Here is a 42,018-nt window from a genome sequence, read left to right on the forward strand (position 1 = left end):
TCGTCTTCCCCGGCGGGCACGGCGGCTTCGCCGAGGCTCCCGAGGACTTCGCCGCCGTGCTGCGCGAGGTCCTGGAGCCCCGGCCCGGGTTCCTCAGGCCAGCAGCTGCTCCCGCAGGTCGTCGGGCGAGGTGACCGGGAGTTTGCAGACGAAGCCCTCGCACACGTAGGCGGTCGGCTGCCCGCTGATCGGCGCGCGGTCGCGCAGCAGCGGTACCCCGCCGTCGTCGCGTCCGTCGCCCCGGGACAGCACGGTGCCCAGCGGCGCCCAGGTCAGCGCGGTGCGCACCAGCTCGACGGTCCGGGGGTCGTCCGGGTCCCCCACCACCGCGACCGCGCGCGGGCCGGTCAGGACCGCCTCACCGGCGGCCAGGCCCCATCCGGCGAACCGGGCGGCCTTCTCCGCCAGCAGCGCCACCGGTGACAGCGCGCTCTCGGCGGCGGCGCGGTGGCTCTCGGAACCGGTCAGCGCGGCGTGGGCGAGCAGTGCGGAGGCCGCCGCCGACCGCCCGGAGGGCGTGACGTTGTCGGTGGGGTCCTGCGGGCGGTTGAACAGCTTCTCGGCGTCGTCTGCGGTGTCGTAGAAGCCGCCGGAGCCGTCGCCGAAGTGCTCCAGCACGGTGTCCAGCAGGCGCCCGGCCACGTGGGCGTACCGCGGCTCCCCGGTCACCCCGTGCAGGACGAGCAGCCCTTCGGCGACGTCGGCGTAGTCCTCCAGGACCCCGGCGCTGGTGCCCGGCCGGCCGTTTCGCGAGGTGCGGACCAGGCGCCCGTCCCGCAGGTGCACGCGCAGCAGCAGCTCCGCGGCGTCGCGTGCGGCCCCGACCAGGTCGGGGCGCTCCAGCAGGACCCCGGCCTCGGCCAGGGCCGCGATCGCCAGGCCGTTCCAGGCTGCCACCACCTTGTCGTCGCGGTCGGGCGCCACCCGCTCCTGGCGGGCGTTGAACAACGCCTCCCGTACCCGCTCGTAACGCCAGGGGTCGGCGGGCGGTTCGGGCAGCTGGAGTACCGAGGAGCCGTGCTCGAAGGTGCCTTCCTCGGTGACGCGGAACACCTCGGCCGCGAAGGCCGCGTCCTCCCTGTCGAGGACCTCACGCAGCTGTGCGGGGGTCCACACGTAGTAGGTGCCCTCCGCGCCCTCACTGTCGGCGTCCAGCGCCGAGGCGAACCCGCCCTCGGGTGTGCGCAGGTCGCGCAGCATCCAGTCCGCGGTCTCCTCGGCCACCCGGCGCAGCAGGGCGTGCGTGTCGCCCTCGGCGACGCCCGGGCCCGGGGGGCGGCGGGCCATGCGCGTGTAGGCGCGCAACAGCTGGGCGTTGTCGTAGAGCATCTTCTCGAAGTGCGGAACGACCCACTCCTGGTCCACCGAGTAGCGCGAGAAGCCGCCGCCGAGCTGGTCGTAGACGCCGCCCCGGGCCATCCCCAGGGCGGTACCGGTGGCCATGAGCCAGGCGGGCGCGGGCTCGTCGGCGCTCTGGAGGGGCCGGGTGCGCTCGCCCTGCGCGGTGAGGAAGGACAGCAGCATCGACGGCGGGAACTTGGGCGCGGTGCCGAAGCCGCCGTGGTCACGGTCGTAGTCGCGCACCAGTGCCTGGACGGCCAGGTCGAGCTGGGCGGCGGAGGGCGGCGGCGCGGCGGCCAGGGTGCGGGGGCCGCTGAGCGCGTCCACCACCCGCTTGCCCTGGTCGAGCAGATCGGAGCGCTGGTCCCGCCAGGCGTTGGCCACGCCCTCCAGCAGTCGCTGGAAGTGATCGCGCGGGAAGTAGGTGCCGCAGTAGAACGGGGCGCCGTCGGGCGTGGTGAACACGGTCATGGGCCACCCGCCCTGGCCGGTCATGGCCTGGGTGGCCTCCATGTAGACGGCGTCGACGTCGGGGCGCTCCTCGCGGTCCACCTTGACGTTGACGTACAGAGCGTTCATTCGGGCCGCGGTCGCCTCGTCCTCGAAGGACTCGTGGGCCATCACGTGGCACCAGTGGCAGGCCGAGTAGCCGATGGAGACGAGCACGGGCACGTCGCGCCGACGCGCCTCGGCGAAGGCCTCCTCACCCCAGGGCCACCACTCCACGGGGTTCTCGGCGTGCTGCAACAGGTACGGGCTGGTCGCGTCGCTCAGGCGGTTGGACATGCTCCAACTCTGCCACCCGAAGCCGGGAACCGTCCCGTTCCCGCTGGGTCAGGGCGGGAAAACGGTCCTCAGGTCCGCGGAGCGGTGTCCTCGGCGGTGACGTCCTTGGAGGTGTCCCCGGCGGAGGCCCCTTCGTCGGGGGTCTCGCTCCCCGCCGCGAAGCCGCCGTCCTTGGGCAGGGCGCGGAGCTTGCCCATGAGGCTGCGCATGAGCAGGAACAGTCCGACGCCGATCGCGAAGACGACGAGGAAGCCCAGGACACCGGGTGTCACGGTGTCGCTGTCGAGCTCGAAATCGCTGGCCAGCATCGTCGCGGACGTGAGAAGGGTGTGCATACCGCTCATACTCTCATTGCTTCTCGGACACCCTCGAAGAGGTCCTTCTCAGGGACCTCGGTGTCCACCAGCGAGCGCACCAGGTGGTAGTCCTCGGTCGGCCATGCCTCCGACACGACGTCGTTGGGCACGGCGAACCAGAACCCGTTGGGGTCCACCTGGGTGGCGTGCGCCTTGAGCGCCTCGTGGGCGATGTCGAAGTACTCGCTGCAGTGCACGCGGGTGGTGATCTCCCATCGGGGGGTGTCGCGGTCGTTGATCCGCTTCATCCACTTCTCGAAGGGGTTCTCCAGGCCGCGCGCCGCCAGCACGTCGGCCAGGGCCTCGAACCGCGCGGGCGGGAAGGACACGAAGTAGTACAGCTTGAGCGGCTGCCAGGGCTCGCCCGCCTCCGGGTAGGCGTCGGGGTCGCCCGCGGCGTCGAAGGCGTGCATCGACACCTTGTGGGTCATGATGTGGTCGGGGTGCGGGTAACCGCCGTTCTCGTCGTAGGTGAGGACGACGTGGGGTCGGAACTCACGGATGGACGCCACCAGGGGTGCGGCGCCCTCCTCGACCGGGAGGGTGGCGAAGCTGCCCTCAGGCAGGGGCGGCAGCGGGTCGCCCTCGGGCAGGCCGGAGTCGACGAAGCCGGCGAACTCCTGCCGGACACCGAGGATCTCCCTTGCCCGGTTCATCTCCTCACGACGGACCTGGGTCATGTTCTCGCGAATATCGGGGCGCTCCATGGCGGGGTTGAGGATGTCACCGCGTTCGCCACCGGTCATGGTGACGACCAGCACGTCGACGCCCTCCTCCACGTAGCGCGCCATCGTGGCCGCGCCCTTGCTGGACTCATCATCGGGGTGGGCATGAACGGCCATAAGCCGCAGGCGCTCGGACACCGCAGGGTTCTCCTTGGTTAGGTGACGGACGCGGGGGGCGCGGCCGTCCGGCTCCCCGCTGCCCGGCTCGGACGACTCACGCGCGGGCCGCGTGGGGAGGCTGTCAGGTCGGGGATATCTTAGACAACACCGTCCCCTTGTTCGGAGATTCCCGATGCAGCCGACCCCGGAAGAAGACGCCGTGAACAGTGCCGACACCCCGGCCGAGCCAGCGGCCGATTCCCCGGACCGTACCGCGCCCGCGCTGCGCAAGCGCCATGGCAACGGCCCGGTCTTCTTCGTCATCGCCACCGTGTTCGCGGTGCTGTGCGCGGTCGGCTGGGGCTACTCCGTGATGAGCTACAGCGGCCTGGGCGGCGGCGTGTACCACCAGGTGGTGTCGTATTCCGCACCCACACCCGACGAGGCGACCATCGTCTACGAGGTGAACAGCAAGAACGGCGCCGAGTGCCTGATCGTGGCGCTGGACGACAAGCTCGTCGAGGTGGGCCAGAACGACACCGATGTCGAAGCCGGGAACCGCACGGTCACCACGACCGTTAAGACGCTTCGTCAGGCTGCCACGGTAGAAGTGGCCTCGTGCAGGGAACAAGGTTCGCAAGACTGATCAACGAGCCCCCTTCAGTCCGGACCGGCAGCACCGCCGAACCGCGAGAACACGTGTGTAACGACGCACGGTGATATTCTCGTAAGTTCAGCTCTGGCCGCTTGATGGCCTTTGCTACGAGTACACAAGGAGTTCCCGTGACCCAGACCCGCGATGACAACGTCACCTGGCTCACCCAGGAGGCGTACGACCGGCTCAAGTCCGAGCTGGACCACCTGTCGGAGAGTGGGCGCATCGAGATCGCGGAGAAGATCGAGGCGGCCCGGGAAGAGGGTGACCTCAAGGAGAACGGCGGCTACCACGCCGCCAAGGAGGAACAGGGCAAGATGGAGGCCCGCATCCTCCAGCTCACCGAGATCCTGCGCACCGCGCGAGTCGGCGAGGCGCCCCGCACAGAGGGCGTGGTCGGCCCCGGCATGACCGTCACCGTCAAGTTCGACGGGGACGATGACGAAGTCACCTTCCTACTCGCCTCCCGCGAGGAGAGCGGGGCCCCGATCGACGTGTACTCTCCGAAGTCGCCTCTGGGGGCCGCTATCAACGGCAAGCGTGTGGGGGAGAAGGTGAGCTACGAGCTCCCGAACAAGAAGAGCCTGGGGGTCGAGATCATCGACGCCGTCCCCTACACCGGCATGTAGCACAGCGCTCAACGGACGAGGTAGGGGCGGCGTTTGGCCGCCCCCGCTGCTTTCGGTGGTGTCCGCTGTCCGGGGCGCGCCCGCGGGTGCGCCCCGCGAGTGCGTCCGGTTCCAGCTCGAAGGCCCCCGGAGGGATCCCTCCGGGGGCCTTCCGCGTCGTAGTCTCAAAGAGCGCTCGTGCCTGCTCCCACAGGCCGCCTCACCGACGAACCGAAGGACCTCCCTCGCCATGCCCTCGCCCTACTGGAACCCCCAGGAACCCCACCCCGGCGCGTATCCGCACCCGAGCGGAGGCTGGGGTCACGGTGGCCCCGCGCCCGGCCAGGACACTCCCCCGCCGGCACCCGGTTGGGGCTGGCCCGCGCAGGGAGCACCGGTGGGCGGCGTCCCGGGACCGGTCATGGCGCCGGGGCAGGCCACGGCCCCGGCCGCCGGGCCGGAGACGGCCGCTTTCGGCCGCCGCCTGGCCGCCCGCGCCATCGACTACGTCCTCGTGGTCGTCGCCGCCGTGGCGTTCTTCCTCGTCATGGCCCTGCTGACGGTGCTCCTCACCGGCAACAGCGACACCACCGACGCCGAGGGCGGCCTGTGGGCCCTGCTGTTCGTGTTCGGCTGGGGTCTGCTGCTGTTCTTCTACGACTGGCTGTACCTGGTCACCTGGGGCCGCACGCTCGGCAAGATGATCGTCGGGGTCAAGGTGGTCAGCGCCGCCGACGGCGGCAGGCTCAGCCAGGGCCAGGCGATGGTCCGGTCCGCGTTCTTCGGTCTCCCCCAGTCGCTGCCGTTCGTGGGTCACGTCTTCACCCTGGCCGAGTCCATGGCCCTCCTCAGCGACCGGCGGAACCGTGCCCTGCACGACCGGGCCGCCGGGACCGTGGTCATCCGCGCCTGAGGGACGGACGGCGCCACGTCTAGGCGAAGGCCAACAGGCAGGCGGTGAAGCCGTGCACCTGGTTGACTCCGCCGACCGGGCCGATCTCCCCCGCGGCGAAGAACCCGGCGACGGCGTTGACGCCGAGTACACGGTGGACGGCGAGGACGTCGTGGTCGGAGTGCGAGAAGAGGGAGGAGCCGCGGCCGTTGCAGGAGAAGAGCAGACCGGCTCCGACCTGGTGCTCAGCGCCGAAGTCGGCCAGGCGCCGGGCGAGGTCCTCGTCGGCGGTACCGGCGTCGTGGACCTGGAAGCGGACGGTCTGGCCGATCTCGACCATGTCTCCGATGGTGAGAGAGCCGAGCTCGGGGTCGGCTCCGGCGAGGGTGCGGATGAGGAAGTCGCCCTGCTCGTGGTGTTCGGCGTACTCGTCCATGGCGATGCCGACGTGCATGCCCTGTTCGGCGAGTGCACGGTCCTCCTCGGAGAGGTCCTCGACAAGCTCCTCCAGCTTCTCGTAGGCGTTGGAGCCCGCGAGTTCGAGGAGAAGGTTGCCCTCGGCCTTGGTGACGGTCATGGGCGGCCCGATGGGGCGGCAGCCCTGGCTGACGACCGCGCCGAGGACGTTATCGCCGCCGACGAGGACACCGACGGCGCCGTTCTCGGCCACCTCGCCCTCGCAGAAGAGCCGCACTGACTCCTCGCCGCGCATGCCGTCGGCCATTCCGCCGACGAGGGGCAGGCCGTTGAGGGCCTCGGTGGACTCCCGGACGAAGGCCTGGGTGGGGAACTCGTAGGGGTTGGTGAGCAGGATGGCCGCGCGGTCGCGCGGTCCCGGCTCGCGCATACCGACGACGGCCAGGTGGTCGTCCTCGATGATGGTGTCCAGGCGGAACGGGGTGATCTCGACGCCGGGCAGGCTGGCGCACCACACGCTGACCGAGCCCTGGCCCTCGACGCCCCGGCCGCCGCCGATGACCCCCGTGGAACTGCACCCGAGGGTGGCGGCGTCCCCGGCCAACTCCATGACGCGTCTACCCGCGAGGGTGACCTCATCGGGGTCGGCGCCGCAGACGAAGAAGCACACCAGGTCAGTGGGACCGTCCACCTGTTCCAGCGCGTTCAGTGCGGCGCGCTCAGCCGCGTTCACGAGGTCGGCCCCCGTCGTCAGTGCATCGCCGAATCGTGCCACCAGCTGCCACCCCCGGTTTCACCGGCCATCGCGGCCGGACGCAGAACTCCACCGTCACGTCCCATTCTTCCACCACAGTGCCAATCAGGGTTTTTCCGGTGGGCAGGCGTGGGCGCCGGCCCCGGCACCGGCACCGATACGCGTGCGGAACGGCTGGTGGCCATGGATAGGTTCGAGGGGTGAGTGCCCAGCTTCCACCCCCGTCCCCGCCCCCGGCCTCCCTCCCGCGCACGCTCGCGGCGCTGCGCGGGTCCGGGCACGTCCACCGGCCGGTCGCCGCCGAGGTGCGGGAGAACCTGCTCCGTCGGATGGGCGCCGGGGAGCCCCGCTTCCCCGGAGTGCACGGATTCGGCGCCACCGTGCTGCCGCAGGTGGAACGGGCCCTGCTGGCCGGGCACGACATCGTTCTGCTGGGCGAGCGCGGCCAGGGCAAGACCCGGCTGATCCGGACCCTGGCGGCCCTGCTGGACGAGTGGTCTCCGGCAGTGGCCGGGTGCCCGGTCAACGACCACCCCTACGCACCGGCCTGTCCGGGATGCGTGCGCCGTTCGGCACGGGAGGGCGACGACCTGCCTGTGGTGTGGCGGCACCGCGGGGAGCGCTACGGCGAGAAGCTGGCCACGCCCGACACCGGGGTGGGCGAGCTGGTCGGCGACGTGGACCCGGCACGCCTGGCGGAGGGGCTCTCGCTGAGCGATCCGGAGACCATCCACTACGGCCTGGTACCGCGTGCGAACCGGGGTGTGTTCTGCGTCAACGAGCTCCCCGACCTGCCCGCGCGGGCCCAGGTGGCGCTGTTCAACGTGCTGGAGGAGCGCGACCTCCAGGTGCGCGGCCACAACCTGCGGCTCCCGCTGGACCTACTGCTGGTGGCGAGCGCGAACCCGGAGGACTACACCAGCAGGGGCCGGATCGTCACCCCTCTCAAGGACCGCTTCGGCGCGCAGGTGCGCACCCACTACCCGCGTGCTCTGACCGACGAGTTGGCGCTCGTCCGGCAGGAGGCGGCACTGCCCGAGGGCACGACGGTACCCGCGCACCTGTTGGAGGCCGTGGCGCGTTTCACCCGGCTGGTGCGCGCCTCCAAGAAGGTGGACGCCCGGTCGGGGGTGTCGGTGCGCTTCTCGGTCGCGGCGGCCGAGACGGTGGCGGCCTCGGCGCTGCGCCGGGCGGCCCTGTCGGGCGAGGAGCTCCCGGTGGCGCGGGTGTGCGACCTGCCCGCGGCGGTGGAGCCGTTGCTGGGCAAGGTCGAGTTCGAGGTGGGCGCTGAGGGCCGTGAGGCCGAGATCCTGCACGCGCTGCTGCGCCGGGCCGTGGCGGAGACGTTCCGCGAACGTCTGGGTGAGGCGGACCTGTCACCGCTCAGCGATCGCTTCTCGGGTGGCGGCACGGTGGAGACCGGCGATCTGGTGGGCGCCGCGGAGCTGCTACGACGGGTGGGCGCGGTGCCGGGGCTCGCGATGATGATCGAACGCGCGGCCCCGGAGGCCGAGGACGGGCCGCCCGCGCCGGGACTGGCCGCCGCGGTGGTGGAGTTCGCCTTGGAGGGCCTGTACCTGGAGCGCCGCCTGTCCAAGGACACGCTTCCCGACGGGGAGGTCTACCGCTTCTGACGGGCCTACCGGTTCCGGAACCCGGGAAGGTAGTCGGTGCGGATGTACACGGAAGGCGGAGGCGTGTGAGGTTTCGGTACCGGGCGTACATGAGCGGACCCGATCCCCTGGCCGAACCCGACCCGCCCTCCGGTGAGGCCGTGGCCGTGGCGCGTGACCTGCTGGTGCTGGTGTCCTCCTCCGCCCTCGGGCCCGCCTCCGAGGAGGACCGGCTGAAGCTGGAGGCCCTGGAAAGGGCCCTGTCCCGGTACGCCGACGGCGACCGCGGCGCCCTCGGCGAGGTGGACGCCGACGCGCTGGGACGCCTGTTGGACCGGCTGCTGGGCAGGGAGGCCGGACAGGCCCTGTCGCGCCTGGACGAGACCGACCACGGCCTGAGCCCACGTGAGCTGCGCCGTCTGGGCGAGGTGGCGCTGCGCGACGTCGAGACCCTCCGGCGCGGGCGCGGCGGCCGAGGCGGCGCCCACCCGGGCGGTACCGTGCCCGGCGGCGAGCCCACGGGTTCCTCCCTGCCCCTTGGCGAGGACGGTGACCGGCCGCTGGACGCGGTCGCGACCGCGCGCGAGGCCGTGTTGCGCCGGTCACGTCCCGGCGAACGGGACGTGGCGTTGCGCGGCGAGGACGTGCGGGTGGTGGAGACCGAGCCGTCGGAGGCCGCCGCCGTGTCGCTGCTGGTGGACCTGTCCCACTCGATGGTGACCCGGTCGCTGCACGAGGCCGCCACCCGGACCGCGCTGGCCCTGCACACCCTGGTGGCCACGCGCCGCCCCGAGGACCGGCTGCGCCTGGTCGGTTTCGGGGAGCGGGCCCGGGAACTGTCCCCCGGGGAGCTGGTCGCCCACGACTGGCGCAGGGTCCCGGGCACGAACCTGCACCACGCGCTGCGGCTGGCCCGCGCCCACCTGCGGCGCCACGGCGGCCTGCGTCCGCAGGTGCTCGTGGTCACCGACGGCGAGCCCACCGCCCACCTGGGCGAGGACGGCGACGCCCGGTTCTCCTGGCCCCCGGCCCCGCGCACGGTGGAGCTGACCGTCGCCGAACTGGACGCGGTACTGCGCGAGGGCGCGGAGGTGGCCTTCTTCCTGCTGGCGGACGATCCCCGGCTGCGCGCCTTCCAGGCCCTGGTGGAGCGGCGACGCGGAGTACGGGTGGTACACGCCGACGCCGAGGGACTGGGGCCGCTGGTGGTGGACCGCTACCTGCACCGTCCCGGCTGAGCCGTGCACGGTCAGGGGCGCCGGCCCGGGATCAGCGTTCGAAGATGTTGACGTCGGAGGCCAGGACCAGCAGTTCCTCGGGGGCCTCGCCGCCGGAGTAGAGCAGCTGGTGCCGGTTGGCGGGCATGATCGTCTCGGTGAACCGCAGCGGGCGCTCGCCCTCGTAGACCACCCGCTCCTGGACCAGCAGCGGGATGCCCGGTCCCAGGCCGAAGGAGTCGGCCTCCTCCCGGGAGGGCATCCGGGCGCCGACGATGTCCCAGTTCCACTCCTCCCGGTGGCCCAGCGACCGCAGGACCGCGGTCACCCCCTCCTCCAGGCGTTCGGGGGACATGAGCGGGGTGTTGCTGGCGATGCCGTACGGGAAGTAGGTGATCTGGGCCTGCCACAGGCCGCCCTCGACGAACCGGTCGGAGGCGCGGACGACGACCAGGTCCCCGCGCGGGCCGCCGCCCTCCACGTCGTGGCGCAGCCGCTTGGCCACCTTGGGCCGCATGGTGTCCAGGCTGACCTTGATCCGTTCCTGGACCTGGTCGTATCCGGCCTCGCGCAGGTGGGGCTGGTAGCCCGCCTCGAAGCGCTCGGAGTCGCCGCCGCCCGTGACGGGGGTGGCCAGGTGGACGATGGGCCGGTGGTCGGCGACGAAGGCCCCCCGCCCGGCGCGGATGGCGATGCGCCCCTCGTCCTGGAGTATGCGCATTCCCATGCGCGCGGTGGCGCGGGAGACGTCGAGCTGCTCGGCGAGGTCCTCCTCCCCCGGCAGCCGCTCACCCGGCTTGTACTCGCCCCTGGTCAGTGCCTCGCGCAGGTGGTCGGCGACGACCGTCTTCCTTGACGTGCTCATGCTTGTGCTCAGTCCCGGTGATAGGCGCTCGTGTTGCCGTGTTCGTACTGATAGCGAATGCTGTGGCCCGCGTAGACGGTGTGCACCAGTCGGATCGGGCGCTCCTCGGACAGGTCGGTCCGATGGACGGTCAGCACCGGGACCCCGGGCGGGAGTTCCAGCTGGCCGGCCTCCTGCGGAGTGGGCATGCGCGATTCCAGTTCGTCGACGAACCCGGACTGGCGCTGTCCGTGCTCGGACAGCACCGCCAGGGCGCTCTCGACGTCCTCGGGCAGCATGAGCGGGGTGCCCTCGACGAGGTCCATGGGGTAGTAGGCGGAGCTGATGGACGCCGAGATCTCGCCGGAGAACCGGTACATACGGCGGACGACCGTCATGTCGCCCTCGGGGACTCGCAGACGGCTGGCGATGTCGGGGGTGGCGCTGAGGAGTTGGAGCTCCTCCAGGACCTGGCCCGTCATGCCGGATTCGTTGAGGCCCCCGGAACCGCCTCTGCTGTGGCTGGCGTGGAAGGTCTCGGGGACGACGTCCTGGACGAAGTGCCCGCGTCCGGGGCGACTGATGATCAGCCCCTGGTTGCGCAGCATGCCCAGGGCCAGCCTGATCGTGTTGCGGGACGCGTCGAAGCGCTCCTCCAGCTGTTTCTCCGAGGGCAGCTGCCCGCCCCGGGGCAGTGCTCCCTCCTGGATCTCACGCCTCAGGGTCCGAGCAATCTGTCGGTATCTGCTTTCCGCCCGCATACATCAGTCCTCGCTGGGGTACTAGACCAACAACCTAGCTTGTACCAACAAGATGATCGGTACACCAGACGAACAAGTCCATCCAGTTAGCATGATCCCATCTTAGAGGAAGGCAACCCTCAGTACACGACACCGCCGCCGGAAGGACGTTCCGGAGGATGAGCGTCGAAGCCCCCGCCCCCGCGACCCAGGTGCCCAAGCCCCCGCGCACCACATCGATTGGAAACAGCACCAGGTGAGACCCCATCCAACGTCCCCTCGCTCAGCTGGAGGGCACGCGGAACGCAGATAGGAACTTCCCCCAAGGAGAACAGAATGATCCCCATCCTCATCGCGCTCGTCGGAGTCGTACTGCTGGGTCTGGCCGCGGGGTTCTTCCTCGCCGTCTCCATCGGCATCCGCCGCCAGGACAGCCGAGGCTCCTACCGCTCGCTGCGCGACGACGAGGAGAGCACCGTCCTCTCCCGCACCGGAAGCCTCGTGGTGGGACTGCGCTTCCCCAGCGAAGAGCGCCCCACCACCCCTCCCCAGGACCGCGCGCCCACCGCGGTCTGAACCGGGAAACGGCGCCGCGGAGCACGGCGCCGTACAGGATGAGTGGTATCGAGGACAGGCCGCGGCGGGCCCGGCGACGAAGCCGGGGAACCCGTGCGGCACGGGGCTGGGCGCATCGCCGACAACCCGGAGCTTCCCCGTGGACGGGCTCTAGTCCTCCAGGGCCTGCAACAGGTCGGCCACCAGGTCGTCAGCGGACTCGATACCCACGGAGATCCGCACCAGGTCGGCCGGGACCTCCAGCGCGGAACCCGCGGTGGACGCGTGCGTCATCCGCCCGGGGTGCTCGATCAGGGACTCCACCCCTCCCAGGGACTCGCCGAGGGTGAAGATCCTGGTCCGCTCGCACAGGGCCAGCGCCGCCTTCTCCCCGTCGCGCAGCGCGAAGGAGACCATCCCGCCGAAGGTCTTCATCTGCCGTTCGGCGGTCTTGTGCCCCGGGTGGCTCTCCAGACCGGGGTAGAACACCCGCCGCACCGCCGGGTGGTCCTCCAGCTCGGCCACGATCCGCTCCGCGTTGGCGCTGTGGCGGTCCATGCGCACACCCAGGGTCTTCACGCCACGCAGGGTCAGCCAGGAGTCGAACGGGCCCGGGACGGCGCCCATGGTGTTCTGGTGGAAGGCCAGCCGCTCGCCCAGTTCGGCGTCGGAGACCACCAGCGCGCCCCCGACCACGTCGGAGTGCCCGCCCAGGTACTTGGTGGTGGAGTGCACGATCACGTCCGCGCCCAGGGTCAGCGGCTGCTGCAAGTAGGGCGAGACGAACGTGTTGTCGACCACGTGCAGGGCACCGGCGTCGTGCGCGATCTGCGCGACGGCCTCGATGTCGATGATGTTGAGCAGGGGGTTGGTGGGGGTCTCGGTCCACACCACCTTGGTGTTGGAGCGGACGGCCGCGCGCACCGCCTCGGGATCGGTCTGGTCGACGGCGTCCCACCGCACGCCCCAGCGCTCGAGCACCTTGGAGATCAGGCGGAAGGTACCGCCGTAGGCGTCGCCGGGGATGATGATGTGGTCGCCGGGCGACAGGACCGTGCGCAGCAGGGTGTCCTCGGCGGCCATCCCGGAGGCGAACGCCAGGCCGCGCACCCCGGACTCCAGGGCGGCCAGGCACTCCTCCAGGGCCGCGCGCGTGGGATTGCCGGTGCGCGAGTACTCATACCCCTGGCGCAGACCGCCCACGCCGTCCTGGGCGTAGGTGCTGGTCTGGTAGATCGGCACCACCACGGAGCCGGTACCGGCGTCCGGCTCCTGCCCCGCGTGGATGGCCAGCGTTTCAAACCCGTCGAACTTCATGGGCCCACAATAGTGCCCGCTGCCCTCGGAGACCCCGCTTTCCGCAAGCAGGCACACCGTGGGGACGAGCACTCCCGGAGGCCGTCCACGAGCCGGGGACCGGAGCCGGCCGCCGGCAGCCGGGCGGGTGTTCGCCACACGGGCCCTAGGCGGGCGGGAAGTGGGTGGCCGAACCGGGCCGGGGCGGCTCGGCGGGCGCATCCGGGGGCGGGCCGGTGACCGGTGTGGGCACCCGCGTGGGGGTCCCGGTCTCACGCAGCGGCGGCTCCCACCCCAGTTCGGGGTCGTATGTGCGCACGACCTTGCCGGGCACGCCCGCGATGACCGCGTGGTCGGAGTAGGTCCCGGGCCTCACCACGGTGCCCGCCGCCACGACCGAGTTGCGGCCCAGGTGCACTCCGGGCAGGATCACCGCGTTCGCGCCGATCCAGCTGCCGCCGCCGATGCTGACCGGGTCGTCCACCGGCCACTGGAATCCGACGGGGACCTCGGTGTTGGCGTAGGCGTGGTTCTGGTCGGTGATGTAGACGTAGGGGCCGGTGTACACGTGGTCGCCGATGTCGACGGACCTGTGGGCGACGATGTGCGAACCGCGCCCGATCGCGCAGCCGGAGCCGATCCGCACGACCGTGTCCGGGCCGAGGTCGTAGCCGGGCCCCATCCCTGCGGCGAGGGTCATGTCCCCGCCCAGGACGGTGTGCACGCCGATCTCGATCCAGGGTTCGCCGTAGAGGGTGGCCGTGGGGAAGGCGATCGCGGAACCCGTACCGAAGCGCGCGAACCTGCGGGCCGCCTTGGAGCCGGCACGGATTTCGGCCTTGGTTCGGGCGTACGACCAGACGGAGCGGATGATCCAGGACAACAGCCGCGACACGCGTGCTCCCATTTATTACCTACCAGTAACTGTCGCGAACATTAGCAGTGTCCGAGTATGCGATGACATGTCTGGGCAGCACGCAGCGGGGCCCGAACCACGCTCGGTTTGAGCGCGATCCGGGCCCCGTCGCAGGGTTCCGAGCGGGCCCGGCCTCAGCCGGACAGGTGGGCCAGCAGGTCCTGGCGGGTGAGAATCCCCACCGGCTTGCCGTCGCGCAGCACCACCAGCGCGCCGGAGCCGCGCAGCAGGCGCACGCAGTCGCCCACCGGTGTCCCGGTGCCCACGGTGGCCAGCGGCTCGCCCATGTGGGTCTCCACCAGGTCGTCCAGCTCGGCGCGGCCGTCGAAGAGGGCGTCGAGCAGGTTGCGCTCGGCGATGGAGCCGACCACCTCGGCCGCCATGACCGGGGGCTCCTCCTTCATCACCGGCACCTGGGAGACGCCGTACTCGCGCATGATGGCCACCGCGGTGCCGACGGTCTCATGCGGATGGGTGTGCACGAAGTCGGGCATCTCCCCGCCCTTGGCGGCCAGCACCATACCCGCGGTGGCCTCCTCGGTCTGCGCGGACAGGAAACCGTAGTCGGACATCCACTCGTCGTTGAAGATCTTGCCGAGGTAGCCGCGGCCGCCGTCGGGCAGCAGGACGACGATGACGTCGTCGGGCCCGGCGTCCTTGGCCACCCGCAGGGCGGCCTCGACGGCCAGGCCGCAGGAGCCGCCGACCAGCAGGGCCTCCTCCCGGGCCAGGCGGCGGGTCATGAGGAAGGAGTCCTTGTCGCTGACGGCCACGATGTCGTCGCACACGGAGGTGTCGTAGGTACCGGGCCAGATGTCCTCGCCCACGCCCTCGACCAGGTAGGGGCGGCCCGAGCCGCCGGAGTAGACCGAACCCTCGGGGTCGGCGCCGATGACCCGCACGGCCCCGTCGGAGGCCTCCTTGAGGTAGCGGCCGGTGCCGCTGATGGTGCCGCCCGTGCCGATGCCCGTCACGAAGTGGGTGATGCGGCCCTCGGTCTGGTCCCAGATCTCGGGGCCGGTGGCGTGGTAGTGCGACTCCGGGTTGTTCATGTTCTCGTACTGGTTGGGCTTCCAGGCGCCGGGGAGCTCCTCGGCCAACCGGTCGGAGACGGAGTAGTAGGACTCGGGGTGGTCGGGGGCGACGGTGGTCGGGCAGACGACGACCTCGGCACCGTAGGCGCGCAGGACCGAGAGCTTGTCCGGGCCCACCTTGTCCGGGCAGACGAAGACGCAGCGGTAGCCCTTCTCCTGGGCGACGATGGCCAGACCGATGCCGGTGTTTCCGGAGGTGGGCTCGACGATGGTGCCGCCCGGCTTGAGCTCACCGCTCTTCTCCGCGGCCTCGACCATGCGCAGCGCGATGCGGTCCTTGACCGAGCCGCCCGGGTTGAAGTACTCGACCTTGGCGAGAACGGTGGGAGCGTTCGGGCCGAGAACCTGGGTGACCTTGTTCAAGCGGACGAGCGGAGTGTCCCCGACCAGGTCGATCAGTGAGTCGTATACCCGCACTTGTGCTCCCTCAGCATCGTGGCGACCGGGTTTCGGCCCGCCGTTTCCTCGCCCCGGCGGAAAGTCCGGGGCACTGGGCCGGTCTGGCCCCTCTCAACCCGACTCTAATGCTCTCCACCAGCAGGTTCTGCGAACGTCGGGACGCGGTGGCGTTCGCCCCGGCGCCGCCCCGGAGAGGGCACGAGCCGCCTGGTGAGGGGCGCCCCGCCTCTACCCGAAAGGCACGGAGTTCCTCACCCGGGGGCGCGGATTGTGTGCCGCGCAGGTACGTGATTCCGGGATTGCCCACCGGTAACCTCGCTCTTATCCGACCCGTCCCAGGGCAGTCGGGTCCAAGGCCTCGGGAGTATCCGATGCTGCGAGCCGCACGCGCACGGCGGATCGCCGCCGCCACCGCGTTCGGCGGGGGCGGACTCACGCTCGTGGGCGGCGGCACCATCGCGCTGCTCTACCTCCAGGCGAGGCTGGCCCGGCGCGCGGTCGGCTCCATCCGGTGGGACCGGCCCGTGGTGAACGGCGTCTACGGCATCGCCGAGGGCCCGCCGATCCGCATGCTGATGATGGGCGACTCCACCGCCGCCGGCTTCGCGGTCGAGCGGGCCACCGAGACCCCGAGCGTCCTCCTGGCGGAGGGCCTCGCGGCCGCCGCGGAGAGACCGGTCCGCCTGCGCTGCACCGCCTCTCCCGGAGCGACCTCCGCCAACCTGGCCGCCCAGGTCGAGCGCTCCCGTGCGCTGGAGGAGGGCACACGCTACGACCTGGCGGTGATCTTCATCGGCGCCAACGACGTCATCCGCCGCGTACGCCCCAACGAGGCCGTCGCCCAGCTGCGCGACACCGTGCGCCAGCTGGTCGACCACGGCACGGCCGTGGTCGTGGCCACCTGCCCCGACCTGGGCACCGTCCGCCCCATCGGCTGGCCGCTGCGATCAATGGCCCGCCGCGCCTCCCGCCAGCTCGCCGCCGCCCAGACCATCGCGGTCACCGAGGTCGGCGGACGCACGATCTCGATGAGCGACCTACTGTCCGACGATTTTCAGTCAGACCCAGTATCTATGTTTGGGCCTGACCGATTTCATCCGTCAGCTCTCGGGTACTCGCAGGCCGCCTTCGCCGTGCTGCCCTCGGCCTGTGCCTCGCTGGGCCTGCTCCCGGAGCTGGAAGGGACCGGTCGTACCAGCGGCATCCTGCCGGTGGACCGCGCGGCCGTGGTCGCCGCCGAGACCCCCGGCACGGAGGTCTCCCGTGCGGGAACGCACGTCAGCGGGCACACTCAGGGCAGGCGTGGACGTTGGGCCGCGCTCGTGCGGAGCCCGTTCCGACTCGGAGGAGGCCACGGCCGCCCGGAGGAGACGGCCGAGGCAGGCGCGGCCGAGGCCACCGACCGCTCCGGACGGGACGGATGAACGGCGACCCCGGGTGGCGCGCGAGGACACCGGACGGGTTTACTGGTCGGTAACAAGCGATGCTGGAGGCCAGCGGCGCGCCGACCACCGCACGGCTCCCAGCTCCACACGCAGTACCTCAACCATTAGGGACGCAGTCATGCCCGAAGCAGTCATCGTCGCAACCGCCCGCTCCCCGATCGGCCGCGCCTTCAAGGGCTCGCTCAAGGACATCCGGCCGGACGACCTAACCACCCAGATCGTCCGATCCGCCCTGTCCAAGGTCCCCGAACTGGACCCCAGGAACATCGACGACCTGATGCTCGGCTGCGGTCTTCCCGGTGGTGAGCAGGGCTTCAACATGGCCCGCATCGTGGCCGTGCAGATGGGCCTGGACACCGTTCCCGGTACCACGGTCACCCGCTACTGCTCCTCCTCCCTCCAGACCACCCGGATGGCCTACCACGCCATCAAGGCGGGCGAGGGCGACGTGTTCGTCTCCGCCGGGGTGGAAACCGTCAGCCGGTTCGTCAACGGCAGCAGCGACGACGGCAAGAACGAGAACCCGCTCTTCGACGAGGCCAAGGACCGCACCGCCAAGCGCGCCGAGGGCGGCGCCGAGGCCTGGACCGACCCGCGCGAGAGCGGCAGCCTTCCCGACCCCTACATCGCGATGGGCCAGACCGCCGAGAACGTCGTCCAAACCACCGGCCTCTCCCGCCAGCGCCAGGACGAGTTCGCGGTGCGCTCGCAGAACCTGGCCGAGAAGTCCCTGGACAACGGTTTCTGGGAGCGCGAGATCACCCCGGTGACCCTGCCCGACGGCACCGTGGTCAGCACCGACGACGGTATCCGCCGCGGCACCACCTACGAGAAGGTCTCCGGGCTCAAGCCGGTGTTCCGTCCCGACGGCACCATCACGGCGGGGAACGCCTGCCCGCTCAACGACGGCGCCTCGGCCCTGGTCATCATGAGCGACACCAAGGCCGCCCAGTTGGGCATCACCCCGCTGGCCCGCATCGTGTCCACCGGCGTGACCGGCCTGAGCCCGGAGATCATGGGTCTGGGCCCGGTGGGGGCGTCCAAGCAGGCGCTGGCCCGCGCCAACATGGCGATCGGCGACATCGACCTGGTCGAGATCAACGAGGCCTTCGCCGCGCAGGTGCTGCCCTCCGCCGACCAGCTCGGCATCGACATCGACAGCCAGCTCAACGTCAACGGCGGCGCCATCGCGCTCGGCCACCCCTTCGGCAGTACCGGTGCCCGCATCACCGGCACTCTGCTCAACGGCCTGCGCACCCACGACAAGACGTTCGGCCTGGAGACCATGTGCGTCGGCGGCGGCCAGGGCATGGCGGCCGTCTTCGAGCGCCTGAACTAGGAGGAGCGCCCGTCAGGAGCGCCTCCTCCGACGGGAACATCCTCGCGTCAGGGCCTTGAGCGGTGAAGGACCCGGAGCACCTCCGGGTCCTTCACCGTGTTCGGGCCCTCTTCGGCGCGGTCGGCTCCTCCGGCCCTGACGTGCACGTTTCGAGCACTTTTGCCTCCTGGCTAGCAGGTGCACCAGGCGCTGCCGGAACGTGTGCGGCCTTCCCGGACGCGCACCCGTGTTCGGCTACGGAACATCCCCAGGCAAACGTTCCCGCACCACCAAGGTAAAAGCTGGTGACCAGGGCTTGTCCAAAACGTGATCCTGATGCAGTGTCGCAGGTAAGCGCCACACGCCAATGCACTGCCGGAGGTGCCTATGTCGGTAACCCGCTCGCCGGAGGTCCACGCCAAGCTCATCGAACGCATCCCGGTCGTCACCGGCCGAGGACTCCACGAGTGGTTCGACGCCCTCGACAATGGACCGGGCCTGATCCGCTGCCAGGACCGGTCGAACTGGCTCGCCGACGAGTACGAGTTGCCCCAGTGGTACGCGCAGGCCCTCGTGACGGAGTACGACCGCCGCCGCAGGGACCGCTCCCTTCCCGCTCCGCGTCACGGAGGGGCCTGACTCCGTCAACGGCGCGGCCGCACACGGCATGACGAAGGGGGCCGCCTCCCGGCAGGATCCGGGCGGTGGCCCCCTTCGTACGGGGCGGCGCGGCTCTCGGCCGCGGCCGTCCCCCGCGGCCGGAGCTACTCGGCGAACATCGTCTTGATGATCCAGAGCAGGCGCAGGATCTCGATGTAGAGCCAGACCAGCGAGACGGTCAGACCGAAGGCGAACTGCCAGGCGAACCTGTTCGGGATCCCGGCGTTGAGGCCCTCCTCGATACCGCGGAACTCCACGGCCAGGGTCAGGGCGGCCAGGACGACGAACACGATGCCCACGAGCAGGCCCAGCGGGCTGGGCTCACGGATGCCGAGGCCGCCCGACATGAAGAAGCTCAGGACGAAGTTGACCAGCATCAGGGCGGCGGCGCCCATCACCGCGTACGTGACGGCCTTGACGAAGCCGTCGGTCACCTTGATGATGCGGAACTTGTACAGGGCGAGCATCACGCCGAACACCGCGACGGTACCGATCACCGCCTGGGTGACCAGCGTGCCGCCAGCACCGGCCTCACCGGTGCTGCTCTCCAGCGTGAAGGCGAGGAGGGCGGACAGGCCGCCTACGAGCAGGCCCTCCAGGGCCCCGTAGGTCAGGATGGCCGCGGGGTTGGTGATCGACTTGAAGGCGATCACCAGGCCCAGGATCAGGCCGCCGATCGCGCCCACGAAGGTGAGTGCCAGCGCGAGGCCCGGGGCCGCGCCGAACAGGAAGTAGTTGATGACGCCGAAAACCGCGACGACACCGATCGTCATACCGGTGCGCACGACCACGTCGTCGATGGTCATCGGCTGGTCGCCGGCGCTCTGCACCGGGCCGCCGGGGTAACCCTGCTGGGGGTGGGGCTGGCCGTAACCCTGCTGCGGGTACGGCTGTCCGTAACCCTGCTGGCCGTAGCCCTGCTGACCGTAGCCCGGCTGGCCGTAACCCTGCTGGGGGTACCCAGTCGGTCCGGCCTGCTGGAGCGCCCGCTTGAGAACGGGGTTGGAACTCCGCATCCGCATGTCTCGTCAAGGCCCTTTCAAAGCGTGGTTCACTGCCCACAAAGTAACGCACGGGCCCCGTCGCGGGTTCCGCGGACATGGTCACTGTTGGGAAACGGCTTCCCCGCAACGGCGGGTGGCGGGTCCAGCGAAAACGCGACCGGGCGGGCACAGCGGAACGGAGCCCCAAAAAGGTACTGCCCCGAAGGGGCGCCACCTAGTTGCGCGTGATCAGCGAGCGGGCGAAGAACAGCATGTTCGCCGGACGCTCGGCCAGGCGACGCATGTAGTACCCGTACCACTCGGTGCCGTAGGGGACGTAGACGCGCATGCGCTTGCCCTCGGCCGCGAGGCGGACCTGCTCGGCGTCGCGGATGCCGTAGAGCATCTGGTACTCGTAGTCGTCCGCGCCGCGGCCGTTGGCCGCGGCCAGCTCGCCGGCGATGGCGACCATACGCGGGTCGTGCGAGGCCACCATCGGGTAGCCCTCGCCCTCCATGAGCACCCGCAGCGCGCGCACGTACGCCTTGTCCACCTCGGCCTTGTCGCGGAAGGCCACCGACTCGGGCTCGTCGTAGGCGCCCTTGCACAGACGCACGCGCGAACCGGCACCGCTCAGGTCGCGGCAGTCGGCCTCGGTGCGGTGCAGGTAGGCCTGGAGCACCGCTCCCACGAACGGGAAGTCCTGGCGCAGCTCGCGCAGGATGCCCAGCGTGGAGTCGATGGTGGTGTGGTCCTCCATGTCCAGGGTCACCGTGGTGCCGACCGCCTTGGCGGCTTCGGCGATCTGGCGGGCGTTCTCCAGGGCGATCTTCTCGCCGTCCCTGTCCAGGAACTGCCCCACGGCCGAGAGCTTGACCGACACCTCGGCGCGATCGCCCAGGCCGGCTTCGCCCAGAGCGGCCAGCAGGTCCTGGTAGGCGGTCACCGTGGCCGTGGCCTGGGCCGCGTCGGTGGTGTCCTCACCCAGGAAGTCCAGGGTGGCGTAGCGGTCCCGGGTCAGGTTCCCGACCGCGGGAAGCGCTTCCTCCAGGGAGGAGCCCGCGACGAACCGTTTGACCATGGCCCGGGTGACGGGAGTGCGCTCGACGATCTTGCGGCAGGTCGCGGACCTGGCGGCGAGCAACAGGGGCTTACGAAGCATGGTGACCTCGAAGAAGACGTGCGCGAGCCGATCGGCTGGCGCGGGCGGGGAGCGGACGGGGATGTCTCGACCGCACCGGTGGATTCCTGAGGGGGCGCGGTCCGCGCCCCCTCAGGACGGGAGGGGACGCGGAACCGCTGTCAGGACGCGTTCGGCGGGCGGTGCCCACGGAACACGCCTTACCCCTGGTGGGGGTAGGAGGAGACCGTCGGCGCGACGAACGTCTCCTTGATGGCGCGCGGGCTGGCCCAGCGGGACAGGTTCTGGGCCGAACCCGCCTTGTCGTTGGTGCCGGAGGCGCGCGCGCCACCGAAGGGCTGCTGGCCCACGATCGAGCCGGTCGGCCGGTCGTTGATGTAGAAGTTGCCCGCGGTGAAGCGCAGCGCCTCGGTGGCCTTGGCGACCGCGGCGCGGTCGTTGGCCAGGATGGCACCGGTCAGGGCGTAGGCGGAGCCCTCGTCGACGACCTTGAGGATCTCGTCGAACTTCTCGTCCTCGTAGACGTGGACGGCGACGACCGGACCGAAGTACTCGGTGCTGAACACCTCGTGGGAGGGGTCCGAGCCCTCGATGACGGTCGGGCGCACGAAGTAGCCGACGGAGTCGTCGGCGGTGCCGCCCGCCAGGACGGTCAGGGTCGGGTCGGTCTTGGCGTCCTTCAGGACCTTGTCCAGCTTGTCGAAGGCGCGGCGGTCGATGACGGCGCCGATGAAGTTGGACAGGTCGGTGACGTCGCCCATGGGCAGGGCCTCGGTCTCGGCGACGAGGCCGTCGCGGACCTGCTCCCACACCGAGCGGGCGACGAAGGCGCGCGAGACGGCCGAGCACTTCTGGCCCTGGTACTCGAAGGCGCCACGCACGATCGCGGTGCGCAGGACCTCGGGGTCGGCCGAGGAGTGGGCGACGATGAAGTCCTTGCCACCGGTCTCGCCAACGATGCGCGGGTAGGCGCGGTAGTTGGAGATGTTCTCCCCGACGCTCTTCCACAGGTGCTGGAAGGTCCCGGTGGAACCGGTGAAGTGCACGCCGGCCAGGTCGGGGTCGTTGAGCGCGACGTCGGAGACGGCCAGGCCGTCACCGGTCACCATGTTGATGACGCCGGGGGGCATGCCCGCCTCCTCCAGCAGGCGCATGGTCAGTTCGGCGGCGAACTGCTGCGTCGGAGAGGGTTTCCACACGACCACGTTGCCCATCAGGGCCGGGGCGGTGGGCAGGTTGCCCGCGATGGCGGTGAAGTTGAAGGGAGTGATCGCGTAGACGAACCCCTCCAACGGGCGCTGCTCCATGCGGTTCCACACGCCCTTGACGCTCAGCGGCTGCTGGGCGATGAGCCCGCGGGCGTAGGAGACGTTGAAGCGCCAGAAGTCGATCAGCTCACAGGCCGAGTCGATCTCCGCCTGCTGAATGGTCTTGGACTGACCGAGCATGGTGGCGGCGTTGATGGTGGAACGCCAGGGGCCGGAGAGCAGCTCGGCGGCGCGCAGGATGATGGCGGCGCGGTCGTCGAAGGACATCGCGCGCCAAGCGGGAGCGGCGGCCTTGGCCGCGGCGACGGCGTCGCGGGCGTCGTCGTGGGTGGCGTTGCGCATAGTGCCCAAGACGGCGGAGTGGCGGTGCGGCTGCACGGCGTCGATGGGATCGCCGCCGCCCATGCGGCTCTCGCCGTTGATACGCATCGGCAGGTCGATGCTCCGGCTGCCGAGCTCCTCCAGCTTGGCCACGAGCTCCTCGCGCTCGGCGCTGCCGGGCGCGTAGGACAGAACGGGCTCGTTCTGCGGCAGAGGGACGTTGGTCACGGCGTCCATGGGCACCTCCCCGGTGAAGAATGTCCCTGAAACAAGCAGGGTTTGGCTGATTCAACGCTCTCAGAACAGGGGCGTGCGAACCTTGTGGGTCAGACCACTCTTTGCCCGCCTTATTTGTTCACTAGGACAAAATGGGACACATATGAGTAATGACGCCCCATCACCCGGTCCGTTTCCCACCGCTGACGACGACTCACACGAGTCCGAACCGGAAACCGGCGTCCCTCCTGGTCAGAGCGGCCCACCCGCCGAGGAACCGACGGGCATCCCCCTGCGCAGACTGCTCCTGGCGCTCGGCGATCCCGTCGTGGACGTGGCCGCCGCACCGGGCGGGCTCGATGTTCAGGTGGACAACGTCGTCATCCTCGATCCGGAGGACCGCACGGAGGTGCGCGAGGGCGACCTGGTGCTGCTGATCGGGGCGCGGGGCGCCTCGGCACGGCGACTGCTCCGGGCGCTGGCCGGGCAGGGCGCCACGGCGGTCGCGGTCAAGGCCAGCGGGCACGCCTCCCAGGAGGAGGTGCTTCCGCCACCCGCCGGGACGAGGGCGAACCGGCCCCGGCCCGGCGCCGCCGACGAGTCGCGGGCACTGCGCACCGAGGCCCAGGAGGTGGGGATCGCGCTGTTGTCGGTCCGCCCCGAGGTGCGCTGGGACCAGTTGCAGTCGGTGTGCCAGTCCATCGTGGACAACGCCCGGCTGACGGCCTCCGAGGACCTGAGCGAGGCCAGCGGCGACCTGTTCTCCATGGCGCAGACGATCTCCCAGCTCACCGGGGGCCTGGTGAGCATCGAGGATGCCGCGAGCCGGGTGCTGGCCTACTCCAGCGGCGCGGAGGTGGACGAACTGCGGCGGCTGTCGGTACTGGGGCGGCGTGGCCCGGAGTCGTACCTGGCGCTGCTGCGCGAATGGGGGGTGTTCGCCAAGCTGCGCGCCGGCGAGGAGGTGGTGCGCGTGGACGAGCACCCCGAGCTGGGCATCCGGCGCCGGTTGGCCGTGGGCATCCACGCCGGACGCCAGCCGCTGGGCGCGATCTGGGTACAGGAGGGCTCGCGTCCACTGGCCGAGCACGCCGAGGAGGCACTGCTGGGCGCGGCGCGCACCACCGCGCTACAGATGATCCGGCAGCGCACGCAGGCCAACGCGGGACTGCGGTTGCGCGAGGACCTGCTGTCGAGCCTGTTGGAGGGGCGCATCGACGCCAGCGCCCTGGCCGACACGGTGGAGGTGCACGCCGACCGGGGCGCCCTGGTGGTGGCGTTCGCGATGGCCGAGGGCGCGGAGGGGGCTGGCGAGGAGCGGAGCGGACGCCCCGACCGACCCGAACGCGAGCTGCGACGCCGCCAGATAGTCGACCTGGTATCGGTGCACACCGCGGCCTACCGGCGCAGCGCCCTGGTGACCGAGCTGGGCGGCCGGGTGTACGTACTGCTGCCGGACCTGGCCCGCGGCCGGGAGGGGTGGCGCGGAGTGGAGCAGTCGGTGCTGGCGCTGACCCGTAAGACGGTGGCGGCCGCACGCGCGGCGCTGGGCCTGGAGGTGCAGGCGGCGGTGGGATCGCTGGTGGAGCGGCTGGGCGACGTGCCGGACTCGCGGGCGGAAGCGGACCGGGTGCTGGACGCGATGAGCCGCGACCTGCACCGGGGCGTGGACTGGGAGGTGGCGACCATCTCCGACGTGCGCTCACGGGTGTTGATCAGCGAGACCCTGGCGCGGCTGCGGGAGGACCCCTCGCTGCGCGATCCGAGGGTGAGCCGGCTGATCGAGTACGACCGTGCCGGTGGCGCCGACCTGGTCCATTCACTGCTGGCCTACCTGGAGGCGTTCGGGGACGCGCGGTCGGCGGCCGAGCGGCTGCACATCCACCCGAACACACTGCGGTACCGGGTACGCAGGGCGGCGACCGTGAGCGGGATCGACCTGGGCGACCCGGGCGAGCGCCTGTTCACCCAGCTGCAACTGCTGATGGAGCAGCAGGGCCACGAGCGCTGAACCCGGGGCCGTGTCCTCCGGGGCCTCCGCTCCGCTTCGGTCCGTGTTCGGGCGCCCGCGGCACGGGAGCCCCGTGGGCGCCCGCCCCCGTTCAACCGTTCCCACCGCCCGTCGGGACGGCGGAGGACGACGCGATACGGGGACGAGGCCGCGAAACAGGTACTGGTACCCCCGGTCGGACTCGAACCGACACTTGTGACCCTTTTAGGGGGCCTGCCTCTTCCATTGGGCTACGAGGGCGTGCCCATCATACCGGGCGGGTTGATTGCCCACTTTGATTCAAGTTGGCCGGATTGGGACACGAAAAGACCGGCTTCGCGGAGGAAGCCGGTCTTCTCGTGCTCATGTCCGGGCAGCCGCACCGGTGGGCGTGGCGCGGGGCCGGGCCTGATCAGCTGACCCGTCGCAGGCGGCCGTCCTCGACCTGCGGATGGCTGGCCTCCTCGAAGGCCTGGCGGGGCTCGGCCATCTCCGGGAGCGCGGCGAAGTCGCGGCGCAGGACGAAGGCGAGCGTCCAGTCCGAGAGCACGCGCATCTTGCGGTTGAAGGTCGGGACCGCGAACAGGTGGTAGGACCGGTGCGCGTACCAGGCCAGGCGGCCGTTCAGCTTGATCTTGCCGAACAGCTGGGCGGCGCCCTTGTGCAGGCCGAGCCCGGCGACCGCGCCCAGGTTCTTGTGACGGTAGGCCGTGAGCTTGGCGCCGCGCAGGGTGGCGATCACGTTGTCGGCGAGCACCGGGGCCTGGCGGACCGCGTTCTGGGCGTTGGGCGGGTAGAAGCCGCCGTTGCCGTCGGGCACCTGGGCGTTGTCGCCACCCGCGAAGACGTTCTCGGCACCGTTGACGGTGAGGTACTCGCTGGTGTCCAGGTGGCCCTTGGGACCAAGCGGCAGGTCGCTGGCGGCCACCACCGGGCTGGGCTTGACGCCAGCGGTCCACACCAGCGTTCCCGCGTCGAACTCGGCGCCGTCACTGAGCTTGACGCGCTGGTCGACCGCCGACTCCAGGAAGGTCTTGAGCCGGACGTCGATGCCGCGGCGGCGCAGCTGGTTGAGGGCCTTCGTCCCGACATCGGGGCCGACCTCGGGCAGGATCTTATCAGCCGCCTCGATGAGGTAGAACTGCACGTCCTCCAGGCTGATGGAGTGGTGGTGGCGCACCGCGTCGCGGACCATGTCCTCCAGCTCGGCGATGGCCTCGGCACCGGCGAAGCCGCCGCCGACGAAGACGAAGTTCAGCGCCTTCCTGCGGGTGGCCTCGTCGTCGGTGGAGTCGGCGATGGCGAGCTGGTTGAGAACGTGGTTGCGCAGGTAGGCGGCCTCCTCCACGGTCTTGATACCGATGCCGCACTCGGCCAGGCCGGGAATGGGCAGGGTGCGCGAGACGGCGCCGGCGGACATGACCAGGTAGTCGTAGGCGATGGTCTCGGGCTCGCCCGCGTTGGGCTCGTAGCGGACCGTGTGGTCGGCGTGGTCGATACGCACGACTCGGCCGCCCAGGACCCGAGCCCTCTTGAAGACCTTGCGCAGCGGGACGACGACGTGGCGGGGCGAGATGTTGCCGGCCGCGGTCTCGGGCAGGAAGGGCTGGTAGGTCATGTAGGAATTCGGGTCGATGACGGTGATCCGCGCCTCACCGGCCCCAAGCTTCTTCTCCAGCCGCCTCGCGGTGTACATCCCGAGGTAACCGCCGCCGACGATGAGGATGTGCGGGATCTCCGCCTCGTCCCCTCCGCCGTGTACCAGCCGGTAGTTCCTGCTCTCGGTCATCGCATATCCGCCCTAACGGTTCCTTGAGTGTGGCGCCCCTTTTCCCAGGGGCCGCGAGGTTGTCACGGTCTTCGGTCGCCCGCGCCGCGGTCGCGGTGGGGTGCCGCCCGGGCCGGAGCGGGTACTTCGACCCTTTTCGGTGGGTGCTTGTGCATTCTTTCACAAGCATCTCCCGACAGAGAAGGTTCACACCAGCTCACCTTCCCACCACTTCTTGACCCACTTGACTTGCGTTTCCGCAGGTCACAGGGGTTGTGAAAGCATTCACAAGGCCCTGGCGAGGTGATGCGTCTCACCTGGCAAACCCCTGGCGCGGCCCTCGGAGGGCCCCGCTCAGTGGCTCCTCCTGCTCATCCGCCGGTGCCCGGGCAAGGAGGGGCTCCGTGCAGCAGGCGTCCGGCGAGGGTGCCGCTCAGCCCCGAAAAGGCACTGCCTCCTAGACAAGACTCCAGGCCACGCCGTCGAGGATGTCGTGCTCGCTCGCCGTGAAGGAGCCCGCCCCCGTGCGGGCGAGCATCCGGGACAGCACCAGCGCGCCGGCGCCGATGACGTCCACCCGGCCGGGGTGCATGACACCGATCCGCGACCGCTCAGCCGAGGTCGACTTGAGCAGGTCCCCGGTGATGCGGTCCAGGTCGGCGGCCCCCACACGGGTGTGGTGGATGCGCTCGGAGTCGTACTCGGGCAGGTCCAGGGCGATCCCGGCGACGGTGGTCGCGGTGCCCGCGACACACACGACCGAACCGGCCTCGCGCAGCGGGACCGCGCGCTCGACCTCGTCCAGCGCGGCCTCGATGTCCGCGGTCGCCGCCTCGACCTCCTCCGCCGTGGGAGGGTCGCTGCGCAGGTGGCGCTCGGCCATGCGCACACAGCCGATGTCCACCGACAAGGACGCACGGACCAGTTCGCCGCCCTCTCCCCCGTCCGGGTCGCCGCCCAGGACGAACTCGGTGGAGCCGCCGCCGACGTCCACCACCAGGAACGGCGGGGACAGCTGGTCCTCCCCGTCCTCGTCCGCGCCGGCCTCGAACTCGGCCGTGGCGCCCACGAAGGACAGCTCCGCCTCGTCCAGGCCGGTGACCACCTCGGGCTCCACGCCCAGGATCTCGCGGACGCCGTCGATGAACACCTGGCGGTTGTCGGCGTCGCGGGTGGCGCTGGTGGCGACCATGCGCACCGCCTCCGGCCCCAGGGGGATGCCGTGTGACTCGATGGTCTCGGCGTAGCCGCGCAGCGCGTTGAAGGTGCGTTCCAGGGCCTGGGGCGCGAACGCCCCGGTCTCGTCCACGCCCTCGCCCAGGCGCACGATCTCCATGCGCCGGTCGGCGTCGACCACCTGTACCTCCTCATCGCCGACGTGGACCACGTCGGCGATCAGCAGACGGATGGAGTTCGTTCCGCAGTCGATGGCCGCGACACCGCTCATGACCTGTTCCCTTCGACGCCCTCGGAGGCGTCCTCGTCGACACACACGCACGGGCCCTTGTCCCACCAGTGCGGCAGTTCCTCCAGCGCCTCGGCGCCGAAGGGGTTGGTTCCCGGCTCGGCGAGCTCGTGGGCGACCAGCGCGTGCAGGCACTTGACCCGGGTGGGCATGCCGCCGGTGCTCTGCATGCCCTCGGGCAGCGGCTCGACACCGTCCAGGCGCGCCTGCTCGGAGCGTTCGGCGAGGTAGGACTCGTGCGCCTTGGTGTAGGCGGCCCGGAGTTCGGGATCGTCTCCCAGCCGCTCCTGCATCTGGCGCATGCGGCCCTCGTTCTCCATCCGGCCGATGGCCGAGGCCGCGCGCGGGCACGTCAGGTAGTACAACGTCGGAAAGGGCTCGCCGCTTTCCAGCCGGGGTGCGGTGCGCACCACGTCGGGCAGGCCGCACGGGCAGCGGTGCGCGACCCCGCGCACTCCGCGCGGCGCGCGGCCCAACTGAAGTTCGACGGCGGTGATGTCGCGCTCGGCGACCGGACTGGTGCGACCGGCGGCGCCGGTGCGCCCGCCTGCGTCAACGGGCCCCTGAGCGGGCTGATCTGGGGAAGTCATGGCGCACCCCAGCATAGGGCCGGAACGGAGTAGGCTGGGCTGGCGCGGGCGCGCACCGGCACCCGCGGCACCGCCCCGAGGGGTGGGGCGCGGCAGTGGGGCCTGCCGTCACCAACCGCATACGCCAACGGTCCCCACACAGCAGCGGCCCCGGATCCACGGGGCCACGACGTGTGGGAGGGCTATGTCCGCGATCGAGCACCGGGCCCGGAGCACCGCGGCGATGACCGGCCTCGCCGCCTGCGGCGGGGCCGCGGGCGCGATGGTCCGCCACCTGGTGTCGGTGGCCTGGCCCGCCCCGGACGGGGGCCTGCCGCTGGCCACCGTGACCGTCAACCTCACCGGTTCCGCGCTCATCGGTGTCCTGATCGCCGTCGTCACCGGCTGGCCCGGACCCGGACCCGCTCCGCCGTGGGTCAGGCAGTTGCTCGGTACCGGCTTCCTCGGCGGTTTCACCACCTACTCGGCGCACACTCTGGACATCGGCCTGCTGCTGGCATCCGGCCAGGTCCTCCTCGCCGCGGCCTACATGGGGCTCACCCTGGCCGGAGCCGTGGCCGGCGCCGCCCTGGGCGCGTGGGCCGGGGGAGGCCTGATCCGCCTCCTGGACGGCGCGGGGCACCCGTGAGCTGGGAACCGCTGATCGTGGGCCTGGGCGGCGGCGCCGGCGCGGCCCTGCGCTACCTGGCGGACAGGGCCGTCCACCGGAAGGTCTCCGACCGGCTCCCCCTGGGCACGCTCGCCGTCAACACCGCGGGCACACTGCTCCTGGGCCTGGTGTTCGGCGCCGCGTCCGCGGTGGCCCTACCGCCGCAAGTGTGGTCCTTCGCGGCCGTCGGGCTGTGCGGTGCCCTGACCACGTACTCGACGTTCTCCCACGAGGTCCTCGCGCTGGCCCGGAACGGACGCCCCCTCACCGCCGCGGCCTACGCGACCGTGACGGAGTGCTGTGCGCTGGCCGCCCTGGCCGCTGGGGTGTTCCCGGCCCGCGCCCTCCTCCTCTGAGGACGGCGGCGGGCGGTGTTCAGAACCCGTCGTCGGTCGGCGGGTCGTCGACCTCCACCACCGAGCGCCACAGGGTGGCGAACCAGGGCTCGCCGGGGCCGGTGTCGGCCTCGGCGTCGTCCTCGCCGTCGGGTCTGATGACGATGTAGGCGGTCTCGCCGGGATACTGGTAGTGCAACCGGACCCGGGCCTCGCGCTCGACGTAGGTGTCCTGTGAGAGTTCCTCCTCGCGCTGGCGCAGCTCGTGCATGCTCTCCTCCATGCGCGCCTGCTCCTCCTGGAGCTGGGCGATCTGGGCGCGCTGGGCGACGTACTCGCGCAGCGGGTAGGCCAGGCTGAGAGCGATCATGCACACCACGAGGGCGAGGATGGCCGCGCGGCTGGTGAGCATGGGCCGCACTCGCCGGGTGCGGCCCATGTCCGTGCCAGCGGTCCCCCTCCTCCGGGCAGGGCCGCGCCCGGGCCTGTCGGCTTTGGTCACCTTCTTGGCCTTTGGGCGCTGCTGCTCGGATTCGTGGGGCACTGGGGCAGACTAGCCGCGCTTGGCGAAGCGCGGGAAGGCCGACACGCCCGCGTACACGGCGGCGTCGTCGAGCTCCTCCTCGATGCGCAGCAGCTGGTTGTACTTGGCGACCCGCTCACTGCGCGCCGGGGCACCGGTCTTGAGCTGCCCGGCGTTGGTGGCCACCGCGATGTCGGCGATGGTGGTGTCCTCGGTCTCCCCGGAGCGGTGGCTGATCATGACCGTGTACCCGCTGCGCTGGGCGAGGGAGACCGCGTCCAGGGTCTCGGTGAGAGTACCGATCTGGTTGACCTTCACCAGCAGCGAGTTGGCGGTGTCCGCCAGGATGCCGCGCTGGAGCCGCTCGGGGTTGGTGACGAACAGGTCGTCGCCCACGAGCTGGACCCGGTCACCGATCTCGCCGGTGAGCTTCTGCCAGCCCTCCCAGTCCTCCTCGTCGAGGGGGTCCTCGATCGAGACGAGCGGGTAGGCGTCCACCAGCTCGGCGTAGTAGGCGGCCATCTCCTCCGCCGAGCGCGACTTGCCCTCGAAGGTGTACACGCCCTCGCTGAACAGCTCGGTGGCGGCCACGTCCAGGGCGAGCGCGATGTCGGTGCCCGGGGTGTAGCCCGCCTTCTCTATGGCCTCCACGATCAGGTCGAGTGCGGCGCGGTTGCTGTCCAGGTTGGGGGCGAAGCCGCCCTCGTCGCCCACTCCGGTACCCAGATCGTAGGCCTTGAGAACCGACTTCAGGGACTGGTACACCTCCGCGCCCCAGCGCACGGCCTCCGCGAAGGTCGGCGCGCCGATCGGCGCGATCATGAACTCCTGGATGTCCACGTTGCTGTCGGCGTGCGCCCCGCCGTTGAGGATGTTCATCATCGGCACGGGAAGGACGTGCGCGTTGGGACCGCCGACGTAGCGGAACAGGGGCAGCCCGGCCTCGGTGGCGGCGGCCTTGGCCACGGCCAGGGAGGCGCCCAGGATGGCGTTGGCGCCGATCCGGGACTTGTCCGGGGTGCCGTCCAGGTCGATGAGCGCGCGGTCGATGAGCCGCTGCTCGTCCGGGGCGTGGCCGAGCAGCTCGTCAGAGATCTCGTCGTTGACGGCCGTAACGGCCTTGGTCACGCCCTTGCCGCCGTAGCGGTCGCCGCCGTCACGCAGCTCGACGGCCTCGAACCGGCCGGTGGAGGCGCCGCTGGGGACACCCGCGCGCGCGATGGTGCCGTCGTCAAGCAGGACCTCGACCTCGACTGTCGGGTTTCCCCGCGAGTCAAGGATCTCCCGCGCCTGTACTGCCTCGATGGACGCCACAGTCTCTCTCCATCTCTTGGGGTTTGTCGGACCACTGATTCAGGACCCGACACGAGACTAGCGACACCGGTTCGGGGAAGGTGCGCGCACCCGGCGGAATTGGTCTAGTCCATATCGGACATGCCGGTTTTCGAGGCGGCCGGGGCCTGCGGCGACACACCACGGGACAGGCTCCGCGCCGCCGCCTATAGTGCAGGGGCGGACTTGTACCCCGGGCCGAGGTGCCCGCCCCGGGCGCTCCGGGCCCCGAAACGGACGGCGGGACGACATGGGCAGCCCCGAGACCGAGCCCGGCTCCGCCGACGGGGCCCTGCCCTCCGAGCCCAAGCGCGGCACCGAGCTCGTCCTCCTGGTGGCCGCCCTCCTGACCGTCGCCGCGACGCTGCTGTCGGCTTCACTGTCCGTCACCCGGGGCCTGGACCCCGTCCTGCTGGCCTATCTGGGCGTGCTCTGCGCCGGAGCGGTCGGCCTGCACGCCGTGCTGCGTTTCGCCGCCCCCTACGCCGACCCGGTCGTCATGCCGGTGGCCACCGTCCTGAACGGGCTGGGAGTCACCATGATCTGGGTGCTCCAGATGACCGGGCCCGGCGCGGAGCACGGCGACGCCGACCGGCAGCTGATGTGGACCGCGGCGGGCATGGCGCTGTGCGCGGCCACGGTGGTGCTCGTTCGCCGACCGCGGCGGCTGAGCATGTACACGTACCTGATCGCGGCGACCGCCCTGCTGCTGCTCCTGCTGCCGCTGTCCCCCCTGGGACACGAGGTGCTGGGCGCCCGGCGGTGGATCCGCGCCGGCCCGTTCACCGTGCAGCCCTCGGAGTTCGCCAAGGTGCTGCTGGTGATCTTCCTCGCCGCCTACCTGGGTCGGCGGCGCGAGGTGATGGCACTGGTCACCCGCACCGTCAGGATCGGGCACCTCAAGGTGTTCAGCGTGCCCCGCGCCCGCGACCTGGCGCCGATGGCGGTGGGCTGGGGCATGGCCATCCTGCTGCTGGTGGGCACCCGGGACCTGGGGACCTCGCTGCTGCTGTTCGGCACGTTCCTGGCGGTGCTCTACGCCGCCACCGCGCGCAAGTCGTGGGTGCTCATCGGCTTGGCGGCGTTCGCGGGCGGGGCGTACGCGGCGTACCTGTTGTTCGGCCACGTGCGCAGCCGGGTGGAGATCTGGCTCAACGCCTTCGACCGCGACGTGTACGAGCAGCCGGGCGGCAGCTTCCAGATCGTGGAGGGCATGTTCGCACTGGCCGAGGGCGGCCTGACGGGTACCGGCTTCGGCGACGGGTTCGTTCAGGAGGTGTTCGCCGCCGACAGCGACCTGATCCTGGTGTCGGTGGGCGAGAAGCTCGGACTGACCGGGTTGGTCGCGGCGCTGCTCCTGTTGTTCCTGCTGGCCGAGCGGGGTTTCCGGATCGCCCTGGCGACCCGGGACTGGTTCCTCAAGCTGACCGCGCTGGGGTACGCGTTCCTCATCGCGTTCGACGTGTTCATCGTGCTGGGCGGGGCGACGCTCATCATCCCGATGACCGGTATGACCACGCCGTTCCTGTCAGCGGGCGGATCGGCGCTGATAGCCAACTGGGGGATCGTGGGGATGTGGCTGGTCATCAGCGAGGCCGCGCGGCGGCCCCGGGACACGTTCAGCGCCGGGCTCGCGCCAGGCGACCCCTCCACCGAGGTGATCCGCGTACGCGACCTGCCCGGATCGCTGCGACGGCGGCGCGGGGCCTGAGCGGGGCCGCGGCGGAGAACCGCGCGGCGGCGCCCGGGACGGGCACCGCACGGACCTCCCGTCAGGCCCTCCCGGACTTGACCCAGTAGACCCGCCACTCCTCCTCGGACAGCTCGCGGGGCTCCCGGCCGTCAGCGTGGGCCGCGTCCTCGGCCGCGCGCACGCGGGCGTCGAACCGGCGGGCCGCAGCCCGCAGGTCGATCTCGGCGTCGCGTTCCCGTTCGCGCTCGGCCGACACCGCCGCGAACAGCTCGCCGCCCTCGGCGCCGTCGTCGTCCACCAGGTCGGCGGGGAACCCGTTGCGCACCGCCCTCTTCTGTAGCTCGTGGGCGAGCATCACGGCGGGCTGGGCGAACGGCACCCCGTCCAACACGGAGGTTCGCCCGTCGCCGCCCCCGGCCCTGGCCTTCTCCGCGCGCTCGGCGGCCTTGATGGCCTCCCAGTTGGACCGCACCTCGTCGGCGCCCGACACCTCCGCCCCGCCGAACACGTGCGGGTGGCGACGGGTCATCTTGTCGATGATGGCGTCGGCGACATCGTCCACCGTGAACCGCGCCGGGTCGCCCTCGGGGCGTTCGGCGGCGATCGCCGAGTGGAAGACCACCTGCAACAGCACATCGCCCAGTTCCTCGCGCAACAGCGCGAAGTCGCCGTCCTCGACGGTCTCCAGAGCCTCGTATGCCTCTTGGATCAGGTACTTGACCAGCGACTCGTGGGTCTGGCTCCTGTCCCACGGGCACTCCCTGCGCAGGGTGTCCATCACCTCGACCAGTCGCAGCATCCGGTACCCGACCGGACGGGCGCCGTCACTGGGCTCGTTCATCACTCGTCCTCCACTGCTCGCACCGACCGGCCGTCGTGCTCGGGCAGCCAGCCGCCCTCACGCAAGGCGGTCATCACCCGGGCCACGGAATCCTCCGGGGCCATTCCCTCGGTATCCACCACCAGGTCGGCGTCGTCCGGCTCCTCGTAGGGATCGGAGATCCCGGTGAACTCGGGTATCAGCCCCGCGCGCGCCTTGGCGTACAGGCCCTTGCGGTCGCGGTCCTCGCACACCTGCAACGGCGTGGCCACGTGGACCAGGAAGAAGTCGCCGAACTCCTCCACCATCGCCCGCACCTCGGCCCTGCCCCCGGCGTAGGGTGCGATCGGCGCGCACACCGTGACCCCGCCGTGCCGGGTGACCTCCGAGGCCACGTATCCGATCCGGCGGATGTTCAACTCCCGGTGCTCCCGGGAGAAGGTCAGCTCACTGGAGAGCATCCGCCGCACCACGTCGCCGTCCAGCAGGGTCACCGACCTCCCCGCCCTGCGGACGCCGTCGCACACTCCCCGGGCGATCGTGGACTTGCCCGACCCCGACAGGCCGGTGAACAGCACGGCCAGGCCCCTCCTGGTGCGGGCCGGACGCAACCGCGCCAGCTCCGCGCCGACGCGTGCCGGGGTGAACCAGGCGGGCAGCTCGCGCCCGTGCGCCAGCTCCGCCTCCACCTGCTCGTCGGTCAGCTCGGACCGGGCTTCGGCCGGGTCGACCTGTGTGAGCGGCAGCCACAGCCCCTCGGCGGAGGAGTAGCGCCACGGCTCGGGGTCCAGCACCGTCAGTGGCGGGCGCAGGGCCATGACCCGCTCGACGTCGGGACCGTCCCCGTCGGTTACCGCCAGCATGTGAGTGGCACCGTAGGCGTCGGCCACGTGCGCGGCCAGTGCCACCTCGCGCGGCCCCCACGAACCTCCCAGCACGCCCCGTGAGCGGTCGGCGCTCCGAGGCAGCGTGCACACCACGAAGGAGGCGCGCGCGGGCAACAGGGGCTCCGCCGCCAGCACCGCCGTGGCCATGCCCTCGTCCTCCAGGCCGGTGTCGATGATCACCAGCACCTCGGCGCGGACGCTGTCCCCGTGGACCCGGCCCAGGGAGTCGGCCTCGGCGCGGATCTGGTGCAGGGCCCGATGGTGCAGGGGCCGGTCGGTGACCACGGCCAGCAGGGGGCGGTCAGAGGGCTCCAGCTCACGCTGGGCCCGCATCTCGGCGGGCGAGGGCCGCAACTCGCGCAGCACCCCGTACGTCGGCGGACGCAGCAGGGTCACCACACCGGCCAGCCGGTGGCGCCCGTCGGCGCCTCGCCAGTGCTCGGTCACGGCGAGTCCGGCCAGGGGCGCACCCTCAGGATCGGTGAGGGTCAGGTGGTCGGAGCCCGAGAGCTCCTCGGGAACCTCCAGGGTGACCGGAACCGGCCAGGGGCTCCCGTCTGGCAGGCGACCGTCCCGTGTCACGGCCTCCGACTCGTCCCGCGTCATGAAACCGGACAGCGGGTACGCGCCGTTGAGGATCAGCTCCAGGTGGGCGAGCCCGTCCGGACCTGGGGCGAAGGCCGGGGCGTCCGGCCGTTCGACGCTGCCCTCCGATACACGCCCACGCCTGTTGGCACTCACCACGCGGTTCCTCTCCTACGGGGGTCCGGGCAACGCACCCAGCGTATGCCCGGAGCGCGGAGCGGCCTCGCCCAGCACCGCTCCGAACGGAATAGAAGCAGTTCACAGCCGGTTCTACCCGGTGCACTGCCGCCCGCACCGGGACCGGAACGCTGACGGCACGGTGTGGTTCCGTGCCGCCGGTTGTCCACACCCCACCCGCGCGGAGCCGCCGGACTCGATAGTCTGAGAGGTGCCGGGCGTCCATTTTCGCAGCCGCCTTCTCACCACGCAGGCCGCGACCACCACCGCCTGATCCGGACCACTTCCACTTTCTGGTGCTATGAGCCTCATTGGACTTCTCGCCGACGTCTCCAGGGACCCGGCGCTGCACAGCGCGATCGAGGCCGCCCGGGGCGGCCGCGATCCCCACCTCGACCTCGTCGCCCCGTCGGCGCTGCGCCCCTTCATGGTGGGGGCGCTGGCCGCGGACGCGCCCGTGGGCGCACAGCGACCCGTGCTCGCCGTCACCGCCACCGAGCGCGAGGCCTCGGACCTGGCCGACGCGCTGAGTTCCCTGCTGCCCGAGGACTCGGTGGCGCTCTTCCCCGCCTGGGAGACCCTGCCCCACGAGCGCCTCTCCCCGCGCTCGGACACCGTCGGCCAGCGGCTGGCGGTCCTGCGGCGTCTCGCCCACCCCGACCCCGCCGACCCGCTGACCAGTCCGCTACGGGTGGTCGTGGCCCCCGTGCGCAGCGTCCTGCAACCGCTGGTGGCCGATCTGGGCGACCTGGAGCCGGTACGCATCCGCTCCGGCGACGAGACACCCATGGAAGACGTGGTCACCGCCCTGGCCAACACCGGCTACGCCCGCGTGGACCTGGTCGAGAAGCGCGGCGACATGGCCGTGCGCGGCGGCATCCTGGACGTGTTCCCGCCCACCGAGGAGCACCCGCTGCGGCTGGAGTTCTGGGGCGACACCGTCGACGACATCCGCTACTTCCAGGTCGCCGACCAGCGGTCCATCGACCCCGGCGAGGGCGGAGAGGGCGGCCCCCGCACCAACGCCGCCTCCGGGCTGTTCGCACCGCCGTGCCGGGAGCTGCTGCTCACCGACACCGTGCGCGAGCGCGCGCGGGCGCTGGCCGAGGAGCACCCCTCCCTGGCCGAGGTCCTGAACAAGATCGCCGACGGCGTGGCGGTGGAGGGCATGGAGGCCTTCGCGCCGGTGCTCGCCGACCGCATGGAGCCCTTCTTCACCTATCTGCCCGAGGGCGCGATGGTGGTGGGCTGCGACCCCGAGCGCATCCGCACCCGCGCCGTGGAGCTGGAGGCCACCAGCGCCGAATTCCTCGACGCCTCGTGGATCAACGCCGCCTCCGGCGGTGAGGCGCCCATCGACCTGGGCGAGTCCGCCTACATGTCCATCGCCGAACTGCGCTCCACCGCCGCCGAGCTGAACCTGCCCTGGTGGGGACTGACCCCCTTCTCAGCGGGCGAGGACGGCGGCGTGGGCGAGGAGGACGACGCCGTCGTCGTCGGCGCGGCGCCCGCCGACTCCTACCGGGGTGACACCGAGCGGGCCCTGGCCGATATCAAGGGCTGGCTGCACGACAACTGGAGCGTCGTGCTGGTCACCCAGGGGCACGGCCCCGCCGAGCGCCTGGTGGCGATGCTGCGCGACTCGGGGCTGGGAGCCGCCCTGGCCGCCGAACTGGACGACCCTCCCAAGTCCGCGGTCGCCACGGTCACCACCGGGTTGGTCGACCACGGGTTCCTGCTGCGGTCGGTGCACACGGTGGTGCTCACCGAGACCGACCTGGCAGGGCAGAAGTCCTCCACCCGGGACATGCGGCGGATGCCGAGCAGGCGGCGGGGCACGGTGGACCCGCTTCAGCTCAAGCCGGGCGACTACGTCGTGCACGAGCAGCACGGTGTGGGCCGCTACCTGGAGATGGTCAGCCGCCAGGTGCAGGGCGCCACCCGTGAGTACCTGCTCATCGAGTACGCACCCTCCAAGCGCGGCCAGCCGGGCGACCGGCTGTTCGTGCCCACCGAGCAGCTGGGCGAGGTCACCCGGTACGTGGGCGGCGAGGCGCCCACGTTGTCCAAGATGGGCGGCGCCGAGTGGAGCAAGGCCAAGAGCCGCGCCCGCAAGGTGGTCCGGGAGATCGCGAGCGACCTCATCCGGCTGTACTCGGCCCGGCAGGCCTCCCCCGGCCACGCGTTCGGCGCCGACACCCCGTGGCAGCGCGAACTGGAGGACGCGTTCCCCTACGTGGAGACGCCCGACCAGCTCGCCGCCATCGACGAGGTCAAGAAGGACATGGCCAGATCGGTCCCGATGGACCGGCTGATCTGCGGCGACGTGGGCTACGGCAAGACCGAGGTGGCGGTACGCGCCGCGTTCAAGGCGGTGCAGGACGGCAAACAGGTCGCGCTGCTGGTGCCCACCACACTGCTGGTGCAGCAGCACATGTCCACGTTCACCGAGCGGTACGCGTCGTTCCCGATCACGGTCAGGCCGATGTCGCGGTTCCAGACCGACGGCGAGGTGGAACTGACCCGGGAGGGGCTGCGCAGCGGCGAGGTGGACGTGATCATCGGCACGCACCGGCTGCTGTCGTCGGAGACCCGCTTCAAGGACCTGGGCCTGGTCATCGTCGACGAGGAGCAGCGCTTCGGCGTGGAGCACAAGGAGGCGCTCAAGCGGCTGCGCACCCAGGTGGACGTGCTGGCGATGTCGGCCACGCCCATCCCGCGCACCCTGGAGATGGGCCTGACCGGTATCCGCGAGATGACCACGATCCTCACCCCACCCGAGGAGCGCCACCCCGTACTCACGTTCGTGGGGCCCTACGAGGACAAACAGATCGCCGCCGCGATCCGCCGCGAGCTGATGCGCGAGGGACAGGTGTTCTTCGTGCACAACCGGGTGGCGTCCATCGACAAGGTGGCGGCGAATATCAAACGCCTGGTACCCGAGGCCCGGGTGGCCTTCGCGCACGGCCAGATGAACGAGCAGCAGCTCGAAAAGGTGATGGTCGACTTCTGGGAGAAGAACTTCGACGTACTGGTCTCCACGACCATCGTCGAGTCCGGCCTGGACGTGCCCAACGCCAACACCCTGATCATCGACCGCGCCGACACCTACGGCCTGTCGCAGCTGCACCAGCTGCGCGGCCGGGTGGGCCGCGGGCGCGAGCGCGCCTACGCGTACTTCCTGTACCCGCCGGAGAGGCCGCTCACCGAGACCGCCTACGAGCGGCTGGCCACCGTGGCCCAGCACACCGAGACCGGCGCGGGCATGTACGTGGCGATGAAGGACCTGGAGATCCGGGGCGCGGGCAACATCCTGGGCGCGGAGCAGTCCGGGACCATCGCGGGCGTGGGCTTCGACCTGTACGTGCGCATGGTCGGCGAGGCGGTGGCCGAGCTCAAGGGCGACCCGGACGCGGCCCAGGAGATCGAGACCAAGGTCGAGCTGCCCATCAACGCGCACATCCCGCACGACTACGTGCCGGGAGAGCGGCTGCGGCTGCAATCCTACAAGCGCATCGCCAGCGTCAACAGCGAGGAGGACATCCTCGCCGCCTATGAGGAGCTCACCGACCGGTACGGCCCGCCACCCGAGCAGGTGGACAACCTCATGGCCGTGGCCCGGTTCCGGGTACTGGCCAAGTCGGCGGGGCTCTCCGACGTGGTGATGCAGGGCAACCAGATCCGCTTCTCCCCGGTGGAGCTACGCGAGTCGCAGGAGCTGCGGCTGCGGCGGATGTACCCCAAGGCCCTCCACAAGGAGGCGGCCCGGACCCTGCTGGTGCCGGTGCCCAAGTCCGGCGGTCTGGGCGGCAAGCCCCTGCGGGATCTGGAGCTGCTCAAGTGGTGCACCGATCTGGTCAACTCCGTCTTCGAGCCGCAGAAGAAGAAGGCCGTGCCCCAGGGCGACTGATCAGCTGAGGAGCCGCGGGCTACGGGCCGCCCGGGGGGACGATCCCCGGGGCGGCCCGCTCCCGGACAGCGCCCGGGTCAGTTCTTGGGGGGCTCGGTCCTGCTCGGGTCGGCCTCGTAGGTGATACCGTACAGCTCCTCGGGGTCCTCGTCCCCGGCGGACCCGCGGCGCCACCGGCGACCGCCCTCAGCGCGCCGGGCCCTCTTCTCCCTGCGCCGCTGCTCCCGCAGCTCCCGGCGGGCCCGTCTGTGCGCCGCCCGCTCGGTGGCGCGGTCCGCCTTCTCCGTGTCCTCCCGGACGGCCTGGCCCGTGCCCTCCTCGTCCTCTCGACGGCGCAGCGGCGTCACCGTGGCCAGTCCCTCCCCGACCGGTACGTCCGGGGGCAGGTCCGGCTCCTGGCGGGGCTTCGGCTCCGGGCGTGACCTCGGTTCCGGGCGGGTTCCGGCCCCCTCCTGCGCGGCGGGGCTCGGCCGTGCCGGGCCCAGCTTGCGCGTGTACCACCAGTTCGCCGCCCACGCGGCGATGGCGGCGGCCACGCCCACCTCCAGGGCGGCGACCAGACCCACCTGCCCCGCCGACGGCCCCACCTCGCTCAACCTCTCGCCGCCGAGCGGGCCTCCGGCCACCTCGGCCAGCACCGCGCACAGCATCCCCGTGGTCACTCCGCACACGAAGCCCCACAGGGGTGCCGCCTCGCTGACCACGTCGGGCGCGCTGCGCTGCGTCAGCACACCCCCCACCGCGCCCGCCACGAACGGCACGGCGAGCGCGACCAGAGACGCCACCGGAGCGGCCCCGTTCTCCGGAACAGCGGCCAGCATCGGCAGCATCGGCAGAGCTCCCGCCGACACCCCCGTCGGTGCGACGATGGTCCCCGTCCCCACCGTGAACCCCGGACCCAGCGTGTAGCACACCGCGAACACCACGGCGTTGGGCAGGTAGGCCAGCTGAACGATCAGCAGCAGTGCGCCGCCCACCAGGCCGGGGCCCAGCATCCGCGTCGTCTCGACCGCCTCGGGCAGACTCACCGTGAGGGCCACCAGGAACAGCAGCAGGCCGCCCGACAGGAGCGTCCCCGTGGAGGCGAACATCCCCACCAGCAAGGACCGCGACCGGGCGGGCATCAGGTCCAACAGGTCGCGGGCGGCCACCCCCTTGTCGCGCATCAGCTGGCGCAGCACCCCCAGGCCACTGGCCAGGAAGGCGATCACGAACCCCATGGCCAGTGCACGCGGCATGCTCGGCTCGACCGTCTCGGTGCGTGCCAGCAGCGCCAGGGTGCCCGCGATCGCCGCGTAGGGCCCGGCGACCGCCAGCGCGGCCCGGTACACGTACCGCAGGCGGGGAATCTCGCAGGAGCGCGCCAACCACCGCCCCGTCCGGTACAGCAGCAGCCCCGGAAGCAGGACCAGGCCGAGCGGCAGCAGGGCGATCTGCCCGTCGGGGACCGAGAACGACACGTGGTGACCCACCAGCCAGGCCAGGATCGCGTCCCGGAGGATGTCGACGATCTCCTCGCCGAAGGCGTCGTGCGGCGCGGCCACCCACCCGATGATGGTCAGGGTGATGATCACCGCCAGCCCCAGCCCCGCGGCCGTGGCCGCTGCGATTCCGCCGGTGGAGTAGACGGGCCGGGGAGCGTCGGCGGCGGCACCGGGCGCACCTGGCCCGCTGGCCCGCGGGCGCTGGGACGGACGGCCTCGGTCGGGGGGAGATCCTGGCGTACTCACCCGGCTTATGCTGCCAGGGACCGGAATGCTCTGCGGTATCCACCGTCTCGCGTGTCGTGCCGGTGCCCGCCGAGAGCGGGAACCGGATCCGCGCGGGCATCGTCATACCATGTGAGCCCCGCACCACTCCCCGCCTCGAATGGAACGAAGCCGCATGGCAGGTCCCGAACCCGACCGCTACCGCGTCTCCGACGTCGAGCGCGACGACGCGCTGGAACAGCTGCGGACCGCTCTGGGGGAGGGCCGACTGGACATCGACGAGCACGAGGCCCGTTCGGCCGCGGCTCTGAACGCCGTCACCAACCTGGACCTGGTCCCGTTGTTCGAGGACCTGCCGACACGGCTGCGCCCGGGCTTTCTCACCGAGCCCGCCGGCACCGCGCCCGCCGCCCGTGAGTCCGCGCCCCTGGAAAAGGACGCCGCCGAGCACGGCGAGGTGGACCGCAGGGACCGTGGCCCCCATCTGGGCAGCATGATCGGCTGGGGCGGCTTCCTGTTCTTCGTGTGGGGCCTGCCCGCGATCATGTCCGGCAACGTCTCCTCCATCGCCGTCTTCCTCGGGTTCTTCCTGCTGCTCGTGGCGCCCGGCCTCACCACCGCCATCGTGCGCAGGCACCGCGGCGATGGCCCCAAGGAGCTCGGCAACGGCTGAGTGCCCCACCACCACCCCGGCCGAAGACCCCCGGGCCCGTGTGCGGCCCCGCCCACACACAAGGCTCCGCCCCACCGGGATGCGGCGGGGCGGAGCCTTGTGAGGTACGCCTTGGCGGCTAGAACAGCTCGCGCGCCAGCTGGGCGGTTTCGCTGGGGGTTTTGCCGACCTTGACGCCGACGGCCTCCAACGCCTCCTTCTTCGCCGCGGCCGTGCCCGAGGAACCCGACACGATGGCACCCGCGTGGCCCAT

35 protein-coding genes, 1 tRNA gene and 1 pseudogene are annotated in these 42,018 nt (G+C 71.2%); 15 read left to right on the top strand and 22 right to left on the bottom strand.

Annotated elements, in window-relative coordinates:
- Positions 1 to 93 precede the first annotated feature (93 nt).
- The 3 genes from AC0T5L_RS25540 to mca form a co-directional block, all read right to left on the bottom strand.
- Positions 94 to 2,127 (bottom strand): thioredoxin domain-containing protein, encoded by a 2,034-nt coding sequence (locus tag AC0T5L_RS25540; RefSeq protein ID WP_476168039.1) that lies wholly within the window; start codon positions 2,125 to 2,127, stop codon positions 94 to 96.
- Positions 2,128 to 2,195: 68 nt separating this feature from the next.
- Complete coding sequence (locus AC0T5L_RS25545; protein WP_476168072.1) at positions 2,196 to 2,462, bottom strand: hypothetical protein; 267 nt, start codon at positions 2,460 to 2,462, stop codon at positions 2,196 to 2,198.
- 5 nt (positions 2,463 to 2,467) lie between these two features.
- Positions 2,468 to 3,346, bottom strand: coding sequence for a mycothiol conjugate amidase Mca (gene mca, locus AC0T5L_RS25550; protein ID WP_476168040.1), 879 nt, complete (start codon positions 3,344 to 3,346; stop codon positions 2,468 to 2,470).
- Positions 3,347 to 3,500: 154 nt separating this feature from the next.
- Here mca and AC0T5L_RS25555 point away from each other — a divergent pair, with 154 nt between their 5' ends.
- From AC0T5L_RS25555 to AC0T5L_RS25565, 3 genes are all read left to right on the top strand, one after another.
- Positions 3,501 to 3,953 (top strand): DUF4307 domain-containing protein, encoded by a 453-nt coding sequence (locus AC0T5L_RS25555; protein ID WP_476168041.1) that lies wholly within the window; start codon positions 3,501 to 3,503, stop codon positions 3,951 to 3,953.
- A 137-nt stretch (positions 3,954 to 4,090) separates the two neighbouring features.
- Positions 4,091 to 4,591: a transcription elongation factor GreA gene (gene greA, locus AC0T5L_RS25560; RefSeq protein WP_476168042.1), complete on the top strand. Its 501-nt coding sequence runs from the start codon at positions 4,091 to 4,093 to the stop codon at positions 4,589 to 4,591.
- A 376-nt stretch (positions 4,592 to 4,967) separates the two neighbouring features.
- A complete protein-coding gene (locus AC0T5L_RS25565) occupies positions 4,968 to 5,483 on the top strand; it encodes an RDD family protein (RefSeq protein ID WP_476168043.1) in 516 nt (171 codons plus the stop codon).
- A 19-nt stretch (positions 5,484 to 5,502) separates the two neighbouring features.
- Here the strand turns inward: AC0T5L_RS25565 and AC0T5L_RS25570 are convergent, their stop codons facing one another.
- Positions 5,503 to 6,654 carry an FIST signal transduction protein gene (locus AC0T5L_RS25570; protein WP_476168044.1) on the bottom strand — a complete coding sequence of 384 codons (1,152 nt, stop codon included), beginning with the start codon at positions 6,652 to 6,654 and terminating at the stop codon, positions 5,503 to 5,505.
- A gap of 179 nt (positions 6,655 to 6,833) precedes the next feature.
- On the opposite strand from AC0T5L_RS25570, the gene AC0T5L_RS25575 reads away from it, so the two are divergent.
- Complete coding sequence (locus AC0T5L_RS25575; RefSeq protein WP_476168045.1) at positions 6,834 to 8,267, top strand: sigma 54-interacting transcriptional regulator; 1,434 nt, start codon at positions 6,834 to 6,836, stop codon at positions 8,265 to 8,267.
- 89 nt (positions 8,268 to 8,356) lie between these two features.
- Positions 8,357 to 9,484, top strand: a complete 1,128-nt coding sequence (locus AC0T5L_RS25580) for a VWA domain-containing protein (RefSeq protein ID WP_476168046.1) — start codon at positions 8,357 to 8,359, stop codon at positions 9,482 to 9,484.
- A gap of 31 nt (positions 9,485 to 9,515) precedes the next feature.
- Here the strand turns inward: AC0T5L_RS25580 and AC0T5L_RS25585 are convergent, their stop codons facing one another.
- Positions 9,516 to 10,328, bottom strand: a complete 813-nt coding sequence (locus tag AC0T5L_RS25585; RefSeq protein ID WP_476168047.1) for a GntR family transcriptional regulator — start codon at positions 10,326 to 10,328, stop codon at positions 9,516 to 9,518.
- 8 nt (positions 10,329 to 10,336) lie between these two features.
- Entirely contained in the window at positions 10,337 to 11,068 is a 732-nt protein-coding gene (locus tag AC0T5L_RS25590; protein ID WP_476168048.1) for a GntR family transcriptional regulator, read from the bottom strand.
- Between the two features lie 315 nt (positions 11,069 to 11,383).
- Between AC0T5L_RS25590 and AC0T5L_RS25595 the strand changes: the two genes are divergently transcribed.
- Entirely contained in the window at positions 11,384 to 11,623 is a 240-nt protein-coding gene (locus AC0T5L_RS25595; protein WP_476168049.1) for a hypothetical protein, read from the top strand.
- Positions 11,624 to 11,773: 150 nt separating this feature from the next.
- Here the strand turns inward: AC0T5L_RS25595 and AC0T5L_RS25600 are convergent, their stop codons facing one another.
- From AC0T5L_RS25600 to AC0T5L_RS25610, 3 genes are all read right to left on the bottom strand, one after another.
- The gene (locus AC0T5L_RS25600; RefSeq protein ID WP_476168050.1) at positions 11,774 to 12,919 is read right to left on the bottom strand and encodes a cystathionine gamma-synthase; all 1,146 of its coding nucleotides are present in this window, start codon (positions 12,917 to 12,919) and stop codon (positions 11,774 to 11,776) included.
- Between the two features lie 145 nt (positions 12,920 to 13,064).
- Complete coding sequence (locus tag AC0T5L_RS25605) at positions 13,065 to 13,805, bottom strand: acyltransferase (protein ID WP_476168051.1); 741 nt, start codon at positions 13,803 to 13,805, stop codon at positions 13,065 to 13,067.
- Positions 13,806 to 13,948: 143 nt separating this feature from the next.
- Positions 13,949 to 15,325, bottom strand: coding sequence for a cystathionine beta-synthase (locus AC0T5L_RS25610; RefSeq protein ID WP_476168052.1), 1,377 nt, complete (start codon positions 15,323 to 15,325; stop codon positions 13,949 to 13,951).
- A gap of 353 nt (positions 15,326 to 15,678) precedes the next feature.
- Here AC0T5L_RS25610 and AC0T5L_RS25615 point away from each other — a divergent pair, with 353 nt between their 5' ends.
- The 3 genes from AC0T5L_RS25615 to AC0T5L_RS25625 all read left to right on the top strand — a co-directional run bounded on the left by AC0T5L_RS25615 (position 15,679) and on the right by AC0T5L_RS25625 (position 18,709).
- Entirely contained in the window at positions 15,679 to 16,731 is a 1,053-nt protein-coding gene (locus AC0T5L_RS25615; RefSeq protein WP_476168053.1) for an SGNH/GDSL hydrolase family protein, read from the top strand.
- 139 nt (positions 16,732 to 16,870) lie between these two features.
- On the top strand, positions 16,871 to 18,091 hold the full coding sequence (locus AC0T5L_RS25620; RefSeq protein WP_476168054.1) for an acetyl-CoA C-acetyltransferase: 1,221 nt from the start codon (positions 16,871 to 16,873) through the stop codon (positions 18,089 to 18,091).
- A gap of 366 nt (positions 18,092 to 18,457) precedes the next feature.
- Positions 18,458 to 18,709: a DUF4287 domain-containing protein gene (locus tag AC0T5L_RS25625; protein ID WP_476168055.1), complete on the top strand. Its 252-nt coding sequence runs from the start codon at positions 18,458 to 18,460 to the stop codon at positions 18,707 to 18,709.
- Positions 18,710 to 18,834: 125 nt separating this feature from the next.
- On the opposite strand, the gene AC0T5L_RS25630 is transcribed toward AC0T5L_RS25625, so the two are convergent.
- The 3 genes from AC0T5L_RS25630 to pruA all read right to left on the bottom strand — a co-directional run bounded on the left by AC0T5L_RS25630 (position 18,835) and on the right by pruA (position 22,680).
- Positions 18,835 to 19,752: a Bax inhibitor-1/YccA family protein gene (locus AC0T5L_RS25630; RefSeq protein WP_476168056.1), complete on the bottom strand. Its 918-nt coding sequence runs from the start codon at positions 19,750 to 19,752 to the stop codon at positions 18,835 to 18,837.
- Positions 19,753 to 19,948: 196 nt separating this feature from the next.
- Positions 19,949 to 20,875, bottom strand: a complete 927-nt coding sequence (locus tag AC0T5L_RS25635; protein WP_476168057.1) for a proline dehydrogenase family protein — start codon at positions 20,873 to 20,875, stop codon at positions 19,949 to 19,951.
- A 179-nt stretch (positions 20,876 to 21,054) separates the two neighbouring features.
- Complete coding sequence (gene pruA / locus AC0T5L_RS25640) at positions 21,055 to 22,680, bottom strand: L-glutamate gamma-semialdehyde dehydrogenase (protein WP_476168058.1); 1,626 nt, start codon at positions 22,678 to 22,680, stop codon at positions 21,055 to 21,057.
- A 142-nt stretch (positions 22,681 to 22,822) separates the two neighbouring features.
- Between pruA and AC0T5L_RS25645 the strand changes: the two genes are divergently transcribed.
- Complete coding sequence (locus AC0T5L_RS25645) at positions 22,823 to 24,670, top strand: PucR family transcriptional regulator (RefSeq protein ID WP_476168059.1); 1,848 nt, start codon at positions 22,823 to 22,825, stop codon at positions 24,668 to 24,670.
- A 163-nt stretch (positions 24,671 to 24,833) separates the two neighbouring features.
- Here the strand turns inward: AC0T5L_RS25645 and AC0T5L_RS25650 are convergent.
- From AC0T5L_RS25650 to AC0T5L_RS25665, 4 genes are all read right to left on the bottom strand, one after another.
- Positions 24,834 to 24,910, bottom strand: a tRNA-Leu gene (locus AC0T5L_RS25650).
- Between the two features lie 151 nt (positions 24,911 to 25,061).
- Complete coding sequence (locus tag AC0T5L_RS25655; protein WP_476168060.1) at positions 25,062 to 26,438, bottom strand: NAD(P)/FAD-dependent oxidoreductase; 1,377 nt, start codon at positions 26,436 to 26,438, stop codon at positions 25,062 to 25,064.
- Positions 26,439 to 26,874: 436 nt separating this feature from the next.
- On the bottom strand, positions 26,875 to 27,864 hold the full coding sequence (locus AC0T5L_RS25660) for a Ppx/GppA phosphatase family protein (RefSeq protein WP_476168061.1): 990 nt from the start codon (positions 27,862 to 27,864) through the stop codon (positions 26,875 to 26,877).
- A complete protein-coding gene (locus AC0T5L_RS25665) occupies positions 27,861 to 28,472 on the bottom strand; it encodes a DUF501 domain-containing protein (protein WP_476168062.1) in 612 nt (203 codons plus the stop codon). The genes AC0T5L_RS25660 and AC0T5L_RS25665 overlap by 4 nt, the downstream gene beginning before the upstream one ends.
- 184 nt (positions 28,473 to 28,656) lie before the next feature.
- Between AC0T5L_RS25665 and AC0T5L_RS25670 the strand changes: the two genes are divergently transcribed.
- Positions 28,657 to 29,100 carry a FluC/FEX family fluoride channel gene (locus AC0T5L_RS25670; RefSeq protein ID WP_476168063.1) on the top strand — a complete coding sequence of 148 codons (444 nt, stop codon included), beginning with the start codon at positions 28,657 to 28,659 and terminating at the stop codon, positions 29,098 to 29,100.
- Complete coding sequence (crcB, locus tag AC0T5L_RS25675; protein WP_476168064.1) at positions 29,097 to 29,477, top strand: fluoride efflux transporter CrcB; 381 nt, start codon at positions 29,097 to 29,099, stop codon at positions 29,475 to 29,477. The genes AC0T5L_RS25670 and crcB overlap by 4 nt, the downstream gene beginning before the upstream one ends.
- 19 nt (positions 29,478 to 29,496) lie before the next feature.
- Here the strand turns inward: crcB and AC0T5L_RS25680 are convergent, their stop codons facing one another.
- The gene (locus AC0T5L_RS25680; protein WP_476168073.1) at positions 29,497 to 29,868 is read right to left on the bottom strand and encodes an FtsB family cell division protein; all 372 of its coding nucleotides are present in this window, start codon (positions 29,866 to 29,868) and stop codon (positions 29,497 to 29,499) included.
- A 141-nt stretch (positions 29,869 to 30,009) separates the two neighbouring features.
- A complete protein-coding gene (gene eno / locus AC0T5L_RS25685; protein ID WP_476168065.1) occupies positions 30,010 to 31,293 on the bottom strand; it encodes a phosphopyruvate hydratase in 1,284 nt (427 codons plus the stop codon).
- Positions 31,294 to 31,561: 268 nt separating this feature from the next.
- Here eno and AC0T5L_RS25690 point away from each other — a divergent pair, with 268 nt between their 5' ends.
- Complete coding sequence (locus tag AC0T5L_RS25690; protein ID WP_476168066.1) at positions 31,562 to 33,022, top strand: FtsW/RodA/SpoVE family cell cycle protein; 1,461 nt, start codon at positions 31,562 to 31,564, stop codon at positions 33,020 to 33,022.
- A 61-nt stretch (positions 33,023 to 33,083) separates the two neighbouring features.
- Here the strand turns inward: AC0T5L_RS25690 and AC0T5L_RS25695 are convergent, their stop codons facing one another.
- Together AC0T5L_RS25695 and cysC are read right to left on the bottom strand one after the other, a co-directional pair.
- Positions 33,084 to 33,845 (bottom strand): MazG family protein, encoded by a 762-nt coding sequence (locus AC0T5L_RS25695; RefSeq protein WP_476168067.1) that lies wholly within the window; start codon positions 33,843 to 33,845, stop codon positions 33,084 to 33,086.
- Positions 33,845 to 35,455 (bottom strand): adenylyl-sulfate kinase, encoded by a 1,611-nt coding sequence (gene cysC / locus AC0T5L_RS25700; protein WP_476168068.1) that lies wholly within the window; start codon positions 35,453 to 35,455, stop codon positions 33,845 to 33,847. Before cysC ends, AC0T5L_RS25695 begins: the two co-directional genes overlap by 1 nt.
- A 319-nt stretch (positions 35,456 to 35,774) precedes the next feature.
- Here cysC and mfd point away from each other — a divergent pair, with 319 nt between their 5' ends.
- Positions 35,775 to 39,383, top strand: coding sequence for a transcription-repair coupling factor (gene mfd / locus AC0T5L_RS25705; RefSeq protein WP_476168069.1), 3,609 nt, complete (start codon positions 35,775 to 35,777; stop codon positions 39,381 to 39,383).
- Positions 39,384 to 39,460: 77 nt separating this feature from the next.
- Here mfd and AC0T5L_RS25710 read toward each other — a convergent pair whose 3' ends face one another.
- Positions 39,461 to 41,113: a cell division protein PerM gene (locus AC0T5L_RS25710; RefSeq protein ID WP_476168070.1), complete on the bottom strand. Its 1,653-nt coding sequence runs from the start codon at positions 41,111 to 41,113 to the stop codon at positions 39,461 to 39,463.
- Positions 41,114 to 41,267: 154 nt separating this feature from the next.
- On the opposite strand from AC0T5L_RS25710, the gene AC0T5L_RS25715 reads away from it, so the two are divergent.
- The gene (locus AC0T5L_RS25715) at positions 41,268 to 41,765 is read left to right on the top strand and encodes a DUF1707 SHOCT-like domain-containing protein (protein WP_476168071.1); all 498 of its coding nucleotides are present in this window, start codon (positions 41,268 to 41,270) and stop codon (positions 41,763 to 41,765) included.
- Positions 41,766 to 41,883: 118 nt separating this feature from the next.
- Here AC0T5L_RS25715 and AC0T5L_RS25720 read toward each other — a convergent pair.
- Positions 41,884 to 42,018 (bottom strand): annotated as a pseudogene (locus tag AC0T5L_RS25720) (succinate--CoA ligase subunit alpha); the annotation flags it as partial.

The sequence above is a fragment of the Nocardiopsis sp. TRM 82005 genome, from assembly GCF_056312425.1.

Coding starts and splice junctions, on each gene's coding strand:
- AC0T5L_RS25540 (WP_476168039.1), bottom strand. CDS start 2,127: ATGTCCAACCGCCTGAGCGACGCGACCAGCCCGTACCTGTTGCAGCAC.
- AC0T5L_RS25545 (WP_476168072.1), bottom strand. CDS start 2,462: ATGCACACCCTTCTCACGTCCGCGACGATGCTGGCCAGCGATTTCGAG.
- AC0T5L_RS25555 (WP_476168041.1), top strand. CDS start 3,501: ATGCAGCCGACCCCGGAAGAAGACGCCGTGAACAGTGCCGACACCCCG.
- AC0T5L_RS25580 (WP_476168046.1), top strand. CDS start 8,357: ATGAGCGGACCCGATCCCCTGGCCGAACCCGACCCGCCCTCCGGTGAG.
- AC0T5L_RS25585 (WP_476168047.1), bottom strand. CDS start 10,328: ATGAGCACGTCAAGGAAGACGGTCGTCGCCGACCACCTGCGCGAGGCA.
- AC0T5L_RS25590 (WP_476168048.1), bottom strand. CDS start 11,068: ATGCGGGCGGAAAGCAGATACCGACAGATTGCTCGGACCCTGAGGCGT.
- AC0T5L_RS25595 (WP_476168049.1), top strand. CDS start 11,384: ATGATCCCCATCCTCATCGCGCTCGTCGGAGTCGTACTGCTGGGTCTG.
- AC0T5L_RS25600 (WP_476168050.1), bottom strand. CDS start 12,919: ATGAAGTTCGACGGGTTTGAAACGCTGGCCATCCACGCGGGGCAGGAG.
- AC0T5L_RS25605 (WP_476168051.1), bottom strand. CDS start 13,805: ATGGGAGCACGCGTGTCGCGGCTGTTGTCCTGGATCATCCGCTCCGTC.
- AC0T5L_RS25615 (WP_476168053.1), top strand. CDS start 15,679: ATGCTGCGAGCCGCACGCGCACGGCGGATCGCCGCCGCCACCGCGTTC.
- AC0T5L_RS25620 (WP_476168054.1), top strand. CDS start 16,871: ATGCCCGAAGCAGTCATCGTCGCAACCGCCCGCTCCCCGATCGGCCGC.
- AC0T5L_RS25625 (WP_476168055.1), top strand. CDS start 18,458: ATGTCGGTAACCCGCTCGCCGGAGGTCCACGCCAAGCTCATCGAACGC.
- AC0T5L_RS25630 (WP_476168056.1), bottom strand. CDS start 19,752: ATGCGGATGCGGAGTTCCAACCCCGTTCTCAAGCGGGCGCTCCAGCAG.
- AC0T5L_RS25635 (WP_476168057.1), bottom strand. CDS start 20,875: ATGCTTCGTAAGCCCCTGTTGCTCGCCGCCAGGTCCGCGACCTGCCGC.
- pruA (WP_476168058.1), bottom strand. CDS start 22,680: ATGGACGCCGTGACCAACGTCCCTCTGCCGCAGAACGAGCCCGTTCTG.
- AC0T5L_RS25645 (WP_476168059.1), top strand. CDS start 22,823: ATGAGTAATGACGCCCCATCACCCGGTCCGTTTCCCACCGCTGACGAC.
- AC0T5L_RS25655 (WP_476168060.1), bottom strand. CDS start 26,438: ATGACCGAGAGCAGGAACTACCGGCTGGTACACGGCGGAGGGGACGAG.
- AC0T5L_RS25660 (WP_476168061.1), bottom strand. CDS start 27,864: ATGAGCGGTGTCGCGGCCATCGACTGCGGAACGAACTCCATCCGTCTG.
- AC0T5L_RS25665 (WP_476168062.1), bottom strand. CDS start 28,472: ATGACTTCCCCAGATCAGCCCGCTCAGGGGCCCGTTGACGCAGGCGGG.
- AC0T5L_RS25670 (WP_476168063.1), top strand. CDS start 28,657: ATGTCCGCGATCGAGCACCGGGCCCGGAGCACCGCGGCGATGACCGGC.
- AC0T5L_RS25680 (WP_476168073.1), bottom strand. CDS start 29,868: ATGCTCACCAGCCGCGCGGCCATCCTCGCCCTCGTGGTGTGCATGATC.
- AC0T5L_RS25690 (WP_476168066.1), top strand. CDS start 31,562: ATGGGCAGCCCCGAGACCGAGCCCGGCTCCGCCGACGGGGCCCTGCCC.
- AC0T5L_RS25695 (WP_476168067.1), bottom strand. CDS start 33,845: ATGAACGAGCCCAGTGACGGCGCCCGTCCGGTCGGGTACCGGATGCTG.
- mfd (WP_476168069.1), top strand. CDS start 35,775: ATGAGCCTCATTGGACTTCTCGCCGACGTCTCCAGGGACCCGGCGCTG.
- AC0T5L_RS25715 (WP_476168071.1), top strand. CDS start 41,268: ATGGCAGGTCCCGAACCCGACCGCTACCGCGTCTCCGACGTCGAGCGC.